The following is a 57671-nucleotide window of genomic DNA, read 5'->3' on the forward strand; positions in this document are numbered from 1 at the left end:
TCCTCCGCTTGGGGTGGAGGAGCCAACCTGTGGGATCGGCCGCCCGCGCGCTCACCTCACGCGCAGACCGCCACGAGTGCGATGCCGACTGTCAGATTTTCGCCCGCCGAAAGTGTCAGATTTACGCCCGCCGCTAACACCGCACGTCCGTTGCGGGAACGCGTCGATCGTAGGATGCAATCGCCCCCGCGCCTGGCTCAGGCGCGGGGGCGATTCTCTTGCGGCTCGCCGCGCTCGCGGAGCCCTCATGCGAGATCCGGGAGAAGGATTGGTGCATCCGACCCACTCACGTGCTGCCGCACCCACAGATCCTTCGGCCTGCAAGGTGTTGTGCTGATGCGAGTTGCGGTGTGGCCCGCCTCAAGATGACGTCGGGGGGGGGCAGTGCGTAAGCACAACCGCGCGGCCGCTACCTGCGGTTCGTGAAGGGGTGCTCGAAGCTGAGGTAGAGAAAGAGCGAGCGCTCGCCCGCGCTGGGACCGATGCCGATGGGGACGGCGACGCCGGGGACGACCTGCAGCCCGTGCGGCAGGTTCCACCCGAAGCGCACGCCGGGCGAGATCGTGGCGCTGTTGCCCGAATCGGTGCTCCCCGGCCCGGCTACCGACTCGTCGCGCGTCCACACCCCTTCGACGAAGAGGTTGAACATCGGCCGCACCAGCCAGACGGCGCTCTGCGCGAGCGAGACCGAGGTCGTGGCGGCGCGGTTCCCGGCCGCGTCCCGCGCCCGCGGCGTCCACGTGACCCCGGCGTTGGAGTGGGCGACGAGGCGGTCCTTCACCACCACCCAGCTCAGCGGGACCGCGCCCTGGATGCCGGCTCCGCCGCTGCCGAATCCCCGGTCCGCATCGCCCGTGGGAAGGATGGCGGTGAGGCGCGGGGAGATGGCGAGCGCCGCATCTCCATCTCCCACAAGCTGGTAGCGATAGTTGACCGCGATGTCGCCGATGCCCGTCTCGCCCGGCGTGTGGGCGAGCGGGAGGGTGTAGCTGAGCTGATGCCTGATCCCCCCGAGCGGCCACTCCTGCGTGAACGTGTACATCCACGCGCCGCCGCGGTCGCGCACGAAGTTGCTGATGTGCTGCACCACGCCGCGCTCCTGGTTGTACGCCTCTTCGACGAGAAAGCTGTTGTCCTGGATGGGTCCGGCGGCTTCTGCGGAATCGGTCTGCGCGTGGAGCGGCGCGGCGGCGGCCAGCGCGGCGGCCAGGACGAGGAGGTGTGTGCGCACGGGGACTTGGACGCGGGGGGAGGGGAACCTCGGGACCGCGCCAGTCTACGTCCCCGCCGCATCTCCGCGCCAGACAAACGGACGAGCCCGCCCCCGCGGGGTTGCGGAGGCAGGCTCGTTCGCTGGACTGCCCGGGCGATCAGAAGAGGGTGATGCCGAGCATGAACTGGTTGCGCTCCAGGTCCGGGCTCTGGCTCTCGGACGACGAATCGCTGACGTGGCGGTACTGTCCGTCCACGCCGATCATCGGCGTGAGCTGCAGGCGCAGGCCGGCCTGGTAGCCCAGCTGCGTGCGGCTGTCCTCGATCTTCGGAGACGTCGCGCCGCTGCGCACGTCCTCGATGGTGTAGCGCCCGAGCCCCGCGTGCACGCCCACGTACGGCCGCACGGGGATCACCGGGATGCGGAAGAAGTAGTTGGCCTCGCCGATGACCGAGAAGGCGGTGGTCTGCGCGTTCACGTCGGTGGCCTTGCCCTCGGTGTACGCGCTGACGCCCACGCCGATGCCCATCGGCAGCACGTACTCCGCGCCGACGCTGAACCCGTCGGGCGAGGGCACGTCGTTGAACCCCGACGAGCGTGCGTCCTGCACGTTGGACGAGTTGAAGACGTAGCTCCCCTTGAGCGCGAACCCGGACTGCGCGTGCAGCGCGGGCGCCGCGGCGAAGGCCGCCAGCGCGGCCAGTGCGAACGTGGTGTTCTTCATCCCTGCGTCATCTCCTGCTGTAGTGTTTGATGCGGCACCGCTCCACCGGCGGCCGCGAGCCCGGTGCCGCCCTGCCCGGCCGCCGTTGCACCTCGCGTCTACCCACATGAAGTGCAACAAGATCCACTTGGAACGTTTGGAGTTGGATGCCGATTCTCCGGTTGACTGGGTGCGGATTGCTGTTATGTATTCAGGGCGGTGACACCCAGCGCCCAGGCTATCCTATGGATGAGCGGCAGTTGAAGCATCTGGCCAACGTGGTGGATCTCCCGCCGCCTCCAGAGGACGACGAGGACGATGACGATCCGCCGCCGGACCATCCGGGTTTCCTGGAAGCCCGCGCGGCGGGCTTTCGCTCCCTGCGGCAGCAGCTTGCGCGGAGAAGGAAGAAGAAGTAGACAAAGTGATCTACCTGTGTTATCTTGCCGGGGTCGACTTATCGATCCCGGCCTTTTTCATATCTTCCGATGCGCTATCCTGGCGAGGTGTGGTATCTCCCCCGCGAAGCTCGCGACGAGGGAGATACCAAAGGACGACGGCATGTCCTGCTCACTCCGTGCCGCGAAGCAGGCGACGAGGCCACTCTTGCGTATGCGAGCACGCAAGCGACCGACGCCCGCCGTGGCGGAGCCCACGTGCGGATCGATCCCGCGCGGACGCGGTACGGCGCGGCCGGACTCACCGGCTTCAACCGGCCGACCTTCGTCTACCCCTGCCGATTGATCAGCGCCGTCTCCGAGGACATGGACCGGATGGTCGGGCGGCTGATCGACGAAATGGCGGAGGTCAGATCGGCGCTTGCCGACGCCTTGGGTCTGAGAACCGGAACCTGCGACGGAAGTGGCGCCGCGGCCGGGAGCTGGCGCGGCCGTGTGGTGCGGGTGACGGATGGGGTGGCCGAAGAAGCCGGGTTCTTGTACGGCGTCGTGGTCACGGAACCACGATATTCCCGGCGCCGGCGTTATCAGCTGCTGATCCCGCTATTAAACGAAGACGAGTTCGAGCATGATGCGCTTGACGTCCGGGTGGCGGATCCGGCGGTTGCGCTTCTCGGAGCGGAATGGACCACCGCGCTCATTGCGACTCGGCTGATCCAGACCGCGTTTCATAAACACGAGATCAATGCGTGGACCGAGCTTGTGGTCAGTGAGACGATAATGACGGAGATCGACGACGCTCTGCGCAGCCTCTTCGCCCTGTAGCTCCGAAACGGACAGGCCCCCGCCGGTCGCTTGGACCTGCGGGGGCTCTGGTCGCATCCATCTCGCGCGCGGCTACGAGCCGATGGCGGCGTCGAGAAGGTCGTCGCCGGCGCCCTGGCCGGCGAGCATCTCGCCGGGGGAGGGGAGCGACTCGTTCAGGATCTGCTCCACCTGCGCGCGGTCGGCGGCGGAGACCTCGCGGTCGCGGCGCGGGGCGGCGGGCTGGTGAAAGGTGAGCGCCAGCGCGGTGCCGGCCACGCCCGCGGCGGCCGCGAGCGGCACCAGCGCGCGGAAGCGGCGGCGCGCCGGCTGGACGCGCTGCTCGCGGCGCAGCCGCGCCAGCGGAAGCTCGGCCCGCGCCATCAGCGCGCCGCGCATGCGGCCGAAGTCAGGCTCGGGGACCTCGCCGTACGCGTCGCGAAGCGCGGCGGAGAGGACCGGGTCCCGGTCGGGGTCGTGCGTGAAGGTCTCCATCATGAACTCCTTTCGTACGGCGCCAGCGCCTTCTTCAGCGTCTTGCGCGCCTCGTGCAGGTGCCAGCGCACGGTCCCGTCGCTGATCTCCAGGATCTCCGCGATCTCGGGTCCGCCAAAGCCTTCCAGCTCGAACAGCTCCACGATCACGCGCTGCCGCTCGGGAAGCGCGTCCATCGCGCGCCGCAGCCGCTCGCGCAGCTCGGTGCGCTCGGCCTCGCGCTCGGGGGTGGGGCCATGCGCGGCGGTGCCGTCGGGGATCTGGTCGACCGCGCGGAGCGAGCGTGCCTTGCGGGCGTTCAGCCCGCGGTTCACCAGGATGCGGAAGAACCAGGGCGCGAACGGGCGGCCGGGCTCGAAGGTGCCGATCCGCTGCAGGACCGCCATGTACGTCTCCTGCACCAGGTCTTCCGCGTCTTCCTTCTGTCCCATCAGCCGGTAGGCGACGGCGAACGCGCGGCGCATGTAGCGGGTGACGAGGGTCTCGAACGCCGCCGCGTCGCCGGCGCGGACGCGCTCGACCAGCGCGGGCTCGTCGTCCGGCGCGGCCTGCGGCGGCGGGCGGCTGGGTGCTTCCACGCGCAGCGGCGCGCCCGCGGTGCTCAAGGCAGGCCCGCGCGCACCCTGCCGCGCCCGCGCATTCCGCCGCCCATCCGCCCCCCGCGCCCGCCCTGCAGGCGCCCCTGCCGCCGCTCGCGCAGCAGCTCGCGGGCGCGCGCCTTCTGCCCCGGCGTGAGCACCGTGCGCGCCTCGCGCATGGCCCCGGCCACGTTGCCGCGGATGCGCTGCACCAGCGGACGCAGCTCGTCGGGCACCGGCGGGCGGCCCTGCGCGCGGACGCGGGCGAGCTCGGCCTGCCGCTGCTCCGGCGTCATGCGCAGGAGCGCGGCGCGGCGCTGCTCGCGGTACACCTGCCAGCGCCGCATCAATTCCTCGCGGAGCGGGCGATTCGTGGCCTCCAGCCGCGTGGCGATCCCCTGCAGCCGCGCCACCTGCGCGTCGCTGAGCTGCAGATCGCCGCGTACCTGCATCAGCGCGTCGAACGGGCGCTGGTCGTTGCGGTCCAGCAGCTCGGCCCCGGGCTGCTGCTCCGCCGCCTGCGCCATCCCCGGCGCGGACGCCAGCAGCAGCGCGCACAGGCCGAGGAGAATCGGGTGGGTTCTCATCTCACGAATCACCGCTCGTCGTCTTCCATCTCCATCGCGCCGCAGTCGACCCATCCCCCTCCGCGGCGCCGCTGACCGTTATACCACCGGACCACGCAAAACGTTGGGGGAATGGGGATAAAGATCTTCATCCCCATTATATTGCATCTTCGGGATGGAGATGGGATTCGTCGTTTCGCCCGATCCCCTCACCGGCGACTGAAGTCGCAGCAACAACTACGGGAAGCCTCGCAAACCGCGCGAGGCTGTTCGAGTCGGAACTCGGTTCCGGCTCGGAGGGCGTGGGCTCGAGCGAAGGCCCCTCACTTTCGCACTTTCGCACTTTCGCACGTTCGCACTTCCTCTCGGGCAACCCTCTGCCACCGCGCGGCATCCATCTACCGGACACCGCGCGCGGAGCCGCATGGAGGACAACGAGCTCGTTCAACTCGCCCGCCAGGGGGACGGCGGCGCCATCCGGACGCTGTACCAGCGACACGCGCGCCGCGTGTTCGCCGTGGTGCGGCGCCTGGCCGGCGACGACGCCCTGGCCGAGGACTGGGCCCAGGAGGCGTGGGTGCGCGTGATCCGCGCGCTTCCCGCCTTCCGCGGCGACAGCCAGTTCTCCACCTGGCTGCACCGGGTGGCGGTGAACAGCGCGCTGCACGGCCGCCGCAGCCGCGAGCGCAAGGCGGGGCGCGAGACGCTGATCGACGACTCGCACGAGGGGCGCGGCGGCGCGGGCGACCCGCTGCTGAAGATGAAGCTGGAGCGGGCGATGGAACGCCTTCCCGAGGGAATGCGCCGCGTGCTGGTGCTGCACGACGTGGAAGGCTACACGCACGAGGAGATCGGGGAGATGCTGGGGATCAACGCGGGCACCTGCAAGAGCCAGCTCTTCAAGGCGCGCGCGAAGATGCGGGCCATGCTGAGCCCCGTGCCCGAACGGATGGAGGAGGTGCAGGCATGCAACACCTGACGCTGGAGGCGCTGGCCCGCCTGGTGGACGAGCCGCCGCTGGCCGACGAGGCGATCCACCTGGGCACGTGCCTGGCGTGCCGCCGCGAGCTGGCGGAGATGCGCGGCCAGACGGCGGCGCTGGGCTCGCTGGCCGACCCCGAGCCGCCCGCCGGCGCGTGGACGGCGCTCGAGGCGGCGCTGCGCGGCGAGGGGCTGATCGCCGACATCCCGCGGCGGGCGGAGATCCCGTTCTGGCGCCGGCCGCAGGTGCTGCGCGCGGCCGCGGCGCTGGCACTCTTCGTCCTGGGCGGCGCCGCGGGAATGGCGCTGCGCGGGCGGACGGCGCAGGTCGCCGCGGGGCCGGAGACGGTGCGCGGGCTGCCGGTCACCGTCCATCCCACCGCCGCCGGGGGAGACGGGGCGCTGGCGTCGCTTCCCTCCACCCCGGCGCCGGAGGCACCGTTCGCGGCGGAGCCGGACGCGGGAGCGGGAAACGGCGCGCGGCTGGCGTCCAACGCCGCCGCGCCGCCGGCGGCGCGGCGGCCGGTGAGCCCCGAGGTGCGGCGCGCGGCGCGCGAGCTGGCGCAGGCCGAGGCCGCGTACCTGACCGCGCTGCAGCGCTACGCGGCCATCGCCGACCCGCAGTCCGGCGCGGACGCGGACACGCGGATGGCGGCGCTGGAGCGGATGCTGTCCACCACGCGCCAGGCGCTGGAGCGCGCGCCCGACGACCCGGTCATCAACGGGTACCACATGGCCGCCCTGCGCGAGCGCGACGCGCTCCGCCGCGAGATGGCGGCCGGCGACAAGGACTGGTTCTAGAAAAAAGTGCCAAGTGCCTAGTGCCCAGTGCCAGGTAACTCAGCTCGGATGGAGATTTCGTCTCAGCACTCAGCACTCAGCACTAGGCACTTGGAACTAGGCACCAGGCACTTTTTTCCCACAGGAGCACGACTGACGTGAAGATTCGCATCTGGCTGGCGGCGCTGGTGATGGCCGCCTCGCTCCCCGCCGCCGCCCGCGCGCAGGACCGCGGCAACGGCTACATGGGGATTCTGTTCGGCAGGGACGACGACAACGTGGCGCGGGTGGAGGAGGTGCTCCCCGGCTCGCCCGCGGACCGCGCCGGGATCCGCGCGGGCGACGTGGTGGTGCGGCTGAACGGCCGCGCCGCGACGGAAGAGGCGGTGGAATCGCTGCGCGAGCACCTGGCCGCCGGCGAGACCGTACGGCTGCGCGTGCGCCGCGACGGCCGCGAGGAGGAGCGCGTGGTGGTGGCGGGCGAGCGCCCGCGGCGCATCACCGGGAACTTCCCGGGCGGGGTGGACGTGCCGGGCGGCGTGATGGTGATTCCGCCCGACGGGCGGCGCATCGTCATCCGCATGGACACCATGGCGGTGCACATGGACAGCCTGCTGTCGCGGATGGATTCGCTGCGCGTGCACCTGCGCCGCTTTCAGGGCGACAGCATCGTCATCCGCATGGACACCATGATGCGCGTGTGGCGCGACTCGCTGGTGCGGGTGATGCCGCGCGCCGGGGCGGAGCTGGACCGCCTGCGCGGGCGGATGGGGAGCCTCCCGTTCATCGTCGGCATGGGAGCGCGCTCCATCGCCGGGGCCGAGTTCGCGGAGATGAACGCAGGGCTGGGCCGCTACTTCCACACCACCCAGGGGCTGCTGGTGCTGCAGGTGGGATCCGGGACGCCGGCGGCGCGCGGCGGCCTGCAGCCGGGCGACGTGGTGCTCGACGCCAACGGGCGGCGGGTGGAAGACGTGGACGACCTGCGCCAGGCCTTCGTGCGCGGCAACGGCCAGGAGGTGCGGCTGAACGTGATGCGCGACGGCGCGCGCCGGCAATTGTCGGTGCGCTGGGAGCCGCGCGACGAGGTCCGCACCTTCCGCGTGGAGCGCAGCCGCCGCGACGAGGAGCGCCGCCGCGAGCGCCCCTGACGCGATCCGGATCGGGACGAAGACGAAGGGGAGGCCGCTCGGGCCTCCCCTTCGTCGTTCCGTCGCGAATCGATCGCTGGATCTCACGCAGAGACACGGAGTCGCGGAGAACTCATCGCCGCACCGAGCTCCCCGCGTCTCCGCGTGAGATTCAGGACTGGCCGTCGCGCGCGAGCGTGCGCTTGCGGGCGAGGAAGGCGGCGACCTGCAGAGTGATGATGCCGCTCAGGAGCATCAGGGGGATGAGGAGGAGAAGAAGCATGGTGGAGCCGTAGGAGAGCGAGCGGACGGCGTACTCGCCCACGTACGGCCCCGCCTGCCACTCGACGAGATTGGGGATGAAGGACCAGCCGATGGCCGCGGCGATGGTCCACGCCACCGTCATCCCCGCCGACGCGGGAAGCGCCCACGCGCTGCTCTTGCCGCGCCGCCCGAGCGAGCCGCCCACCCGCCACGCCGCCCACGCGCAGAGCCCCAGCACCGCCGTGGCGAACACGAACCAGAGCAGGTACCACACCCCCGACGCCGGCTCCGGCTTCTGCACGCTGAGCGCGATGGCGTCCGCCGGAACGCCGCGGAAGGTGCCGGCGAGCGCGCTGCCCTCGCTGCGGAGGGTGAGATTGCTCTCCGCCTTCCACCCGCGCGGCAGCTCCACCCGCACGTCCAGCGCGCCGAAGCCCGCCCAGTCGCGCGCGGGCGCCAGCACGTACCCCAGCTGCCAGACGGGGGTGAGGTCGTTGTCCTGGAAGGCGCTGGCCTCGGCCGGGTAGCGCACGCGGATCTCGTGGCGGCCGGCGGGAAGGGAGACGCGGAACGCCAGCGTTCCCTCGTTGCGCGGCTCGTACGGGAGCTGCGCGTTCGCCGTATCTACCTCCGCGAGCGACGGCGTGGTGGCGGGCGCGCGCCAGCTGGCCGGCAGCGAGGCGGCGGCCCCCGGCGTGGCGGCGACGGCGCGCCCGTCGACGGAAACGGTCGTGGCGCCCTTCGCCAGGCCGTTGGCGACGAAGACGAGGTCGAGCGTGCGCGCCGCGCCGTCGTTGCGCACGCGGTAGACGGCTTCGACGATGGCGGGCCTGGCTTTCGCGAGCGGGCGCAGGTCCATCCGCAGCGTCTCGTGCTCGATGAACACGTCGCGCAGCCCGCCCGCCGGCTCGCCGAGCGGCGACCCGCGGTGCACCGTCTGCGGCTCGGGCGGCGCGGCCATGTTCCCCCACGCGCTGCCGACGGGAAGCGCCGCCATCGCCGCGGCCACGGTGAGGGTGAGGATGCGGGGCTTCGGGACAGTACGGATCATCGGGTGGGCGATGCGTGGGGCGGAGATGTGGATCTTGGAGAGTTCCGGGCGCGGCCGGTCACCGGCGACTGAAGTCGCAGCAACAACCACGGGAAGCCTCGCAAAATGCGCGAGGCTGATCCGCTCGCTACGCGGCATCGGCGCTCACAGCCGAGTCTCCTTTCATCCTTCCTGAACGCGCGCAGCTCGGGGACGACTCAGGATCACGTCGCCGAGGAATCCTGCCGTTGAAGTCCGCGAAGGCGGACTGCGTGCCGTTGTAGCCGCGAGTTCACTCGCATTTTTGGCATCTTCGGCATCATCTCATCTTCCTGATCTTCCCTATCTTCATCCCCCGAAACAAACAAATCGGGCGCGGGGAAGATGCTCCTCCGCGCCCGATCCGGTCAACCGCGTGCGGTCAGCGGACCTTGGTGCCGCTCGCGTCCCACACCTCCACGGTGCCCAGGTTCAGCGCGCGGATCGGCGCCTCGATCTTGGACAGGTCGCCCGCCACCACCACCGTGACCGCGTTGGGCGTGAGCTTCTGCTGCCCCACCCGCGCGATGTCGGCGGGGGTGACGGCCGTGAGCCGCTCGCGGTAGGTGGTCCAGAAGTTCGTCGGCAGGCCGTACAGCAGCATCGTCTCGTACCGCTGCGAGAGGCCCTGCACCGTCTGCACCGTGTTGGGGAACGAGCCGACGAGGTTGCTCAGCCCTTCCGACAGCTCGCCCGCCGGCACCGGCTCGGTGGCGATGCGGCGGTACTCGCGCACGATCTCGGCAACCGCGCTGTCGGTGGCGTTGGTGCGGATGGACGACGACACGAAGAAGGTGCCCGTTCCCTGCAGCGCGTTCAGCCCGCTGAAAGCGCCGTAGGTCCAGCCGTGGCGCTCGCGCAGGTTGCTGTTCATCCGGGCACGGAACCCGCCGCCCAGCACCTGCGACAGCCCGGTGAACGGGAAGTAGGCCGGGTCGCCGTAGCCGATCGCCGCCTGCCCCGCGAACACTCCCGACTGCACCGAGCCGGGGCGGTCCACCAGGATGATGCGCGTGCCCTGCGGCGCCTGCGGCAGGTTCTGCACCGCGGGAAGGGAGACGGAGGCGCCGCTCCACGACCCCAGCGCCTGCGTGGCGAACTGCCGCGCCTCGGGCACCGTCACGTCGCCCACCAGCAGGAGGATGGCGTTGGACGGCGCGTAGGTGCGGCGGTGCCAGTCCTGCACGTCCTGCAGCGTGAGCTTCTCCAGCGTGCCGCGCGTGCCCCCCGACGGGCGCGAGTACGCCGCCGTGGGCTGGAACACCGCGCGGCTGAACGTCTCGAAGGCCAGCCCCTCGACCGTGCTCTGGTTCTGCACGTAGCCGGCGATGGCCTGCGTGCGCACGCGGTTGAACTCGCTCTCGGGGAAGGTGGGGTGCATCACCGTGCGGGCCGCCAGCGCCAGCGCCTCGCCGAACACCGGCTTCAGCGCCGTGACCGTGGCCGACGCGCTGGCGTACCCGGCGCCGGTCTGGAACTGCGCGCCCAGGCGCTCCATGCGCGTGTTCAGCTCGCTGGCCGTGATTCCCTCGGCGCCCTCGCGCAGCAGCGTGGCGGTGAGCTGGGCAAGGCCGTTCTTCTCGGCCGGCTCGTACACCGCGCCGGACTTGAGGATGATGCGGCCGCTCACGATGGGGAGCGCGGCCTGGCGGACCACCACCACGCGCAGCCCGTTGGGCAGGGTGAACTCCTGCGGCGCCGGCACCTGGAAGGGGCGCAGCGGGCCCGGGGGCGGCGGCGTGGTGCCGTGCTGCGCCGCGGCCGGGGTGGCGGCGGCCGCGAAGGCCGCCGCGAAAGCGAAGGTCTGAAGGCGGTTCATCGGCTGCCGGGGGTCTGGGGTTGCGCGCCGGCGGGGGCGCGGTTGGGCACGTAGACCAGGGTCACGCGGTTGCTGGGCACCAGCCGCTCGCGGGCGATGGCCCGCACGTCGGCCAGCGTCACGCGGTCCAGGGCGGCCACGCGGGTGTTCACGTAGTTGGGGTCGCGGAAGTAGGTCCACCCCTCGGCCAGCATGTCGGCGCGGCCGCCGAAGCCGCCGGTGCGCTGCAGGCCGTTCACCAGCTGGTAGCGCGCCTGCGCCCTGGCGCGGTCCAGGTTCTCCTGGGTCAGCCCGGCCATCACGTTGTCCAGCTCGCGCTTCACGGCGGCCTCGAGCGAGTCGGCGTTCGCGCCGGGCTTGCCGTTGGCGTTCACCACCAGGATGTCGGCGCCCTCCAGCAGGTCGAAGTTGAACACCGCGGCGTTGGTGGCCACGCCCTGGCGCCGCACCAGCGACTCGTACAGGGGCCCCGAGCGCCCCGACAGCATGGACGACAGCAGGTCGACCGCGGCGGCGTTGGCGGCGCGCTGCGGGGGCACGCGGAAGCCGATGAACACGGCGGGCACCGGCGCGTTGGCGTCCTGCACCACCTCGCGCTGCTCGCGGCCCACCACCGCGGGAAGGGTGGCGTCGCGCAGCGCGGGCGGCGGGTCGTGCCGCGGGATGGCGGCGAAGTGCTTGCGGACCAGCGCCTTGGCCTGGGTCACGTCGATGTCGCCGGCCACCACCAGCACCGCGTTGTTGGGCGCGTAGTAGGTGCGGAAGAAGTTGCGCACGTCCTCGAGCGAGGCGGCGCTCAGGTCTTCCATGCTGCCGATCACGTCGTGGTGGTACGGGTGGCCCTCGGGGAAGACGAGGCCCTCCATCTTCTCCGTCCACGTGCCGTACGGCTGGTTGTCGTAGCTCTGCCGGCGCTCGTTCTTCACCACCTCGCGCTGGTTGTCGAGCTTCTCCTGCGTCAGCACGTCGGCCAGGGTGCCCATGCGGTCGGCCTCCAGCCACAGCGCCAGCTCCAGCTGGTTGCTGGGAAGCTGCTCGAAGTAGTTGGTGCGGTCCCACGCCGTGGTGCCGTTGATGTCGGCGCCGGCGCGCGCGCCCGCGCCCTCCAGGAGCGCGAAGTGCTGCCCGTCGGCCACGTTGCGCGAGCCCTTGAACATCATGTGCTCGAACAGGTGGGCGAAGCCGGTGCGGCCGGGCGCCTCGTTCTTGGAGCCCACGTTGTACCAGATGTCCACCGCGGCAACGGGGGTGGAGTGGTCCACGTGGTAGATCACCTTCAGGCCGTTGGGAAGCGTTTCCTCCGTGTAGCTGATCGCGGTCTGTGCCGCGAGCGCCGCGGGGAGCAGCGCCGCCAGCGGGAGGGCCAGGACGAGTCTCTTCATGTGGGTTCCTGTGGAAGGCGGGGGTGCCGCGCGGCGCCCGGATCGCACGCCGCATCGGACAGGATACTACGCTGGGCGACGAATGCAACGGAAGAGAAACATCTGGGACGAAGTGGGACGGTGAAGAAAAATGCGAGAGTGCGGGAGTGCGGGAGTGCGGGAGTGCGGGAGTGCGGGGTCGGCGGAATGGGGGATTGGTGTCGGGGGATGATCGGCCTCGGTCGCGTGGCCCGCATCGCCTTGGCGGCGGGATGCGTGGCGAGGCGCGGGGATGGTGCGGCGGGGAGTCCGCGCAGGCGGGCTTCGGGCCGTTGTTGCCGCGAATTCATTCGCCCTTCGCCGGCCCCTCGCCACCACCGAACCCCATCGATCCCCGGCCCGTTTGCCTTCGCGCCGCGGCGCTGGTAAGCTGTAGCACGTCCGCTACTTGCCTCGTCCGTCCCTTCGTTCCGCATCTCCCCATGAACCGTCTGGCCCTGACGTTCTGCGGCGCCTTGCTGCTGGCCGCCGCGCCCTTGCCGTCGCGCGCGCAGCAGCCCCTGCCCTCCATCGCCGAAAAGACGCGGGGGATGGAGAAGAAGGACGGCTTCGTCCCGCTGTACTGGGACGCGGGCGCCGGCCGGCTGTGGATGGAGATCCCCCGCATGGGGCAGGAGATGATCTACCAGGTCTCGCTCCCCGCGGGGCTGGGCTCCAACGACGTCGGGCTGGACCGCGGCCAGCTGGGCGACACGCGCATCGTGCGCTTCGAGCGCAGCGGGCCGCGCGTCCTCATGGTGCAGCCCAACCAGAACTTCCGCGCCTCGTCCCCCAACCCCGACGAGCGGCGCGACGTGGAGGACTCGTTCGCGCAGTCGGTGCTCTGGGGCTTCACCGCGGTGGCCGAATCGGACGGCCGCGTCCTGGTCGACGCGACCGACTTCGCGCTGCGCGACGCGCACGGCGTGGTGCAGGCGCTGAAGCGCGCGCGGCAGGGCGACTACAAGCTGGACGCCGCCCGCAGCGCTCTGTATCTCCCCAACCTTAAGGCGTTTCCGCGCAACAGCGAGATCGAGGTCACGCTCACCTTCGCGGGCGACAACCCCGGCCAGTACGTGCGCGACGTGACGCCCACGCCCGAGGCCATCACCATCCGCGAGCGCCACTCGCTGGTGCAACTCCCCGAGGACGGCTACGTGCCGCGGCGCAGCGACCCGCGCGGCGGCTTCTTCGGCATCCAGTACGCCGACTACTCGTCTCCCCTCGGCCAGCCCCTGGAGCAGCGCTTCATCTCCCGGCACCGCCTGCGCAAGCGCGACCCGGCCGCGGCGATGAGCGAGCCCGTGGAGCCCATCGTGTACTACGTGGACCGCGGCGCGCCCGAGCCGATCCGCACGGCGCTGCTGGAGGGCGCGCGGTGGTGGAACCAGGCGTTCGAGGCGGCCGGGTACCGCAACGCGTTCCGCGTGGAGATGCTCCCCGAGGGCGCGGACCCCATGGACGTGCGCTACAACGTGATCCAGTGGGTGCACCGGGCCACGCGCGGGTGGAGCTACGGATCGAGCGTGGTGGACCCGCGCACGGGGGAGATCATCAAGGGACACGTGTCGCTCGGCTCGCTGCGCGACCGGCAGGACTGGCTCATCGCCGAGGGGCTGCTGTCGCCCTACACGAACGGGAACGAGACGCCGCCGGAGCTGCAGCGGATGGTGCTGGCGCGCCTGCGCCAGCTGGCCGCGCACGAGGTGGGGCACACGCTGGGGCTGGCCCACAACTACATCGCCAGCGCGGAGGGGCGGGTCTCGGTGATGGACTATCCCCACCCGCTGGCGCGGCTGACGGCGGACGGGCGCGTGGACCTTTCCGACGCGTATCCCGAGGGGATCGGCGCGTGGGATAAAGTCGCCATCATCTGGGGGTATTCCGACTTCGCGCCGGGGACCAACGAGCCGGCGGCGCTGGACCGCATCCTGGCCGACGCGCGGGCGCGGGGGATCGCGTTCCTGACCGACCAGGACGCGCGGCCCGCGGGGAGCGCGCATCCCCAGACGCACCTGTGGGACAACGGGACCGACGCGGCGGCGGAGCTGACGCGGGTGATGGGGGTGCGGCGCGCGGCGCTGGCCCGGTTCGGCGAGCAGTCCATCCGGGCGGGGATGCCGCTGGCGACGATGGAAGAGGTGCTGGTGCCTCTTTATCTCCACCACCGCTACCAGGCCGAGGCGGCCACCAAGATGATCGGCGGGCAGTGGTACAGCTACGCGATGCGTGGCGACGGGCAGGACCCGCCGCGCCCCGTCCCGGCCGCCGACCAGCGGCGCGCGCTGGCGGCGGTGCTGGCGACCGTGAGCCCGGCGGAGCTGGCGCTGCCGAAGACCGTGCTGGACCGGCTCCCGCCGCGCCCCTTCACCTTCGACCCGCACCGCGAGCTCTTTCCGCACTACACCGGGCTGGTGTTCGACGCCGTGTCGCCGGCGGCGTCGGCGGCGGACATGACCTTCGGGTTGCTGCTGGACCCGCAGCGCGCCGCGCGGCTGGTGGAGCAGCACGCGATCGACCCGTCGCTCCCCGGGCTGCGCGAGGTGCTGGACCGCATCGCCTCGTCCATCGCGTCGGACCGGGAGGAAGACCCGTATCGCCGCGAGGTGGCGCGCGCGGTCCAGCGCTCGTTCGCGGAGCGGCTGATGGACCTGGCCGCCGACGCGCCCATGCCGCAGGTGCGCGCCGAGGCCACGCAGCGGCTGCGCAGCCTGCGCGACTACTACCGCCGCACCAGCTTCAGCGGCGACGCCGACCAGCGCGCGCACGAGCTGCTCCTGGCCGACGACATCGCGCGCTTCCTGGACCGCCCGTGGGAGGCCCGCGAGCGCCGCCAGCCCGTAGCGACGCCCCCCGGCTCCCCGATCGGCGACGAGGACGAGCCCGAAGGCTGGTGATCGGCCTCGCCAACCGATGGGTTCACGCAGAGAACCGGAGGAGCGGGAGAGCGAGTCTCTGCTCCTCTGTTTCTATCTATGCGTAGATTATCTTTGCTGTGTCGCGCAGGATCCGATTCGGGACGCGAATGGAGGACGTATGCAGAATCCAGGCGGCGGTGAGCCCGACGACGGGATGCTTCCCGAGTACGACTTCTCCGAGGCCGAAGTGGGGAAGTACGCGGAGCGCTATGCCCGCGCCTTCCGCACCGTGCGGCTCGACCCCGACGTGGCGGAGGTGTTCTCCACCTCCGAGGCGGTAAACGACGTTCTCCGCGCGATCGCCGGCGCAATTCGCGCACGCGAGCTCGGGACCCGGCCTGCCTGAGCGCGGGCGAATCGAGGCTCGCACAAACAATGACGGCGCCCCGGCGGATGCTTCCGCCGGGGCGCCGTTTCTCTATCTGCCGGATCTATCTGCCGATTGGATCAGGAGACGGTGAAGCTCTGCACCATGCCGTGCATGAAGTGCGGCTTGCCGTCGCCCGCGTCGGGGACGAAGCAGATCATCACGTAGGTGCCGGGGGTGAAGCTGGTAGTGAACGACTGCACCTGCCCGCGCTCCATCCCCGCGATGCCGCCGATGGCGCTGGCGGGGGGCGGGCCCTGCATGCTCTGCATCCACGCCATCAGGTCGTTCACCGTCTTCCCCGGCGCCATGCGGATCAGCTCCACCTCGTGCGGCTGCGCGGCGCCGTTGCGCACCAGGATGGTGTGCGTTCCCGCGGTCAGCGGCCTGGACAGCGCGAACGAGTAGTCGTTCAGCGTCAGCGTCACGTCTCCCGTGGGCACGGCCATCGCCGCCGGGGCCAGCGCGGGGGTGACGGTGAGCAGCCGGGCCATCCCCTTCATCACGTGCGGCACGTGGTCGGGGATGTCGACGAAGCAGAGGAGCGCGTACGTGCCCGGCTGCAGCAGCACGGTGGCGTTGGCGTCGGCCCCCGGGTCCGGGGCGTTGGGGCCGCCCACCTCGTGCAGCCACGCCGGCGGCGGGCCGCCTGCCTGCAGCGAGGCGTACACGTCCTGCAGCGTCTTCCCCCCGTCCAGCCGCATCAGCTGCATGTGGTGCAGCGCCTGGCCGCGGTTCTCCAGCCGGAACGTCACCAGCCCGGCGGGCACCTGGTCCGGCGCCTCGAACGCGAAGTCGCGCGCCACCACCGTCACCACGCGGGGCGCGGCGTCCGCCGCCTTCGCCGGAGTCGCCTCGGCGCGGCCGCACGCCGCCGCCAGCACCGCCGCGGCCGCCGCCGCCGCGGCGCCCCGCATCTTCGTCGCCATGCTCATCTTCTTCATCTCCAGTTCGTCAGAAGCGGGGGATGGACCCCGCGGATCGTGTCGTGTGGCTCCGCGCCCCCGGCGGATCTCCGGAAGCGGCCGTCTTTCCCCGTGCCGGGGATACGTCCGGCAGGGGCAGCAAACGGACCGTCCGCGCCCGGAGTTTCAGCGCATTCGCAAGTCGTTGCGGCGCAAGGTAGATGGAGAGTCCGTCGCCTTCGGGGATGCGGCGCGCGGTCCGCAGATGGGGAGGATGGATGAGGCAGCCCTGTCGCAGCCGGGCGGCGATGCGCCGCGGATGGACCGTTCGGGATCGCCACGGAAACGTGGCGCGCCCCGGCGGTGGGCCGGGGCGCGCGGGGGGCGGGATGGTTCGCCGGCGGCTCGATCAGCCGCCGCCGCCGGAGAGCATGTGGACGATCGGCTGCAGCCAGGCGAACACGTTCAGCCCCGGGATCTCCGAGCCCAGCAGGGTGAGCAGCGGCACCACGCCCACCGCCACGGCGTTCATCACGAAGCTGCCGTCCAGGTTCACGCGCCCGGGGTCGCTGCCGGCCACCAGGCTGAGCAGGGTGTCGCGGTTCAGCGCCGCCATCACGTACAGCACGGTGCAGACGGTGGCCAGCAGCACGAACAGGAACACCAGCTTGGCGATGCTCTGCGGCTGGAACGGGTACGACGACAGCAGCGCGGTGGTGAGCATCAGCGAGACGAAGAGGAAGAGGGTGAGCGTGCGCAGCTGCTGCAGCACCCACTCCACGTAGTCCACCACCTGCACGGCCGCGAACTCCTCGGCGGCGCGCAGCCAGAGCCGCACCCTGCCGGGGAAGGCGCGGCGGAACATGGCGCCCGTGCTCTCGTTCGGCGACTTCTGCAGCTCCTCCTTGATGGCGTCCACCACGCCCGAATCGGGCTCCATGGCCCACAGCTCCGAGAGGAGGCCGTTCAGCGTGGAGAAGCTGCGGTCCTGCCGGGGCGCGGAAAGGCGGCGGGGGAAGCGGCTTTCCGGCACGCTGCCGGCGACGTACGCGGCCACCCGGCCGGCGAGCGCCGGGTCGATCTTCTGGAGGTCCGCCTTCGCCTCCTTCTCCAGCTGCTGCAGGTGGCGCCACTGCTGCGCGCTCACGGTGTCGACCACCTTGCGCGAGGGCGGGCGCCAGAGCGTGAGCCGCGTGAGCGACCCGATGCTCTCCGGAAGGCGCCGGAACGCGGGAAGGAGCGGCGTCTCGCCCATCTCGCGCAGCACCTGCCGCAGCGCGCTCCACACCGAGAACAGGCGGTACACGGCCCAGCAGGTGCCCACCAGGCTTCCCGTCACGCTCAGCTTCAGCAGCAGGTCGAACGAGGTCAGCCCGATCATCCCCTCCAGCGTGCCGCCGATCTGCAGCGCCAGCGCGAAGGCCAGCGCCACGATGGCCGCCAGCACCACCATGCCGGTGTCGTCGGGCACGACCTTGAACAGCCGCATCCGCACGCAGCGCACGTGCTCGGCCGCGTCGGCGGAAAGGGGGGTGGGCGCGTACGGCTTCAGCGGCGGGTCGGCCGGCCAGTCCCACGCCGCCTCGAACGGCGTGGTGTCGCGCAGCGCCGCGATCCGCCAGATGTGCCAGGTGCACCACGCGGCGTAGCCCGCCGACGCCAGCAGGAGCGGAAGGAGCGGCGATACGCCGTTGTCGATCTGCGCCGCGCGCGAGACGAAGAGCGGGAAGGTGACGGGAAGGCGGGACAGCGCCAGCACCTGCACCGTGAACGCCACCGCCAGCGCGAAGAACAGGAACCCGCCGGCGAACACCACCCCGCGCAGCACGATCTCCATCCACCACGAAAGCCGGACGCGGCCCCTCCGCGTGCCGAAGAAGGCGTAGATCAGCCCGAGCTCCCGCACCTCGCCCAGCCGGCGGAGCGCGGCGGCGACCAGGCGCACCACCGCGATCTGGCCGAGGACCAGCACCACGGCCAAAAACACCACCATCAGCACCCGCGGCGTGATTCCCGGCCCGTACAGCGGCCGGCGCAGGAGCGCGAAGGCGGTGATCGCCGAGACCGGCATCACCACGCTGAGCCATGCCAGCCCGCGCAGCGCCTGGTACGCGTACCCGTGGAAGTTCTGCGACCCCAGCCGCGTCTCGTCCAGCAGCACCTCGTGCCCGGCGCCGAGCGGCAGCGTCTCCGCCGCGCTCGCTGCCTGCGCCTGCGCCGCCGGGTCCGCGGCGGCCGTGGCCTTCGCCCGCTTCGCCTGCTTCACGCGGCGGTCCCGGAGCCAGCGCATCACCCCCCGCGCGGCTCGCACGCGGCGATCGAGCGGCTGGCGGAGGAGGGGCGTGAGCACGCGGACCGGCGGGGCGGCCGCGGGCCCGGCGGGAGTGGCCCCGTCGCCGGGCGGATCCGCCGCGGCCATGTCCGTCGAAAGCTGGACATCGCCCGCCCCGGGCGGGCCGGGCTTCCGCGGGCGGCGGGGGAGGAGCATGCGGGCGTGGCCGTAGACGATCCGCCGGCGCGAGCTGCCGTATGCGGGGAGGATGTGCTCCACCTCCTCTTCCCTGCGGAAGGGGAGGAGGATGCGGACCGCGTAGAGCAGGAGCAGCCCGAGCGTCACCACGGCCACGGCGGTGAAGAACTGGATCGACGGCCACTCGACCGGCCGAGGCGGGACGACGCCCACCGCGCGGGTGAAGCCGTCCTCGCGCTCGGTGCGCACGGTGATGGGGACGAAGGCGTCGCGCCCCACCGTGCTGATCCACACCGGCGGCGAGAGCGACAGCGAGTCCGGGTGGTCGGCGAACGGCGTTCCGTAGTCCGCCACCAGCGAGTCTCCGCCCAGCTGCATCAGCACGGCGTTGTGGATGCCGACCGCGCCCTCGTTGGGGAACGAGATCCGCAGCGGCCCCAGCCCGCTGCGTGTCCACCACTGGCTGCGCACGGTGAGCGGATAGGTGGAGACCACGATCATCCCGCGCAGCGCCCGGTTGTTCTCGGGAACCAGGAAGAGCGCGTTCCCCTCGAAGGTGAAGAGCTGCACGTCCTGCAGCCGCCGGCGCAGCTCCGACGCCAGGAACAGCTTGTCGCGGACGTCCGAGGCCACGATTCCCACCACGCGGATGCGGTGGCTGGTGACCGTGCGCTCGATCTCGTCCAGCAGCAGCTCCAGGGTGGGCGCCGTGAGCTGCGACATGGGAGGCGGCCGGTCGCCGGGGCGGTCGGGGTCGCGCAGCGTGAGGCGGGCGCGGCTCTGGGCGGCGCCATTCTCGCTCTCCGGCCGCTGCTGCGGGTGCGCCTCGAACTCCGCGCGCACGCTGCCGATGTTCATGGGGAAGGGGATCTGCACGAAGCGGGAGGGGTCCATCACCCACCCTCCGCAGTTCACGCCGGCCGGGGCGCCCGCCGTGTCGGTGCGGGTGAGCGCTTCGCGGCCGTACGCCGTGCCGCTCTCGTGCAGCACCGCCACCTGGTCGTTGCGCAGCCCCAGCGGACAGAGCACGCGGTAGACGAGGGCGCGGGTGAGCTCCATGTCGCTGTGCACGGTTGCGTGGAACTCCACCGTGTACGCCTGCGATGTGTCCGTCGCCACGGAGTCCGGCGCGGGTGGCGCGGCGGGCGGTCCGCCCGCGCGGCGCAGGCGGCCCGCGCGCGCCAGCGAGTCGCGCCGCACGGAGTCGCGGCGCACCGAGTCCCGGCGGACTGAATCCCGGCGGACGGAATCGCGTCGCACCGAATCGCGGCGGGCGGAATCGCGCGCCGTGGCAGGCCGCTTGGTGTAGGGCGCGGGCTTCTCCCCGCGCCGCCGCTGCGCCGTGTCGCCGGGGGGCGGCGCGGGCTCGCGGTAGCCCAGGAGCGTGGCGTTCTGGCGGCTGGTGGCGGAGCCGGTGATCACATGGACGCGGCGGTCGTGGCTCCGGTGCGCGGCATCGTCCGCCCGCCACGCTTCCAGCACCAGGGCCATCGAGCGCGCCGATCCGGAGAACGAGGGGCCCACGATCCGCAGTTCGGACGAATCGCGGCCCGAGCGGGAGAGCACCAGGTCGCGGTCCAGCAGCGCGCGGTTCAGCGCGTCCTTGTGCACCCCCGCGGTCGGGAGCTCGCCGATGAGGTAGAGGAGCTGCAAGTCCGGCGTGGCCCCGGCCGAGTCAGGCGGAACGCATTCCGGAGGATTGCGCGCGGGCGTCGCTTCGCGCGCGATGGGGCGCGTGGGGAGCGCACCTCCGCCGCCCTCCGCCACCTTCTTCTTCCGCCCGGCCGCCGCCCGGCCGGTGTCCACGGCAGCGGAATCGGATGCGCGGGGCCGGCCGACGCGGAAGCGCGCGTCCGTGTCGCGGCGAAAGAGGACCACGCCGGGGTAGACGTCGCGCACGCGTCGCCCCGAGTTCTCGCTTCCCGCCGCCACCACCGTGTCGAACTTCTCGCTCCATGGCAGCCAGAAGCGGTCGACCACGTAGCCCATGCGCTCGTAGGCGCGGACGATGGCCTCGTAGTCCGAGTCGAACGCCCAGTCCAGGTGCGAGTCCACCGGGTCCGGAAGGGTGGCCACCATCGTCCCCACCGTGGGGAAGCAGGCCACGGGCGCGCTCTTCACGGCCGAGTCGCCGGCGAGCGGGATGCTGCGCTCGCTGTCGGCCGGCGCTTCCGCGGGCTTGCCGGCGCGCAGGAACTCCTGCACCAGGCTCACGCCGGTGGGGTACGCTCGCGGCTTCGCGTCCTTCCCGTCGCCAGCGCCGCCGCGCACCTCGGTGACGACGGCCGGCCCGTCCTGCTGCTTCTGCGTGGTGGTGAGCTGCACCCCCCGCGCGAGGCCGACGAGGACGAGGAAGCCCAGGGGGTAGGTGACGGCGCGGTTGCTCATGGGACGGGTGCGGCCGGAGGGAGGTTCGGGGGGCGAGCCGCGGCGGGGTGCAAAATCTGGCTCCCAAGGTAAGCGCGTTCGCCGGGGGCGAGAAGAGCGCCGGTGCGGGCAGAACGCGCGGCGGGCGTGGAGCCGCACGGGGATTGGAGGGCCTGGGCCGCGGCGTTTCCCGTTTGCTACATTCACCGGCGGCCCGCGTTTTGCCGTGCGCTCCGCTCATGTTTTCTCCGCGTATCTTCCTGCTCTCGCCCGCGTTCGCAGGCGGCAAGCGCGGCGAGCTGGTGATGCGCGACGCCGCATCGTTCCCGCTCGCCAGGCAGATCCGCACGCCCGAGGGCGCAGAGCTGGGCGACGTCTTTTCCTTCCTGAGCGGCCTGTACTTCCGCGGGAAGATGGCGTACGTGCGCCGCTTTGCCGCGCCACCCGACGGCCTCCCCGGCGCGCTGGTGATCACCCCCACGCGCGGGCTGGTGCCGCCGGAGTCGCGCATCTCGCTGGACGTGCTGCGCGAGTTCGCGGCGGGCGCGGTGGAGCTGCACAACGCCGGCTACCGTGGCCCGCTGGAGGCGCACGCGAAGGCTGTGGCCGAACACGCCGGCGACGCACGGATGGTGCTGCTGGGGAGCATCGCCTCGGGGAAGTACGTGGACGTGCTGACGGGGATCTTCGGCGAGCGCCTGGTATTCCCGGCCGACTTCGTGGGGCGCGGCGACATGAGCCGCGGCGGGCTGATGCTCCGCGCCGCCGAGTCCGGCGAGGAGCTGGAATACGTCCCCGTCATCGGCGCGCGCCGCCACGGCGTCCGCCCGCCGAAGCTCGAGCCGAGGCGGTGGAAGAAGGGGTGAGGGTGCGGGAGTGCGGGAGTGCGGGAGTGCGGGAGTGCGGAAGTGCGGAAGTGCGGAAGTGCGGCGGCGCAGGTGGAAGGTTTGGGCGCGAAAATGCGAGTGAACTCGCGGCTACAACCTCACGCAGTCCGCCTGCGCGGACTTCATCCCGGCGCGTGGATAATACCCGGCGCGCATTCCTGATCATCGCTGCAATGATCTCGGCTCACGGCGGGGATGTTCGCGAGGGGAAGTCCGCGAAGGCGGACTGCGTGCCTTTGTAGCCGCGACTTCAGTCGCATTTTTCGCCGCCCAATCTCCATCTCCATCTCCATCTTCGCCGTCCCAATTTCCATCTCCATCTCCACCTCATCTTCACCGCCATCCCACCTCCCGATCTTCACCGCTTCACGGGGAAGACGAGGCATCATCATCTCCCCCATCTTTCCCGTTTTGTTGCCCGGGAAGATGAGGAAACGCATGGCGTTGCGCGCGTCCCGGGGTTGACGCGGCGGGGTTCGCGTGCCAGCTTGGCGCCCCGTACGAACCCCCGTTTCATGGAGGTGACACGCTTGGGTACGACGAACGACTTTGCCGTTCGCCCGCGCCTCGGCGCGCTGCGGCGGCCGGTGGCGCTGGCCCTGTGCACGCTGCTGGTGGCGGGGTCGGTGGCGCCGGCGGGATCGCAGCAGGGCGGACGGCCGCGGCTGGCCGGCGTACGGGCCGACAGCGCGCGGCAGCTGCGCAAGCCCGAGGGCGGCTTCTCGCGCGAGTTCTGGGCGTGGCTGCGCGACGAGGCCCGCCGCTTCCGCGAGCTGAACGGCGGCCCCTTCGCCTTCGCGGTGCGCTACCGCATCTCCGGCGACCTGGCGCGCGAGATCCACGACGCCGCGCGCGACGAGGGCATCGACCCCGACCTGGCGTTCCGGCTGGTGCGCGTGGAAAGCATGTTCAACCCGCGGGCGCGCAGCCCCGTGGGCGCGCTGGGGCTCACGCAGCTGATGCCCAGCACCGCCCGCTGGCTGGACCGCAGCCTCACCCGCGAGGGCATCCTGGAGCCGCGCACCAACCTGCACGTGGGCTTCCGCTACCTCCGCGGCCTGATCACCAAGTACGACGGCAACCTGGAGCTGGCACTGCTGGCCTACAACCGCGGAGACGGCGCCGTGGACCGCGACCTGGCCCGCGGCCGCAACCCCGAGAACGGCTACTCGCGCCGCGTTCTGGGCGTCGGCTTCGAGCGCTACGCCGGGTCCGGGCTGGTCGGGCGCTGATTTCGGTTTTCGGTAGATGGAGAAAAGCGGCGCCGTCCCGGCTTCGGGGCGGCGCCGCTGCTTCGCTGGATCTCACGCAGAGACGCGGAAAAGAGAGGGGCGGAGATGCGAATCGCGTCTCCGCCCCGTCGTTCATCGAATCGTTATCGATCGGCGTCAGCCGGCCGCGGGCGCATCTCCATCTCCCGTCGTTGCCGATGCCGATGCCGTCACGGTTGCGCCGTCGCCTTCCGCCGCGGATGCATCTCCATCTCCCGTCGTTGCCGACACCGTCACGGTTGCGCCGGAGTCATTCGCCGCCGGCGCGTTTTCATCTTCCGATGACGCGGTTGCCGGAGCCTGGGCATCATCTGGCGACCCGGGTGCGCCGACGATGGGGATGTTGCCGACGGCGATGGTGGTCGCGGGCGGCGCATCAGCGTCGGCGGGCGCGGCCTGCGGCACCAGCCCGTTCAGGATCGTCTGCAGCTCGCTGGTGATGTCCGCCGCTCCCGCGCCGGTCGAGAGCCGCTGCTGCAGCCGCACGATCTGGCCGGCGAGGGCGACCCGGCTCTGGCTGTTCTCCTCGTTGGCGCGGACCTGCGCCGCTCGCTCGCGCTGCGCGATCTCGTCTTTCGCGCTGGGACGGAACAGCGATTCCACCGTGTCCACCATGCGCATCAGGATGCGGTAGACGGCGGAGGCCGAGAACCCGCCCAGCATGGCCAGCGTGGGCTTGCCCAGCTCCGCGAACGTGCTGTCCTTCGGCACCGGGATGAGCGCGGCCAGGATCAGCCCCGCCATGATCCCGAGCAGGAAGCGGATCCAGTAGCCCGGCTCGTGCTTCGGGTCGTAGGTGCGCTTCACGATGTAGTCGCTCACCTGCATGAGCATGGCGAACGAGGCGCCCATCGCCGCGGCCGAAACCCACCACACCTCGACCGCGACCGCCTGCCACCCCGCGGCTGCCAGCAGGCTGATCGTGGGGTCGCTGAGCTCCTTGGTGATGCTGACCCCCAGGAACAGCGCGACGGACACGGCCGCCACGAGCATCATCCGCCGCACCACTCCCACGTGCCCCAGCCAGGCGAACCGCGTGGAGGCGTGGTCCTCGTCGCCCAGCACCAGGAGCGCGCGGGGCGTGGCGGGGGCCACGAGCACGACCAGCTGCGAGTGGATCCGCACCAGCGCGGCCATCTCCGCGGGTCCGGGCGAGGCGTTCCGGCGGATCTTCTCCAGGTCGCTCATCAGCGACGGCGAGAGCTTCATCCCGGATGCGAGCGCGTAACGCGCCATCGAGGCGCACTCGTGCATGACCTGCTCGTGCATGTCCGCGATCTTCGCGGAGGAATGGGCTGCCATGGCGATCCGGGGGGATGCGAGGGAGGAGCGGGAGAGATGGAGGTCGGCTGGAGCCAACAGTCTAGCGCATTTGGGGCCGCATGTGAATACTTTTGTTCCTCAACCCCATGATTTGCCTGCATTTCGCCATCGTGGGGACAATAAAGAAGATACGCCGCGCCCGCGTTCCGTGTTATCTTGTCCGGCGACGCTCCCGGCGCCCGGTTCCCACTCTCCCCGTCCCCGCCCGTGAAGACACGCCTCCTTCTCCTGCTCGCGGCCGCCGCCGCGATCGCGGCACCCTCGTACGCGCAGGACACCGTCCCGCGCCAGCCGCCGGCCGACACCTTGCGCGCGGACACGCTCATCGTCGGCGGCGACACGATGATCGTGCGGCGCGCGGCGGGGGCGGACTCGGATGCCTCCCCGCGCCGGCGCGGCCGGGTGGCGGGGGATTCGGCGCGGCGCGGCAACACGCAGCCCCGCGCCGGGCGGCCGCGGCGGCAGGCGCGCGTGGCGGCGGCGGACACCGCGCGGCGCGGCCCCCGCGTCTGCGCCGGCGGCGACGTGACGCTGGGGACGAACCTCGACACCACGTGGGTGTCCACCGCGTCGGCGCGGGCGGGGCGGCGGGTGGCGGCGTTCCCCGATCCGGATTCGATGCTCGCGCCGCTGCGGCCGCTGCTGGACGACGCCGACGCGGTGATGCTGAACGTGGAGAGCGCCATCGGCGAGGGGCCGCCCGCGCGGCGGAAGTGCGCGCCGAACTCCAATACCTGCTTCGCCTTCCGCTCTCCCGTGGCCGCGGCGGGGGCGCTGCGGCGCGTGGCGGGCGACGCGCCGTTCGTGGGCAACGTGGCCAACAACCACGCGCGCGACGCGGGCGAGAGCGGCTGGTACGCGACCATGCGCCACCTGCGCGCCGCGGGCGGTGCCGTCACCGGCGCCGACACGCTGGCGACGGCGGTGGTGACGATGCGGGGAGACACGGTCGCGTTCCTGGGCTTCAGCCCGTGGACGGGGCCGGACCCGCGCAACCTGGCGGCGGTGCGGCGGCACGTGGCGCGGGCGGCGGCGCGCTACCGGTACGTGGTGGTGAGCGTGCACATCGGCGCCGAGGGGCGGGGCGCGCAGCACACGTACAACGCCACGGAGATCTTCCTGGGCGAGGATCGCGGCAACTCGGTCGCCTTCGCGCACGCGGCGATCGACGCGGGCGCGAGCGTGGTCTTCGGCCACGGCCCGCACGTGATGCGCGCGGCGGAGTGGTACCGCGGCGGCCTCATCTTCTACTCGCTCGGCAACCTGCTGACGTACGGCCCGTTCACGCTCTCCGAGCCGATGAACCGCGGCGCCATCGCCTGCGCGGACCTGCAGCCGGAGGGCGGCGTGGCGGCGGCCGAGCTGCGCTCCACGCGCCAGGTGCCGCCCGGCCTGGTCCGCCCCGACGCGGCCGGCACCGCCGCGGCGCTGGTGGATGCGCTGAGCGCGCAGGACTTCCCGGCGAGCGCGGGGCGCGTGGCCATGGACGGCTCGCTGCTGCCCCCCGGCGCCGCCGACGCCGGAGGCGCGCCCGCGGTGACGGGGCCGCGGCGACGCAGGCAGCAGTAGCAGAGTTCGGGCACGCCGGAGGACAGCGGGGGGCGCTGCGCGCCAAGGCCCTCATCCCCCCCGGCCCCCTTCTCCCGACAGCAGGAGAAGGGGGGAGCACTCCTCGCGCGGCAGCCGTCGGAGCCACTGCGATGCTTCGCTTGGGCCCCGCATCACACGAAAGCCCGACGAGTGCTCCCCACCCTGCGCGCCGCGCTCGAAGTTACCCCCTCCCGTTATCGGGAGGGGGTACGCGGCCCCAGCCGCGGGGGGGGAGGGTTCCGGGGCGACGCGGACCCGCATCGAAACTCGGTGATGAAAGCTTTGAACGACCGATGGAAGATCTGAACGACAGAAGGGCCCGCGCCTCGATCGAGACGCGGGCCCTTCCGATTTGCCGTCGCGACGGAATCTACCGGCGATTGCTGCCGGTGTTGGCCGCCACCGCGGCGGCGCTGTCGTCGTCGGTGAGGAGGCGGCGGACGCCGTACCAGGCGCGCACCAGGTGCGACGCGGGGCGGTCCAGGTTGGTCTCCACGATGCGGCCGGCGCCGGTGCTGGCGTGGATGAAGCGGCCGTTGCCCACGTACACGCCCACGTGCGTCACCCGCCCGCCGCGCCCGAAGGTCAGGATGTCGCCCGGGCGCAGCTGCGACGGGTCGCGCGGCACCTCGCGCCCCACCTGCGCCTGCGCGGCGGCGCTGTGCGGCAGGTCGTACCCCATCGCGCGCATCAGGTACTTCAGGAAGCCGCTGCAGTCGAAGCCGTTGGGGCTGGTGCCGCCGAAGATGTAGCGGCGCCCGATCTGCTGCCGGGCGAGCTGGACCACCGAGTCGCGCCGGGCTGCGGCGCGCGGGGCGGCCGGCCGGTTGCCTTCCTGCGCGGCGATCGTGGCGGGGAGCATGAGCATCCCGGCGCAGACGAGCGCGCGCAATACGGTTCCGCGGGGCTTGGTCAAGGCGCTGTGAGATCGGGGGTGACAACGGATCGGCGCTGGTGAACCAGGGGTCCGGGTGGCATCTCCCCGCACGAGGGGAAGACGGCCGCGGCGCGCCGATACGGAACGAGCACGTTGTGCTTGAGTGGGTCGCAACCTACCCCGCGCCCCATCCTCCGTCAAACCCTTCGGTTCACCCCGCGCCGTGCGTGTTTTGCAAGTCGCTGCTACGCAACCTGATACGGAATGCGCCGGGAGTGCATCCTAATCGTCTCTTCGGGTGGGGCGGTGGGGAGATCGCCATCTCCACGACGGAAAAAGACCCCGCGCCGGTTGGGCGCGGGGCCTTGGGTCCGATCGGCAGGCGCCGGTCAGTAGATGTAGACCGGGGTGCCGACCGCGACCTCGTTGTAGAGCTCTTCCAGCGGCTCGTCGGCCACGCGGATGCAGCCGTGCGTGGCGGGGAAGCCGATGGCCAGCGGGTCGTCGGTGCCGTGGATCATGATCCCGCCGCCGGTGTCGAGCTTGAAGTGGCCCAGCACCTCGGGGATCTTGCGGTTCTCGGTGCCGAAGGGCGGGATGTACAGAATCCCCCCGAAGAACAGCGACTCGTCGCGCGGGATGGGCGTGAACTCGCCGTCCTGCAGGTAGCCGATCCACGCGCCGCGGCGCACCACACGGCGGCCGTCCTCGAGCGTGAGGCCGCCCTCGGGGAACTGCCGCACGCGCTGGCCCAGCGAGTAGTAGTGCCAGTCGGGCGGGTTCCACATCGGCTCCTCTTCCTTCAGCAGCACGCGGCGCAGGCCGCGCGGCGTGTTGAAGTCGTACACGCGCCCGCGGGCCGTGGTCACGCTCCCCATCCCCACGCCCACCTGGGTGGAGAGGAGGGTGTCCTGCCCGTCGATCAGCCACAGGTGCCGGTCGTAGATGGAGACCACGATCTTGCGGCCGGGGATGGCGTTGGCGGCGCGGCGGTGGCGGAGCCACTCCACGCTGTCGGCGTGGTCCTTGGGCTTGCGGGGCGCCGGGTCCGGGTTGGGGATGCCCAGCTTGCGCAGCCGGTCCACGATCAGCTCTTCGCGCGTGACCAGGCCGCGCGGCGCTTCCTCGGCCGAGGCCGTGGTGCCGCCGGTGTCGGCGCGCGCGGCGAGCCGTTCCTGCGCGGCCAGCGGCGCGGCCGCCAGCGCGAGGAGGGCCGCGAGGGCCCAGCGGGTGTGTCGCATGGGATGCATCGGGTTTACTGCGGTTGCCGCGTTCTCCCCCGGCGTCTCCGGGGGCCGTCGCCCGTCACCTGCCAGAATCGTGCACCACCGTAAATCTGTATCGCCACAAACGTTCACGGTAGATGCACGTACCCGCGGCACCGGACATCGTTGCATCGCGGCGATGTTTTTCAACGGCGGCGGGACGCAGGGAGTTTCAAAGGGGGATGAGTCGGGGGAGAAGAAAACCGGTGGCGAGACGAGCGGTGGTTGCGTCTCCTGGCCCCGCGGCCCTCTCCCCCGGCTCATCGCGAGAGAAGCTTTCGGAGCCGAGAGGATGCTTCATTGGGCATGGCATCACGCAGACGTCCTACGAGTGCGCCGCTGCCCGAGCGCCGCTTTCGAAGTTACTCCCTCCCGTTATCGGGGGGGGCATGCGGTCTAAGCCGCGCGGGGAGGGCTCCGCAGCGGGCACCGAGCCCGTTCTGCACCAGTCGCGCGGCTCGCCGATCCCTCGCACTCCCGCACTCCCGCACTCCCGCACTCCCGCACTCCCGCACTCCCGCACTCCCGCACTCCCGCACTATCCGTCCACCAGCCACGCCACGTGCCCGATCTCCGGCGCGATGAGCTTTTCCCAGGCGAGCTGGACGGCGGCGGGGGAGCCGGGGAGGGAGAAGACCACGCGGCCGCGGTAGACGCCTGCCGTCGCGCGGGAAAGCATCGCGGCGGCGCCGACCTGCTCCCAGCTGAGCATGCGGAAGAGCTCGCCGAAGCCGGGGAGCGGTTTCTCGATCATCCGCGACAGCACGTCGTACGTGGTGTCGCGCGGGGCGATTCCGGTGCCGCCGTTGAACACGATCACGCGCGCCCCGCCGCCCGCCATCTCCTCCAGCGCCGCGGAGACCAGTTCCGGCTCGTCGCGGATCACCCGGTAGCTGTCAACGGAATGACCCGCGGCGGCGATGGCGTCGCGGAGCCAGCGCCCGTTCGTGTCCGTCTCCTCCGTGCGCGAGTCGCTGACGGTCACCACGGCGATGGGGACCGGGCCGCGTCCCCCGGCCGCGCGGTGGTGGCGCTCGCTGCTGGCGCTCGTCATCTCCACCTTCTCCCTTGATGCGGTTCGCGAATCCGGCGGCGCGGGGGGATGCGTATCACCACGGCCTGCTTTGCGCGGCCCCGCCGCCGCGCTACATTCCGGCATCAAGCCCCACACCCGAACGATCCCCCCGCCGCGCCGCATCCTCCCGCGCGCGGCGGAACCGGAGCCCGCGAATGAAGCCGTTCTTCCGCGCCGCCGCAAGGGCGCTCGCCGGTCTCTCGCTGCTCGCGCTCGTCGTCTCCACCGTCACCGCGCTGTTCGGCAGCACGGGGAGCGGCGAGGCGCTGTCCGTGCTGTCGTTCGCCGCCGTCGCCTACGTCTACCTGCTGGTCGGCTGGTGGGCGTACCAGCGCTCCAGCGGCACCGCGGCCGGGCCGGCGTTCCTGATCCACGCCGCGTCGTGGGCGCTCCTGCTGCCGGAGGTCGCGCGCTGGAACGCGGCGGGGCCGCAGCCGGCCGGGTGGTACGCGGTTTACGCGCTGGGCGCCTTCCTGAACGGCGTCTCGCTCATCCACTTCGCCGCCGCGCTGGCGTTCCCGCGCGCGGTGGACCGCTGGCTGCGCGCGTTCGCCGGGGTGTACGCGGCGGCGCTGCTGCTGGCGCTGGTCTCCGTCGCCGCGGCGTTCGCGGGGGCCGAGCCGGTCGCGCGCTTCCTGGACGTGGGGGTGCGCAAGCACGGGCTGGACCTGGTCGCCTTCTGGGGATCGATCCCGCTCCTCGTCTACGGAATCCTGGGCACCCGCGTTCCCCGCGTCCGCAGGCAGCTGGGGTGGGCGGCGGCGTCGGTCGCGGTGGGGCTGGGGCCCGGGTGGCTGCACAACGTTCCCGGCGTGCACGCGGCGCTGGCCGCGCAGGCGCTGCCGGGACTGGCGGTGGACGCGCTCTTCTGGGTGCTGCTGCCGCTGGGCTTCGCGTACGCCATCGTGCGCTACAACCTGTTCGACGAGGGGCGGCTGCGGGCGCGGGCGCAGGAGGTGTCGCTGGAGCTGCTGCGCTCGGGAAACGTGGACGAGGTCGCGCGCAGGGCCACCGAGGCGCTGCACCACGACTTCGACCTGGCCTCGGCTTCCGTCTGGGTGCTGGACGATGCCGGGCTGCCCGTGCAGATGGGCGGCGACGCGGGGGCGGGCGATGCGCGGGCGGTGGAGCGCGTGCTGCGCGGGGAGATGGCGGAGACGGATGCGTCGGTCCTCGTCTACCCGCTCCGCTACCGGGGCGCGGTGGAGGCGGCGCTGTGGATGGAGCGCGGCTTCGGCGAGGGGTTCGAGGAGGGACACCGCAGCTACCTGGGGATGGTGGAGCCGCAGCTCGCCCTGGCCCTGCACCTGCGCCGCGTGGACGACCGCGTGCGTGTGGCCGCCGAGGAGCTGACGGCGCTGGCGCGTGAAGTCGATCAGGTCGCCGCCGAGCTGCGGGTGACGGGCGAGAGCGTGACCGCCGCGGTGCAGGAAGTCAGCATGGGATCGACGCGGCAGACGGAGGACTTCCGCCGCATCGCGGGCGCCATCGCCGGGCTGCGCGCCGCCAGCAAGGAGATCGCGACGCGGCTGTCGAGCGCCGACCGCTTCGGCGGCGAGACGCTGGAGCGCTCGGAGCAGGCCGGCGCCGACGTGGAGATGCTGGTGGAGCGGGTGAAGGACGGCGCGCGCCGCCTCTCCCTCGTGGCCGGCGAGGTCGTCTCGCTGCGCGAGCGCGGCGGCGAGATCGGCTCCATCTCCGACGCCATCCGCGAGGTGGCCGAGCAGACCAACCTGCTCGCGCTGAACGCGGCCATCGAGGCGGCGCGCGCGGGCGAGCACGGCCGCGGCTTCGCGGTCGTCGCCGACGAGGTGCGCAAGCTGGCGGAGACGAGCGCCGGGAGCGCCGAGCGCATCGGCGTGCTGGTGGAGCAGGTGCTGGCGCAGATCGGCCGCGTGGCCGACGACGTGACCGGCACGCGCGCCGACATCGTGGAGGGCGCGGAGGGCGCCGACCGCGCCGCCGTGGCGCTGCGCGAGAGCATCACCCAGGTGGCCCGTCTGCGCGCGGAGATCGCCGAGGTCGCGTCGCTCACGGCGGGCGCCACGGAGCAGAACGAGACCATCGCGGACGCCGTCACCCGCGCCACCGACATCAGCGAGCAGAACGCCGCGGCGGCCGAGGAGACCGCGGCGGCCACCGAGCAGCAGCTGGCGTCACTGGAGAGCGTGGCCGCGAGCGTGAAGGAGCTGTCGACGCTGGGCGGGAAGATGTTCGAGCTGCTGAAGGCCGACGTCCCCCAGCGCGACGCATCTTCGCCTCCGCCTCCGCCGCCGCCGGGGGAGGACGCGGCGGGCGTGCTGCGCTTCCGGGCGATCCGTCCCGGCGCGCCGGCGTGAGCGTCCCCGCGGCGGTCGAGACGGACGCGGACGGTCCCGCGGCGGCACCCCCGGGCGGCGGGCGGTGGAAGAAGCTCTTGCTCGTTGCCACGATCATCGCCATCGTCGCCGCGTTCTTCCTGCTGGGCGGGCACGAGTACCTGCGCCTGGGCGCGCTGAAGGCCAACCGCGCGCGGCTGCTGGACTTCACCCACCGCCACTACGCCGCGGTGCTGGTGGGGGCGATGGTGGCGTACGTGGTGCTGACGGCGCTCAGCATTCCCGACGCGGTGGTGTTCTCGCTCGCGCTCGGGCTGCTGTTCGGGAGATGGGTGGGGACGGCGATGGTGGTGGGGGCGGCGACGGTGGGCGCCACGCTGGCGTTCCTGGCCGCACGCTACCTGTTCGCGGACGCGGCGCGGCGGCGGATGGGGCCGCGGATGCAGCGCATCGCGCGGGGGTTCGAGGAAGATGCGTTCGGGTATCTGCTCTTCCTGCGCATGGTTCCCCTCTTCCCCTTCTGGCTGGTGAACCTGGTGCCGGCCTTCACCCCGGTGACCACGCGCACCTACGTGGCCGCCACCGCCGTGGGCATCATCCCCGGCAGCTTCGTGTTCTGCAACCTGGGCGCGCGCCTGGCCACCATCGAGAGCACCGGCGACCTGTTCGACCGGCAGACGCTGCTGGCGCTGGCGCTGCTCGGGGTGAGCGCGCTGGTCCCCATCGCCTGGAAGAAGATCCGCAACCGACACTCCGGAGCCACACCATGACCGACGACCTTGCCGCCCGCCCCGCGCCCGGCACCCTGGGGCGCACCCTGGCCATCCTGGCGCTGGTGCTGGGAGCGGCGGGCTTCCTGATGGTGGTGCTGGCCGGCCCCGGCTCGCGGCTGGGGTGGTGGGACTTCGTCACCGGCCTGCGCACCATGTTCAAGTATGGCGCGTACCTCGGCATCTTCGCCGTGGTCGTGGCCATCGCGGCCATGCTGGTGGTGCGGCGCGGGCCGGGGCGGGGCGCGCTGGTGATGGCGGCGATCGCGCTGCTCCTGGGGCTGGCGGCGTGGTACTTCCCGTGGAGCTTCCGGCGGCACGCGATGGGGGTGCCGCCCATCCACGACATCACCACCGACTTCACCAACCCGCCGGATCTCACCTACTCGCGGATGCTGCGCGACACCAGCGGCGGCAAGCTGAACAACTGGATGTACGAGGGAGATTCGGTCGCCGCGCAGCAGCGGAAGGCGTATCCCGACATCCAGCCGGTGATGCTGGCGATGAACCCCGACCAGGCCTACCGCGCGGCGATGCGTACCGCGCGCGACATGGGGTGGGAGATCGTGGTGAACGACCCCGCCGGCCGCCGCATCGAGGCGGTGGACGAGACGCGGTGGTTCGGCTTCAAGGACGACGTCTCCATCCGCGTGAAGCCCGCCTCGGGCATCTCGCGCGTGGACATCCGCTCGGTCAGCCGCGTAGGCCGCAGCGACGTGGGCAAGAACGCCGAGCGCATCCGCGCGTACATCGCCCGTCTCAAACAGAACAATCGGCGCGAGGTGGCGGATACGGCGTGAACGGAAGTGCGGGAGTGCGGAAGTGCGGAAGTGCGGAAGTGCGTTGGCTCCGGCGTGATCCACGATCCGCGCATGTGGACGCACTTCCGCACTCACGCACTAACTCCTACCATCGACATTGACGATCAACCACAGAGTGTGATGCACGAGCACTATTACAACGCGCGGGATTTGCCGCGGTTCGGGGAGATCGGGAGGGACGCGCCGGAGCTGGCGGAGAAGTTCTTCGCCTGGTACAACGCGGTCTTCGCCGAGGGCGCGCTGACGGAGCGGGAGAAGAGCCTGATCGCGCTGGCGGTGGCGCACGCGGTGCAGTGCCCGTACTGCATCGACGCGTACAGCTCCGACTGCCTGCAGAAGGGCGCCGACACCGAGCAGATGACCGAGGCGGTGCACGTAGCGGCGGCCATCCGCGGCGGCGCGTCGCTTGTCCACGGCATCCAGATGCGGAACCGGGCGGAGGGATTGGGGATGTAGGAGAGGGGAAAGTCCTAAGTCCTAAGTCCTAAGTGCTGAGTGCTGAGTGCTGAGTGGAAAAGCACGGGATTCCGGACCTGACCGTGCGAAAATGCGACTGAAGAAGTCGCGGCTACAACGGCACGCAGTCCGCCTGCGCGGACTTCATCGGTGCGGGGAGCGGCAGCGGCGCGGGGTCCGCGATGATGGCGCGGGAGCTACCTCTCCCGGTACGGGAGAGGTGGACGCCCTCGGGCGGCCGGAGAGGGCGCGATGCGGCGGCCACGCACGACGTCAGGTCAGGACTTAGGACTTAGGACTTAGCACTCAGCACTCAGCACTCAGCACTCAGCACTCAGCACTCAGCACTCAGCACTCAGCACTCAGCACTCAGCACTCAGCACTCAGCACTATGTCGCTAACCGCCCACCGCGTCCTCCCGACGCTCCACAAACGCCATCTCCCGCTCGCCTCCGCGGCCGAGCAGCGGGCGATGCTGGCGCGCGTGCCCGTGTGCGGGTTCGGCGACGCGCTGGCGGGCGCGGAGATGCTGCCGCTGCGGGCGACGGGGATCGAGATCCTGCAGCTGAACGTGGGCCGCAAGTGCAACCAGACCTGCCGCCACTGCCACGTGGACGCCGGCCCGGACCGCACGGAGATGATGCCCGACGCGGTGGTGGACCGCTGCCTGGAGATCATCGAGAGCACCGACATCCCCACCGTCGACATCACCGGCGGGGCGCCGGAGCTGCACCGCCGCTGGCGCGAGATCGTGGTCCGCGCGCGCGCCGCGGGCAAGCACGTGATGGACCGCTGCAACCTCACCATCACCCTGCTTCCCAACTACGCGTATCTCCCCGCGTTCTTCGCCGAGCACGGGGTGCACGTGGTGGCGTCGCTCCCGCACTACCGCCAGAAGAACACCGACACCCAGCGCGGCGACGGCGTGTTCGAGGAGTCGGTCACCGCGCTGCGGCGGCTGAACGCGCTGGGGTACGGGAAGCCGGGGACGGGGCTGGTGCTGGACCTGGTCACCAACCCCGTGGGCACCTTCCTGCCGGGGAACCAGAAGGCGCTCGAGGCGGAGTGGAAGCGGCAGATGCTGCGGCTGTACGGCGTGGAGTTCAACGCGCTGTACACCATCACCAACATGCCCATCTCCCGGTTCCTGCAGTTCCTGGAAGAGTCCGGCCAGCTCGGCGAGTACATGGAGCGGCTCGCCACCGCCTTCAACCCCGCCGCCGCCGCGGGGGTGATGTGCCGCAACACGCTCTCCGTGGGCTGGGACGGCACGCTCTACGACTGCGACTTCAACCAGATGCTGGAGATGCCGGTGCACCCGCGCGCTCCGCGCACGGTGTTCGACTTCGACGCCGATGCGCTGAACCGCCGCGAGATCGTGCTCGGCCCGCACTGCTTCGGCTGCACCGCCGGCGCCGGCTCCAGCTGCGGCGGCGCCACGGTGTGATCGGGGTGGATGCCGGCTTCGGTGCGGACTCCGGCTCCCTCACCGGCGGCTGAAGCCGCAGCAACAACCACGGGAAGCCTCGCAAACTGCGCGAGGCTGATCCGGTGGCGACCCGGCATCGGACGCACGATCGGCATCACGCAACGACGGCCTCGTGGGTGGTAGACACGATTGATTCCGCGCGCCATACTCTCCGCGTCTCCCCCGCTCCGCATCTCCCCCGATCCCCAACGATCATGCTCCGAACCACGCGCCTGATCGCCGCCGTGCTGCTGCCGCTGGCGATGACGATTGCGTGCGCCACCGTTCCCGCGCGCGCGGCCACCCCCCGCGCCGGCGCCGCGCCCGCGGACACGACGCAGCTTCGCCGCGCGCTGGAGGAGGTGATGCGCGGCTACCCGGGCGTGGCCGGCGTGAGCGTGCTGAACCTGGCGACGGGCGAGCACCTCTCCATCCGTGGTGACGAGACGTTCCCGACGGCGTCGCTGATCAAGGTGGCGGTGCTGGTGACGCTGATGGACGAGGTGAGGCGCGGCAACCTGCGGCTGGAGGAGCGCACGGCGATGATCGCGCGCGACCGGGTGGGCGGCTCGGGCGTGCTGCAGTACGTGCAGTCGGGGCTGCAGCCCACGCTGGGCGACCTGGCGTGGCTGATGATCACCATCTCCGACAACACCGCGACGAACCTGCTGCTCGACAAGCTCAACGTGAAGACGGTGTGGGACAAGATGGACTCGCTGTCGCTGCACCACACCCGCATCCACTCCAAGACCTTTTTGCGCTCCACCTCCATCGCGGTGGACTCGTCGGTGAAGTACGGGCTGGGTGTGACCACGCCGAACGAGACCGCGCGCCTGTTCGAGCTGCTGTACCGCGGCCGCGCGGTGTCGCCCGCGCTGGACTCGGCGGCGGTGGAGATGCTGCGCGGCAACCAGGACGCCACCAAGCTGGCCCGCTGGCTCCCCGACACCATCCCCGTGGCCCACAAGACCGGCGAGGTGGACCAGTCGCGCAACGACTGCGGCATCCTGTACGGGCCCGATGCGCCAGTCGTCGTCTGCGCCATGACGCGCGAGAACCGCGACACCTCGTACGCCCCCGACAACCCCGCCAACCTCCTCCTCGCGCGCATCGGGCTGACGGTGTTCCGACACTACAATCCGTCGGTGCGCATGCCGGATCCGCCGGGGAGATAGTGCGGAAGTGCGTGAGTGCGTGCGTGGGGACAGGTGCTGGTGCGCGGCCGCGGCATCGCGCCCTCTCCGGCCGGCCTAGGCCGTCCACCTCTCCCGTACCGGGAGAGGTAGCTTTCCCGCATCACCGGCACACGAAAGTATTAGTGTGAGCGGAGTTTGCAGGTCGTGCCGATGCTGGACAGCCCCCCTCGCCCGGAACGGGAGAGGGCGAGCGCTCTAAGGCGCGGGGAGAGGGCGGCGCGGATGCCGCGGCGACGCACCTGAGCCGTCCCGCACTTCCGCACTTCCGCACTTCCGCACTTCCGCACTTCCGTTACCCCGTCACCGGGCCCTTGAACACCCGGAACAGCCACCACAGCGCCGGCAGCAGCAGCGCCATCCCGAACGGCGTGGACCACAGCACGAAGCGCAGCGTGGCCTCGTGTGCCGCCGCGCCGTGCACCGTCACGTCCGGGTAGATGATGAACGGGTGCTGCGCGATCCCCCATCCCGCCAGGAGACAGGCCGTCTGCGCGATCGTCGCCGCGCGGGCGAGGCGCGGGCGGCGGCGCCAGAGCGCCCATCCGCTCAGCAGCGCGGCGGCCACGCCGACGGCCAGCACCGGCGCGGCGCGCGCGCTCAGCAGCCCGTGCCACAGGTGCGGCGCCTCGACGGCCAGCAGCGGCAGCATCAGCGCGCTCATCGCCACCACCGCGGTCCCGGCGGCCAGCGCGCGGCGGCGGAAGTCCTCGCGCAGCGCGCCCGCCGTCTCGTTCGCCAGGTACACGGCGGCCAGGTACGCGCACACCGCCAGCGCGAAGCCGCCCATCGCCAGCGACAGCGGCCGCAGCCACGGCGCCACGCCCTCGATCTCCACCTGCCCCCCGGCCACGCGCAGGTTGCCGGCGCTGACCGCGCCCAGGCACATCCCCAGCAGCACGGGGGTGATGACGCTGGCCGCGCCGAACACCGCTCCCCACCGCCGCGCCGCGCGCCCCGGCCGCCCGGGCCTGCGAATGCTCTGCGGCGAGTACGCGCGGAACACGAACGCCGCGCCGCGCAGGATGATTCCCAGCAGCACCAGGTGGAACGGGGCGAAGAGGGCGATGGAGAGCGCCGCGTATGCCGCGGGAAAGCAGGAGAAGAGGAGGACGACCACGAAGATCAGCCACACGTGGTTGGCCTCCCACACCGGGCCCATGGCGTGGGCGATGGCGTCGCGCTGCTCGTCGCGGCGCGGCGCGCGCGCCAGCGCGTCCCATATGCCCCCGCCGAAGTCCGCGCCCGCCAGCACCGCGTAGGCGATCAGCGCCACGAGGGCGAGCCCCGCCGCCAGGTCAGCGGGCATGCGCCACCTCCGCGTCCGCCGCCGGCTTCGTCGCGAAGGCGAGCGGCGCGCCGGTCGCCAATCTCCTCAGCAGGAGCGCCAGCGCCGTCCCCAGCACCAGGTAGAGGAGCGAGAAGCCGAAGAAGGTCGCCGCCACGCCGCCCACCGGCGTCACCCCGTCGCGCGTCAGCATCACCCCGCGGACGATCCACGGCTGGCGGCCGACCTCGGTGACGATCCATCCCGCCTCCAGCGCCACGATCCCCAGCGGCGATCCAGCGACCAGCGCGCGCAGCAGCCAGCGCCCCGGCTCGCACTTCCGCCATCGAACGAACCAGAACCAGATCCCCAGCCCGATCATCGCGAACGCGCTCCCCACCATCACGTCGAACGCGGTGTGGGTGACCAGCACGTTCGGCCACTGCTCGCGCGGGAAGTCGTTCAGCCCCTTCACCTCCCCGTCGAACCGCTCCGTCGCCAGGAAGCTGAGGAGCCTGGGGATCCTGATCGCGCCGCGGACCGTCCGCGCCTCCGCGTCCGGCACCCCGCCGACGATGATGGGCGCGCCGCGCTGCGTCTCGAAGTGCGCCTCGGCGGCGGCGAGCTTGGCGGGCTGGCTGCGGGCAATGTGCTTCGCGCTGATGTCGCCGCTCAGCGGCTGCAGGAGCGCGGCGGCGGTGCCGAGCGCCAGCGCCAGCGTGAGCCCCGCGCGGTGGTAGGCGTCGCGCCGCCCGCGCAGCATCCCCAGCGCGTACACCCCCGCGGCCGCGAAGCCGGTGGCGATGTAGCAGCTGAGCGTGGAGTGCAGCGCCATCTGCGGCCACGCGGGGCTCAGGAACGGCGCCAGCGCGTGCACGTCCACGGCCTGCCCCGCCACGAAGCGCGCGCCCGCCGGCTCCTGCATCCACGCGTTCGCCGCGACCACGAGGATGCCGGAGATCATCCCGCTCACGCCCACGCCCACGCCCGTCCACAGGTGCGCGCGGGGGGAAAGGCGGTCCCAGCCGTAGAGGTAGAGGCCCAGGAAGATGGCCTCGAGGAAGAAGGCGTAGCCCTCCAGCGCGAAGGCGGGGCCCACGATGCCGCCCGCCATCGCCATGAAGCGCGGCCACAGCAGCCCCAGCTCGAACGACAGCGCCGTCCCCGACACCGCGCCGATGGCGAAGGTGAGCGCCGTCGCCTTGGCCCACTTGCGCGCCAGGTCGCGGTACTCGGCGCGGCCGGTGCGCAGCCAGAGCGCCTCGGAGGCCGCCATCAGCGCCGGCATCCCGATCCCCAGCGCCGCGAAGACCATGTGGAACGCGAGCGAGACCTCCATCTGCGCCCGTGCCGCCGCCAGCGTCTCCATCGCCATCTCCCTCGCCCGCGTGAACCTCCGGGACCTGCGCCGTGGCCGCCAATCTCATCCAGAAGCGGAGGACGCGGTGTAGGGCAATCTACCCACGCGGCGGTCCGGCGCACGCTGAACTTCAGGGGATGGGGATCGGGTTGGAAGGAAAAACCTGGATCACACAAAAGCACGGAGACACGGAGTCACCGAGAAAGACACATGGGCCTCAGTGTCTCCGTGTGAAATTCGGTTTCCCCATCCGCCAAGGAAAACGGCACCCTCGCGCGAGAGTGCCGTTGAGACTGGAGATGGGGTCGGGAGATGGAGATCAGGCCGCTTCCGCCGTTCCGCCGAGCGCGCGGTCGATGGCCAGGTTGAACACCTCCAGCGGCTGCGCGCCGGAAACGCCGAACTTTCCCTCGAAGACGGCCAGCGGCACGCCGTTCACGCCGGAGGTGTCGGCCACCTCCTGCGTGGCGTCCACGTCGCCGGCGAAGCGGCCGGACGCCAGCATCTCGCGCACGAGCTCCGCGTCCAGCCCCGCGCGCGAGGCCACGTCCACCAGCACCTCGGGGTCGTTGATGTCGCGCCCCTCGGCGAAGTAGGCGGAGAAGAGCGCGTCGGCCACCTCCCACACGCGGCCGTGCTCCTGTGCCAGCAGCACTACGCGGTGCGCGTCACGGGTGTTGGGGGCGCGCTGGATGGATTCGAAGTCGTAGCGCAGCCCCTCGGGCGCGCCCGCGTTCGCGACGTGCGCGAACATCGGCCGGGCGCGCTCCCATCCGCCGAACTTCTTCTCCACCAGCTCGCTCCAGGCGATCCCCTCGGGCGGCAGGTTGCGCTGCAGCATGTACGGCCGCCACCGCACCGTGGCCTCGACCCCGCGCGCCTCCAGCGCCCGCTTCAGCCGCCGCTCCCCGATCCAGCACCACGGACACGCGATGTCCGCGAACAGGTCGATGATCATCTCCGCTCCCCTGGCTGTCCGGTCGCGCAATCCAGCACGAACCCGGCCACGCTGCCCCGAAACCCGGACGGACGCTCGTTTTTGATTTAGATTGGAGATGACGAAAGGAGGGTCGATGAACACGCGAATCACGATCGAGATCACCCTTGATCTGCATGAACAGATCGAGGCGGCTGCGGCTGCGGATGGAGTCTCGTCCGAAGACTGGATCCGCCACCTGATCGAGCATGACGTCTTCCTTCGCCGCTTCCGCGCCGCCCGCGCGGAAATGCTCCGTATCCTCGACGAACGCGGCATCACGGTGACCGAGGAAGAAGCGCTCGCTCTCCCACGGAAGACTTGACTGCATCGTCATTCTGAAGCTGAGGGCGCGCATGCGTTAGGCCGATGCTGGCGCGCACCCGGCGACGAGCGAGGCCCGGCATCCACGCACGATGCCGGGCCTCGCTCTGCTTGCCGGACCCAGGCTACGGCGCGGTTGGAGCCGCCGTCTTCCGCAGCTCGATGAGGCGGTAGATGGCGTCCAGAGCGGGGTCCTGGCCGGCGAAGTAGGCGCGCGCGGTGAGCTGCACCGGCACCTCGGGGCTGATCTCGCGGCGGCGGTCGCCGGGGGCGCTGAGCTGCCACCGCACCGCCGTCAGCTCGGCCTGCACGCCGCTGTAGGGAAGCGTGACGTTGATCGGATCGCCGTACAGGTTGCAGCACTCGCTGCTCGCCTCGCCCACGAAGAACGGCGATGTCAACCGCTCCAGGTCGGTGACGAAGTTCCCCGCGGCCGAGTACGTGCGCCGCCCCATCAGCACCCACACCTGCCGCCCCGGCACGCGGCTGTACGCCACCAGCGTCCGCAGCAGCTCGGGGTACAGCTGCGTCGTCCCCCCGTTGTTGTGGCGGATGTCGACGATCAGGTTCTTCGCGTGCGTCGTGTCCACCACGCCCCACAAGCGGCGGCCATACTGCGCGATCGTCTCGTCCGGCGCGTCCTTCAGGTTGTTGATCTGCACGAACAGCGCGTCGTGCCCGGGGACGGGCTGGTGCCAGAACACCTTGTCCATGTGGCTCAGGAAGAGCGGCGCGGCGACCCCCGGCGGCGCCACCAGCCGGTCCTGCCGCCCGGCGCGCGCGCTGTCGCGGGTCGGCAGCGTCACCGTCCGCGTCGGCCCTCCCGGCATCTGCACGGTCAGCCGCACCGAGTCGGTCCGCTGCGTGGCGCCGATCCCCTTCAGCCACATGGTCTCCGCGAGGTTCGACACGCCCCACAGGTACTGCATGTCGCCGTCGACGCTCACGCCCTCGCTCATCCGCCGCAGCGCCGTGTCCGCCGGCATGGACCCGAACGCGACGACGCGCGCGCCCTCCAGCGAGCGGTACGCCGAGTCGGCCTCGATGATGAACAGCCCCTCGGGAAAGGCGTAGAGGCGGATGGGGAGATAGTGGTTGTTCCGCTCCGACCAGAGGTCCACGTGGCCCTGGTGCAGCACGGCCAGCATGCGGTTCATCCCCATGAAGATCTCCTCGTCGGAGAGCCGGGGGACGTCGCGCTTCAGCTGCTCGTAGCGGCGCGTGAGCTCGGCGGGGAAGGGGACGTCGCGGTAGTCCGGGTTCACGCGCTTGGTCTCGCCGTACAGCATCTCGATGTCGCGCACCCATCCCTCGTCGCGCGACCAGCCGGTGACGTCGGGGCGGCCGATGAGGCGCAGGAACTCCGGGTCGCCCTTCAGCGCCGCGAAGCGCGAATCGTCGTACAGCGACCCGCGCAGGAACCCGTGCCGCTCCTCGATCATCCATCGCAGCGCGTCCAGCGCCCCGCGGCGGTCGCCTGCGGCCAGCCTGGCGGCGGCCATCCGGTAGCCGTTCCAGTGCTGCAGGTCCCACCCGATCAGCGGCCCCGCCCGCTCGAACGACACCGCGGCCTCGGCGTCGTGGTGAAGGTTCCGCTGCGCGAACCCCAGCAGGTACCAGTTCTCGGGATCGCGCGGATAGTCGCGGGCGAGCCGAAGGAGCAGCGGCTCGGCCTCGGCCCACTTCTGCGCGTTGAACAGCTCCCGCGCCCGCGTCTTGGCCTGGAAGTACGCCACCCCGTCCGCCGGCACCGACAGCAGCGTGAGCGGAGACTCGCCCTTCGCGGGGTCATACGTCTGCGCGCCCGCCGTCCCCGCCAGGAGCAGGGAAATGAGGGAGATGGAGAAGGTCGGCTTCAGCTTCATGTCACCGGGTCGGATGCGAGGAGATTCGACGGGAGGCGATCGGGAGGTGTGTTGGATTTCCAGCACGATGCTGGATTTCTAGCACTCACCCCCTTGCGAGTCAACCGTTCGGTGTGACGGATGCGAGGGTGTGGGACATACTGCATCTTCAGCCGCGAGGTCCACCGACCGTCACGCCTGCGCAGCATCCCGCGCGATGCCACGCAAGCGATTTTATTCCGAGGATGCGCTTGCGTCGAAGGAGTTTGCGCGAGCGAAGAATCAAGCCGACGATGAGCGAACCCCGCCGTGCGCGATCCCAGGCTTCACTTATTTCGCGAACTACCGCCGCTCGAGTGTTTTTTCGGATTGGGCTTTGTCTTCTTTGGCGGATTCCCGCTTCGGGACGGGTTTTCGGTTGATTTCTTCTGGCTAGGTGAATTCCCGCCGCTTCCCCGACCCGATCGATTGTTCAGGCTTGTAGTGCCGACGGCACGATGTTTCAGGCAGTAGAGTCTGCCCGGAAGTGCATTATCGGCACAGCCTGAGGTCGCACATTTCGGCATTGTACCCCCCCTTGCGCGATCGCCGTGGATCACCGCAACACGATTGCGAGCACGACCGACATTCCGCACATCAGCAACGATGCTGCCATCAGAAAACTTTGGGCGCACCTCAGCCAACGGGCCTTTCTCTCCACAGAGGCACGCACTCTCAAGTTGACCTCTCGCCATACACCAAATTGTTCGCCGAATAGACCAGGCATCCGCTCCGGTATCTCTTCGACTGAAAGGCTACAAATATCCAAGACCATGCGCTCTGCCTCTTGCCCAGGCACCGGGTCTTCAATCTCTCGCACACGTAGCGCGAGCACTGCAAGAGCCACCGTGAGCGCGAGCAACAAGGCCACGAGCACGAGAACCCAGCGCTCCAATGCAGGAGATGTCGCCTTCAGATCACGGATGAACGTGAAAATCCCGGCAAGGAAAATTCCGGCGATTGCTACCGTTCCTTGAGCTTTGGTCTCGAGTCCCTTCCACCGTTCAACCAGAAGGTCATACTCAGAGCGATACGATTCCAGCGCTTCCCGGAGGAGCGCGATTCGGAGATCTGCGGCAGGTTCGGGCATTTTGGTCTATCTGCCCCTAACTCTGGTCACAGGGGATGCGGCGGTGCTCCTCGCTGAAGCGCAGCGGGTGCACGGTGTCGGCGGGGATCTTCACCAGCGACTGCGGGAAGGAGGGCTGCAGCGGGCCCGGACAGCCGTCCATCAGCAGCGTGCGGCGGATCACCACGATCAGGCTGTCGTTGCGCACCCCGCTTCCGTCGATGGAGATGCGGTCCAGCGGCGTCATCCGCTTCCCGATCGCCGCGTAGACCAGCATCTCCTTCGCGAAGTCGACGCCGGCGGGCGGGGGCGGCGGGGTGCAGCCGCGCCGCTCGTTGGTCCAGAACGCATCCCATTCCATCCGGCTGTGGAAGACGATGCGGACCGGCGACGAGTAGCACTTCTCCGACCGCACCGGCGGCTGGAAGCGCGCGGAGGCCGCGATCGGCTGCGTTCCCGGCGGCAGCGGCCCGGTATCGGCCTCCCTGTCCCCCTTGCCGCACGCGGCGAGCGTCGCGACGATCGCGGTCAGGAGCGTCGAACGGGTCCCGCGGAAGGTGGGGTGGGTCACGTCGGGCTCCTGTGCGGTGTGTAGGGATGTAGATGTGACGGAGATGCCGGATTGCATCCCCGGGTGCGTAAGTCGAGGCGGCGCGCGGGGTGTCCGCGAGGGGCGTCCGGGCCGTGGCGGCATCGGCTCGTTCTCTTCCCAAAAGTGTGACGTGGGAGCATATTCCACGGGTCCCGACGCGACAAGTGCAGGGCGGAGCACCCATCCGCCAACCCGTTGTTCTTCATCGCGTTACGCAGTCAGCTTCCCGCAGCGTGAATCCCCGGCGCCGATGTCGTTCGTCCATCTCCACTGCCACTCCGAATACTCGCTCCTCGACGGCGCCAACCGCATCGGCGACCTGATCACGAGGGCCAAGGAATTCGAGCAGCCGGCCATCGCCCTGACCGACCACGGCTGCATGTTCGGCGCGTGGATCTTCCAGGAGCAGGCCAAGAAGGCCGGCATCAAGCCCATCGTGGGGATGGAGGCCTACGTGGCCCCCAACAGCCGCCACGACCGCGGCAAGGTGAAGGGCGAGAAGGGCTACTACCACCTCGTGCTGCTGGCGCGCGACTACGAGGGGTACCGGAACCTGTCGAAGCTGACGTCCATCGGCTACACCGAGGGCTTCTACGGCAAGCCGCGCATCGACCGCGAGGTGCTGGCCCGGCACTCCGAGGGGATCATCGTCACCTCCGCCTGCCTGGCCGGCGAGATCGCGCAGCACCTGATGGAGGACCGCTGGGACGCGGCGCGCGAGGCGGTGGCGTGGCACCAGGAGGTGTTCCGCGACCGGTACTACCTGGAGGTGCAGGGGCACGACAGCGAGGGGCAGGAGGAGCTGAACCGCCGCATCTTCAAGCTGGCGGAAGAGATGGGTGTGCCCATGGTGGCCACCAACGACGCGCACTTCCTGCGCGCGCACGACCACCAGGCGCACGACGTCCTCCTCTGCATCGGGCTGGGGAAGGACTTCGCCGACCCCAACCGGATGAAGTACGACGGGCAGCTGTACTTCAAGAACACCGAGGAGATGCGCGGCCGCTTCCCCGGCCGCCCCGACGTGCTGGAGAACACGCTGCGCATCGCCGACGAGTGCAACTGGAGCTACCCCAAGGGCTACCACGTTCCCGCCTTCCCCACGCAGGAGGAAGGGTACGCGACGGAGGACGAGATGCTCCGCGCCTGGGTGTGGACCGGCGCAGTCGCCCACTACGCGCCGAAGGACACGCCGGCGGACGCGGACCCCAGGACGGTGCTGCCGCAGGACGTGGTGGACCGGGTCGAGTACGAGCTGGACGTCATCACCAAGCTCGGCTATTCGGGCTACTTCCTGATCACCGCCGACTTCATCCGCTGGGCGCGCCAGCACGACATCCCCGTGGGCCCCGGCCGCGGCTCGGCGGCGGGCTCGATCGTGGCGTTCTGCATGGGGATCACGGACTGCTGCCCCATCAAGTTCGATCTGCTGTTCGAGCGCTTCCTGAACCCCGAGCGCGTGTCGATGCCCGACATCGACGTGGACTTCTGCTTCGAGCGCCGCGGCGAGGTGATCGAGTACGTGCGCGAGAAGTACGGGCGCGACGCGGTGGGCCAGATCATCACCTTCGGGACGATGAAGAGCCGCGCGGTGGTGAAGGACGTGGGCCGCACCCTGGGCTTCCTCCCGGCGGAGACCGACCGGCTCGCGAAGCTGATCCCCAACGCCCCCAACTTCTCGCTCACCGTGGCCGAGGCGCGCGAGAAGATCCCCGAGGTGAAGGAGCTGTACGAGAAGGACGAGCGCTACCGCCAGCTCCTCGACCACTCCGTCACCCTCGAGGGCCTCGCCCGCCACTCCTCGGTGCACGCGGCGGGCGTGGTGATCGCGCCGGGGCCGCTGGACGAGTACGTGCCCATCTGCACCCAGAGCACCAAGGGCTCGGGCGGCAACGGCGAGTCCATCATCGTCACCCAGTACGACATGACCTGCCTGGAAAAGGCGGGGATGTTGAAGATGGACTTCCTGGGGCTGAAGACGCTGACGGTGATCTACGACGCCGTGGTGGCCATCCGCGCCCGCCACGGCGCGCTCCGCCACCCGGCGACGGGGGAGACGTACGACCGGCCGGAAGACATTCCGCTGGACGACCCCGAGGTGTACGCCATGCTGGCGCGCGGCGGCACCGCCGGCGTGTTCCAGTTCGAAAGCCAGCTGGCGACCGAGAAGCTGCGGCAGATGAAGGCCGACCGCTTCGACGACCTGGTGGCCGCCAACGCGCTTCTCCGCCCCGGCCCGCTGGACATGGGGATGGACATGGTGTACATCCGCCGCAAGCTGGGGCAGGAGGCGGTGAAGTACCCGTTCCCCGAGCTGGAGCAGGTGCTGGAGCCCACCTACGGCGTGATCGTGTACCAGGAGCAGGTGATGCGCATCGCGCAGATCCTCTCCGGCTTCTCGCTGGCCGAGGCCGACGTGCTCCGCAAGGCGGTGGGAAAGAAGGACGCCGAGCTGATCGCCAAGGAGCTCGGCAAGTTCGTGGAGAAGGCCGTCGCGAAAGGGCATGATCGCCACGCAATACAAGATCTCTCGGACCAGATCGAAGCCTTTGGTAGGTATGGCTTTAACAAGTCACATAGCGCCGCTTATTCGCTGGTCGCCTACCAGACGGCGTGGCTGAAGTGCCACTACCCGGCCGAGTTCATGGCGGCCCTGATGTCGTCCGTGGTGGACAAGACCGACGACGTGGTGGCGTACATCGCGCACTGCCGCGAGATGCACCGCTACCTCCCGCGCATCCCGCGCGAGGGGATCGAGGTGCTGGCGCCGCATGTGAACGAATCCAACTGGAAGTTCACCGTGGTGGGCCCCGGCGTGGGGCAGATCCGCTTCGGGCTGGGCGCCATCCGCGGCGTGGGCGAGGGCGCGGTGCGCTCCATCCTGGCCGCGCGCGAGGCCGAGGGGCACTTCAAGAGCCTGTTCGACTTCCTCGTCCGCATCGACCTGCGGCTGTGCAACAAGCGCGTGCTCGAGGCGCTGATCTGCGCCGGCGCGGCCGACGGCTTCGACGACGGGAGCGGGCGCAGCCAGCTGCTGGCCGGGCTGGACGCGGCGTTCAACAACGCGCAGGCGGTGCAGAAGGAGCGCGACAGCGCGCAGGACTCGCTCTTCGGCGACTTCGGCGGCGCGGGCGGCACCGCGCTGGTGCAGGCGCCGCCACTGCCGAAGGTGGAGAAGTGGACCGAGAGCGAGCGGCTGACGCGCGAGAAGGAGATCCTGGGCTTCTTCATCTCCGGCCACCCGCTGAACCGCTTCCGCGAGGACGTGGCGCTGTTCGAGGGACACACCAACACCGTCACGCTCAAGTCCAAGCGCGACCAGAAGGTGGAGCTGGCCTGCGTGGTCACCGAGGCGGCGCGGCAGATCAGCAAGAAGGACGGGAGCGAGTGGGGGCGCGTGACCGTGGAGGACTTCCACGGCACGGCCACGATCCTGGCCTTCGGCGACAGCTGGGCGAAGTACAAGGAGGTGCTGAAGCAGGACGCGGCCGTGGTCGTCCGCGGCGCGGTCAGCAGCCGCGAGCGCGACGAGGAGGACCCGCCGATGTTCCTGGACAGCGCCATTCCGCTGGAGCGCGTGCGCGAGAGCGGCGAGGTAGGGGTGGTGATCGAGCTCGGCTCCGCCGGCCCCGACGCGAAGGCGATCGACGGCGCGAAGAGCCTCCTGGCGGCGTACGCGGGCGAGGGCCCCGTCTTCGTGCTGTGGAAGAACGGCGGGGGCGAGGGCGAGGCGCCGCGGCTGAAGTCGAAGTCGCTGAAGGTGGCCCCGCGCGACGAGCTTCTGACTGCGCTGCGCGACGCGCTGGGCGACGACCGCGTGCGCCTGCACCGCGATCCGCCCGCGCTGGGCTCCGTCCCCCAGCGCGACGAGCCGTGGCGCAACCGCCGCCAGAAGGCCGGCGCCGGCGCGGAGGAATAGTCCCCGAATCCGCGGATCGGTAGCCCGAACCGCTGTCTCTGGTGTATCTTACCTGATCCCCCCATATCTTCTGGGGGGATTCGGCTGCGCGGAGGGCTCGTTTGCTCCACCGCGATTTCGACGGGTCGTGTGCTTCGCGCGCTGGCGCGGGGCCTTTGGGGATACGGATTTGGCTACGGTCGCACACCTGGATTTCGAGCGCGCCATCGCGGAGGTCGAGGAGCAGATCGACTCGCTCCGCGGGCTGGCGCGCGAGCGCGGGCTGGACGTGAGCACCGAGCTGCGCTCGCTGGAGCGCAAGCTGCACGGGCTGAAGCAGGACACCTTCCGCAACCTCTCGCCCATCGAGCGGGTGCAGGTCGCCCGCCATCCGCGCCGGCCGTACACGCTGGACTACGTGGAGATGATCTTCACGGACTGGGTGGAGCTGCACGGCGACCGCCAGTTCCGCGACGACGCCAGCATCGTGGCCGGCTGGGCGCGCCTGGGCGGCGAGACGGTGATGCTGATCGGGCAGCAGAAGGGCCGCGACATGAAGGAGAACCTGCGGCGCAACTTCGGGATGCCGCACCCCGAGGGCTACCGCAAGGCGCTGCGGTTCATGAAATTGGCTGAGAAGTTCGGCCGTCCCGTGGTCACCCTCATCGACACTCCGGGGGCGTATCCCGGCATCGGCGCCGAGGAGCGCGGGCAGGCCGAGGCCATCGCCCGCAACCTGCGCGAGATGTCGGCGCTGAAGGTGCCCACCGTGGCCGTCGTCATCGGCGAGGGCGGGTCGGGGGGCGCGCTGGCCATCGGCGTGGCGGACCGCGTGCTGATGCTGGAGAACAGCGTGTACTCGGTCATCAGCCCCGAGGGGTGCGCCGCCATCCTGTGGAAGGACGGCGCCCAGCGCGACAAGGCCGCCAGGGCCATGAAGATGACGGCCGAGGACCTGAGCGAGCTGGCCGTCATCGACGACATCATCCCCGAGCCCGCGGGCGGGGCGCATTCGGACTGGGAGGCCACCGGCGCGCGGCTGAAGGAGGTGCTGCAGAAGCACCTGGCCGAGCTGGGGGCGATGGAGACGGACGCGCTGCTGCAGGCGCGGCTGGACAAGTTCATGGGGATGGGGCAGTGGCGAACCGGCCGCTGACCCTCCCGTTCCCGATAGATCGTTCCAACTGACCGTTCCCGCGGCCCGGCCGCGAGGACATAGATGAGGAGGGAGCGGTGAGCCTCGAGCTTCCCGTGATCCAGCCTCTTTCATCCCCCGACGCGGAGACCGGCTTCCTGGTGGAAGTGGGCTTCAAGGGGATGCGAAAGGCTTTCTTCACGTCGCCCGACGTGACTTTGCGCGCGAACGAGTGGGTGCTGGTGGAGGTGGAGCGCGGCCGCGACGTGGGCCGCGTGAAGAGCGTGGGCGGGGTGGCGCGCAAGAAGTGCGGCAGCGCCCCCGGCGACGTCACCCCCATCCTGCGCCGCGCCGACGACGCGGAGGTGCACCAGCTGTACGCCCTGCGCGCCGACGAGGAGCGCGTGCGCCGCCGCACGCGCGAGCTGGTGGAGCAGCACGGGCTGAAGATGAAGGTCAGCGACGCCGAGTGGCAGTGGGACCGCAACAAGCTGGTCATCTACTTCACCGCCGAGCGCCGCGTGGACTTTCGCCAGCTGGTGCGCGACCTGGCGCGCACCTTCCGCACCCGCATCGAGCTGAAGCAGATCGGCGTCCGCGACGAAGCCGCGCAGCTGGGCGGGGTGGGCCGCTGCGGCCGCCAGCTCTGCTGCGCCACCTGGCTGCGCGAGATCAAGCCCATCTCTCTGCAACTCGCAAAAGATCAGAATCTTTCCCTCAATCCGCAGCAGATCTCCGGCACCTGCGGCCGGCTGATGTGCTGCCTGACGTACGAGCACGACGCCTATCTCGCGGCGCGCAAGCGCTTCCCGCGCGAGGGGAAGACGCTGCGCACCGTGGTGGGCGCGGAAAAGGTCGTGGCGATCGACATCTTCCGGAACCTGGTGACGCTGCAGGACGAGAACCGCCAGCGCCGCGTGATCCCGCTCGACCAGCTGAAGGCCGAGACCGTCGCCGTGCCTGCCGGCGAGCGCCCGGCCGCCGCGCCGCCCGCGCCCGAGGCGCGTCCCGATCTCCCCACGCCGCAGTCGCCGCAGCGGCCGCCGCGCCGCCCGCGCCGCGCCCCGGAGCGGAGGCCGGAATGAGCCGCCGGTTCTACCTCACCACGGCCATCGACTACGCGAACGGCGACCCGCATCAGGGGCACGCGTACGAGAAGATCGGCGCCGACGCCATCGCCCGGTACCACCGGCTGCGCGGCGACGAGGTGCGGTTCTGCATGGGGATGGACGAGCACGGGCAGAAGGTGGCCCAGGCGGCGGCCGCGAACGGGATCCCGCCGCAGGAGCAGGTGGACCGCATCGCCGCGCGCTTCGAGGCGATGTGGAGCAAGCTGGAGATCAGCAACGACCGCTGGATCCGCACCACGCAGCCGCACCACAGGGCCGGCGTGAAGGCGCTGATCGAGCGCATCCACCAGCGCAGCCCCGACGACTTCTACGAGCAGACGTACGAGGGGTGGTACTGCGTGGGGTGCGAGCTGTTCAAGCGCGAGGGCGAGATCGTGGACGGGCGCTGCGTCCTCCATCCCACCCGCGAGCTGCAGTGGACGGAGGAGCGCAACTGGTTCTTCCGTTTGACGAAGTACCAGGATTTCCTGCGGAAGCACTTCGAGACGCATCCGGACTTCCTGCGCCCCGAATCGCGCCGCAACGAGATGCTGGCGCTGCTGGATTCGGGGCTGGAAGACATCTCCATCACCCGCGCGCGGCTCTCGTGGGCCATCCCCTTCCCCGTCGCCTCGGCCAGCGGCGAGACGCAGGGGACGTGGGTGTGGTTCGACGCGCTGCCGAACTACCTGACCGACACCGGCTTTCCCGACGGCGACTGGGAGGCGTGGTGGCCGGCGCAGCTGCACGTCGTCGGCAAGGACATCGTGCGGCTGCACGCCGTCATCTGGCCGGCGATGCTCCAGGCGGCGGGGCTGCCGCTCCCGGAGCACGTGTGGGGGCACGGCTTCGTGCTGCTGGGCGGCGAGCGCTTCAGCAAGTCCAGCGGCGTGGGGCTGGACCTGAACGAGGCGATCGACCGCTACGGCCCCGATGCGTTCCGCTACTTCCTGCTGCGCGAGGTGCCGTGGGACAGCGACGGCAACTTCAGCTGGGAGCGCTTCGCCGAGCGCTACACCGCCGAGCTGGCGAACGGCGTGGGGAACCTGGCCAGCCGCACGCTGTCGATGGTGGCCAGGTACCGCGACGGGGAGACCCCCGTGGTCGACGTCCGCGCCGACGCCGCGGTGGACGAGGCGCTGGCGGCGTACCGCGCGGAGATGGACGCGCTCCTGCTGCACCGCGCCACCGAGGCGGCGATGGGGCTGGTGCGCCACGCCAACGCCTTCGTGGCCGAGACGCAGCCGTGGGCCATGGCGAAGGAGCCCGGCCGCGCGGGCGAGCTGGACGCCACGCTGAACGCCATGGTGCGCTATGTGGCGCTCGTCTCCGTGCTCCTCTTCCCCTTCATGCCGGAGAAGATGGGCCAGCTCTGGCGCCGCGTGGCCGGCGAGCGCCCCATGCCGCTGATCGACGAGCTGCCGCTGGTGGACGTCTCCGGCTGGCGCGTGACCGCCGGCGACCCGCTCTTCCCCCGCCCGGAGCCGGCCAGGGCAATGGCGTGAGCGGCTTGCGCTGAAAGTGAGTGGAAGGTACAATGTGCCTCCCTCACTTTCGAGCCGAGCCATGTACTCCTTCGTCGCGGCAACGCGCCCACGGTCCGTGCAGGCGAAAAAGACCCTGCACTACAAGAACGAGATCGTCCGTGCCTTCCAGCGGTACGTCCCCACCCCCAGGCAGCTGGACGGGCCGCTGTACGGCGTGGTGTACTATTTCCACAACGTTCCCACCGACACGGACGCCGACAACATCAGCAAGCCGGTATGGGACTCGCTGGAGGGGATGGCGTTCGCGAACGACCGCCACGTGAAGCTGCGGGTCGCGGGGATCCACGACCTGTCGCAGGCGGGACTCGAGCGGCTCGACCTGAGCGGGGTGCCGGAAGACCTCGCGCGTGACCTGGACGAGCTCGTCGGCTCGGAGGATCATATCCTCTACGTCGAGGTAGGAAGGCTTCACGAGTCGATGTACCGCTTCAGCTGCGAGGTTTAGCCAGCCCATGCAGATCCGTAGCGACATCATGAGGCGGCACCTGGAACAGGCCGCGATCGAGCAACTCACCGCCGAGTACCTGGACAAGGGGTACGCGGTCGTTCCCGCGCCCGAGAACGGCGGCGGCGACGCCGACCTGGTGATGCGGCGCGGCGATGAGAGCATCTACTTCGAGCTCAGCTCGCAGCCGCCGTCGCCGGAACGGCGCGCGCGGCTTTCGCGGGTGCACCGGCACGTGCGGTCGCGGAAGAATGCCCGGCTGCAACTGGTGATCGTGCGCAGTCCGGAGCCACCCGAGATCGGTGTCGAGGAGTTCGAGAGCCGGCTCCTGCGCCTGTGCGCCGAGCGTGCCGACGTTCTGGGTTTCGCGGCCACCGGCTACTCCGCGCACCCGAAGCGCCTGACGGACGTTCGCTTCGACGCAATCAAGGTCAAACGCGACGGAATCGGCGTCGAGGGCATGGCGGCTGGACAGTTCGAGCTGGTGTGCGAAGGTTCGTGCGCGTTCACGGACTGGTTCACCCTGCATTTCCACCTCACGCTCGATCACGATCTGGAGATCGCGTCCGTCGAATCGCTGTCGGCCGACGTGTCGGGGTATGTGGACGCCGGATAGGCATCGTTGCCGATCGGGCAGGAGAGACGAAGGGGATCGGCGGGGGTGCCGGTCCCCTTCGCGCTTCCTCCAGCATCGTTGGATCTCACGCGGAGACGCGGAGGTGCACGTCGAGCCACCTCCGCGTCTCCGCGTCTCCGCGTGAGCTACTTGCCGGGCCGGAGGTCGCGACGCACTTTGGCGGCCCGGCGGACGCAGAGGAATGGAGCGTAAACAGTTGCAGGCACTGATCATCATCGGGCACGGGTCGCACCTGAACGGGGACTCGAGCGCGCCCGTCTACCGGCACGCGGAGGCAATCCGGCGCGCGGGCGTGTTCGGCGAGGTGCGCGAGTGCTTCTGGAAGGAAGAGCCGTCCATGCGCGAGGTGTTCGACCTCGTGGAGGCGGACGACGTCTACGTGGTGCCGCTCTTCATCTCCGAAGGCTACTTCACCGAGGAGGTGATCCCGCGCGAGCTGGGGCTGGCCGGCCCCGCGCCGTCGGTCACCGCCAAGCTGGGGAAGACGATCCGCTACTGCGGTCCCGTCGGCACGCATCCGTCGATGTCGGCGATGATCCTGCGCCGCGCGGAGGAGACGGCCGGACTGTCGCACGACGAGGCGCGGCGCGCGGGGCTCGTCATCATCGGCCACGGCACGGAGCGGAACAGCAACTCCAGCGAGGTCATCTACCGCGTCACCCGCGAGGCCGCGGCGGCGGGCGTGTTCGGCCACGTGCGCGCCGGCTTCCTGGACCAGGAGCCCGCGGTCGGCCAGGTGCTGGGGGAGATGGAGGAGCGCCGCATCGTCCTCGTCCCCTTCTTCGTGGCCGAGGGGTGGCACACGCAGGAGACCATCCCCGACGACCTGGGGATCAACCGCCCGGCCGTGAGCGCCGTGACGGAGCGCGACGGGCGGACGATCTGGTACGCGCCGCCGGTGGGCACCTTCCCCGAGATCGCGCGCATCATCCTGCAGCGGGCGCGCGAGGCCGGTGCCGACGTGCCGGACGAGGTGGAGATCGCGGAGCGGGCCGGTGTCTGACCGCCCCGAGGTCCGCGGCGAGCACGCCCCCGGTGGGGTGGCGGAGGCGCGCCGCGCGCTGGCCGCGTGGGTGGACGAGGCCCGCGAGGCGGGCCGCGTCTTCCTGCAGGCGCGGCTCCGGGCGACGGCGGAGGGACGCTACGAGATCCGCCATCGCCGCGACGCGCACCGCTCGCTGCAGTCGCTGGAGTGGGTGTCGGGCGACCCGTTCTTCGCGCGCGAGATCGCGCAGACCACCAACCGCGGCGAGCACCGGCCGCTGAAGACGGCGCCCAACCTGAAGCAGGGATGGGCGCTGGTCGATCTCGACGCGCGCGGGCTGTGGACGGCGCTCGACTACCTGTATCCCGCCTGCGCCGTGCACTGGCACGCGGGGCGGATGGGAACGCTGCGGGTGACGCACTGGCGCGAGACGGCGGCGCGCCAGAGCGGCATCTACTCGTCCGTGAAGCTGCTGCCGGACGACGCGGTGCGGCGGACGGCGCGCGCCTGCTGCGCCGATGCCGTGTGCCTGCGCCGCGTGGCGTGGGACGTCGACGAGATGACGTTTCTCGACCCGATCGACGAGGGGCCGGTGGATGGCGACGCGGCGGTGCCGTGCCCGGAGGCGTGCTCGATGTTCGTCTCCCTCGCGCGCCAGGTGCTGAAGATCGAGCGCGCGCCCCGCGCCGAGGTCCCCGGCATCGGCGCGGTGAACGGCGAGGAGCTGGCGCAGATGCGCGCGCTGGTCACCGCCGCCGCTGCGGAGTCGCTGGGCGAGGCGCGCGAGGGGGATTTCGACGACCCGGCGAACTCGCGGCGCATCCGCTACCTGGCCGCGCGGCTGGAGGAGATGCGGCCGGAGGGTGGCGATTCCCGCGATGGAGGACGATCGGGCGAGTGACCGGAACTCGTTTCCGCGCAAGAAGAAGAGGGCCTCGCAGCAGCGGGGCCCTCTTTCGTTTGCGCGGTCGATGTCAGCGCCGGATCACGCGGTCCGGGCCGCCTCCATGGGCGCGGGCGGTTCCGCGTGGACGGGCACCGCGGGCGCGGGCGTCTCGATCACATTGCTGGCGACGGCGTACGGATCGGGGCCGGTGCCGGCCAGCGTGGCGTGCGCGGGCGGCGCGGAGATGGTGTTCGCGGGCGCGGCCAGCTCCTCGCCGATGCCGCTCACCGCGCGCTTGAACTCGCGGATCCCCTTGCCCAGCGACGCAGCGGCGTCGGGCAGGCGCTTGGGGCCGAAGAAGAGCAGGATGACGGCGAGAATCAGCAGCGTCTCGCCGAAGCCGAGTCCGAACGGCACGATGACCTCCATCTCAGAGTGCGGGGCCGTTTCGCGGCGCGCACGCTCCGCGCCACGATCGCCCCGAATGTCGCATCTGCAAGCTGTCTACACGATTACATGCACCACTACGAATCCGCCCGGACAGTGCTGCTCACATCCACCCCTCTTACGTCATCCTGAGCCGAACACCGCGCTTCGCGCGACCACAGAGGATGAAAGGAGATTGGTCGTGAGCGCTGATGCCACAGAATGAGCGGATCAGCCTCGCGCAGTTTGCGAGGCTTCCCGTAGTTGTTGCTGCGACTTCAGTCGCCGGTGGGGGGGCCAGGCCGCGAACTTTCTATTCAGGCCGGCCTCACCGCACCCCGCCTCCACGCGAGACGTCGCAGGCCGAAGGATCTATCGCCGGATCGCACGTGAGCACGGCATACGCACCGAAGTTTCGGCGCGGCCTTCCGGTTGACGTGCGTGACCGGCTATGGATCCTTCGGCCTGCGGGCACAAGTGCATGCCCCAGCAACGGTTTGGCCGGCCTCAGGATGACGTCTGCGGGGGAGAGGCATCAGTGCCGAGTGGGAGATGTCTTGCCCGCCTGGCTGGCCCCCTCCCCCGGCCCCGGCCCCCGCCCGCTCCGCGGGGGAGGGGAGACGGCGGTTTTGTCTTGTCCTCTCCATTTTTCGGGTGAGGGCCCCAGCAGGTGCCTGCGGGACGCTACTCCTTCTCGATGATCCCGTACTCCATCGCCTTGCGGGAGACGGTGTTGCGGTGCATCTGCAGGACCTCGGAGGCGCGGCCGAAGTGGCCGCCCACGCGCTCCAGCACCCGCGCGATGTGCAGCGCCTCGACCTGCGCCATCGTCAGCTCGGGGTGCCAGCCGGGGAGCGTCTCCCCCGCGAACTCCGCCGTCTCCGCGCCGGCGCGCGCGTCCAGCTCCAGGTGCTCGGGGAGAAGGACGTCGCCGGGAGCCAGGAGGACGGCGCGCTCGATCACGTTGCGCAGCTCGCGCACGTTTCCCGGCCACGCGTGCGTCTCCAGCCGCGCCAGCGCGTCCTCGCTCGCGGCGCGCAGGGGGCGGGCGTACGCGCGGGCGAAGCGGGCGGTGTAGTGCAGCGCCAGCGCGCGGACGTCGCCGCGGCGCTCGCGCAGCGGGGGGAGGTGGAGGCGGACCACGGCCAGGCGGTAGAACAGGTCCTCGCGGAAGTCGCCCTCGGCGATCAGCGCCGCCAGGTCGCGGTGCGTGGCGGCCACGACGCGCACGTCCAGCGGGATGCGCTCCTCGCCGCCCACGCGCTCGATCTCGCGCTCCTGCAGCGCGCGGAGGATCTTGGCCTGCAGCACCAGGCTCATGTCGCCGATCTCGTCCAGGAACAGCGTGCCGCCGTGCGCGCGCTCGAAGCGGCCCACCTTGCGCGCCACCGCGCCGGTGAACGCGCCGCGCTCGTGGCCGAACAGCTCGCTCTCCAGCAGGTCTTCCGGGATCGCCGCGCAGTTCACCGCCACGAAAGGGCCACCCGCGCGCGGGCTGACGGCGTGCACGGCGCGCGCGACCAGCTCCTTCCCCGTCCCCGACTCGCCCGTCACCAGCACGGTGGCCGGGCTGGGGCCGATCCGGCCGACGGTCTTGAACACCTCCAGCAGCTCCGGGCTGCTGCCGACCAGCTCGTCGTCCCCGTCGTCCCGCATCTCCGGGAGCGGCACGGCGGCGCCCGCGGTCCGCGCGCCGGCCAGGACGCGGGCGACGTCCTCGGCGCGGACGGGGGCGGCCAGCAGCTCGGCGGCACCCAGCCCCGGCGCCTCCATCGCCAGGCGCAGCGAGGGCGCGGTGGCGACGAGGACGAGCGCGCCCGAGTTGGCCTCGGCGGCGATGCGGCGGATGAGCTCCACGTCCTCGCCCGCCGTCTCCACCGACAGGAGCGTGGCCCGCCAGCGGCGCTCGCCCAGCGCGCGCAGGCCGTCGGTCAGCGACGCGGCGGCGCGGGCCTCCACCCCCGCCTCGCGCGCGGCCGACCGGACCACCGCCGCCGTCTCCGCGTCTCCGCCGATCAGCAGCACGCCCTCGCCCCGCTCCGCCATGCCACTCGTTTGCAAAATGTAAAATCCGCCTCGTGGCGGCTGCTGGAAAATGTGGCAAGACTTCGGCCACCGGGAATGCAAATCTCTTACAAAACCAGCAATACCAACGATTCTGGAGATGGCACCGCGCTCGCTTTGGAGACCGGCAGACGCGAAGGGCGTGGTGCCCGACGCCGCTGCACCCCTGCGAAGGCTCTGGAGGAGACGATGAAAAAGACGCATGCGACGCTGTTCGCCGTGGCCGCGGCGGCCGTGCTGGGCGCCTGCTCGGACGCGACCGGCGTGTCCGGCTCCGGCAACGCCACCATGCAGGCCTCGGCCATCGGCGACAACAACGGGACGACGAACTCGGTGGCCGCCGCGCCCGGCGAGGCGCCGCGCTTCGCCACCACCACGGCGAACGGGACGGTGGACTTCCGCGCCCGCGTGTACGTGCAGACGCAGGCCGGCGGGTGGGTGGAGCTGACCAACAACGCCGCGCAGCACGCGGTCGTCGACGCCTCGGGCCAGGCAGGCGCCGTGGTCCTCGCGAGCTCGCACGTCGA

49 protein-coding genes (1 of these 49 running past the window's edge) are annotated in these 57671 nt (G+C 70.9%); 26 read left to right on the forward strand and 23 right to left on the reverse strand.

Annotated features, from left to right (window positions below; translation table 11 throughout):
• Window positions 1-409: 409 nt before the first annotated feature.
• Together VLK66_RS03295 and VLK66_RS03300 are read right to left on the reverse strand one after the other, a co-directional pair.
• Window positions 410-1231 (reverse strand): transporter, encoded by an 822-nt coding sequence (locus VLK66_RS03295; protein ID WP_325307891.1) that lies wholly within the window; start codon window positions 1229-1231, stop codon window positions 410-412.
• Between the two features lie 139 nt (window positions 1232-1370).
• Window positions 1371-1937: an outer membrane beta-barrel protein gene (locus VLK66_RS03300; RefSeq protein ID WP_325307893.1), complete on the reverse strand. Its 567-nt coding sequence runs from the start codon at window positions 1935-1937 to the stop codon at window positions 1371-1373.
• A 239-nt stretch (window positions 1938-2176) separates the two neighbouring features.
• On the opposite strand from VLK66_RS03300, the gene VLK66_RS03305 reads away from it, so the two are divergent.
• Both VLK66_RS03305 and VLK66_RS03310 read left to right on the forward strand, forming a co-directional pair.
• Window positions 2177-2335: a hypothetical protein gene (locus tag VLK66_RS03305; RefSeq protein ID WP_325307896.1), complete on the forward strand. Its 159-nt coding sequence runs from the start codon at window positions 2177-2179 to the stop codon at window positions 2333-2335.
• A 237-nt stretch (window positions 2336-2572) separates the two neighbouring features.
• A complete protein-coding gene (locus VLK66_RS03310; protein WP_325307898.1) occupies window positions 2573-3139 on the forward strand; it encodes a hypothetical protein in 567 nt (188 codons plus the stop codon).
• A 72-nt stretch (window positions 3140-3211) separates the two neighbouring features.
• Here VLK66_RS03310 and VLK66_RS03315 read toward each other — a convergent pair whose 3' ends face one another.
• From VLK66_RS03315 to VLK66_RS03325, 3 genes are read right to left on the reverse strand one after another with little or no spacing between them, the layout of a single operon-like run.
• Window positions 3212-3616 (reverse strand): hypothetical protein, encoded by a 405-nt coding sequence (locus VLK66_RS03315; protein WP_325307900.1) that lies wholly within the window; start codon window positions 3614-3616, stop codon window positions 3212-3214.
• A complete protein-coding gene (locus tag VLK66_RS03320; protein WP_325307902.1) occupies window positions 3613-4218 on the reverse strand; it encodes an RNA polymerase sigma factor in 606 nt (201 codons plus the stop codon). Before VLK66_RS03320 ends, VLK66_RS03315 begins: the two co-directional genes overlap by 4 nt.
• A complete protein-coding gene (locus VLK66_RS03325; protein ID WP_325307904.1) occupies window positions 4215-4778 on the reverse strand; it encodes a hypothetical protein in 564 nt (187 codons plus the stop codon). The genes VLK66_RS03320 and VLK66_RS03325 overlap by 4 nt, the downstream gene beginning before the upstream one ends.
• 403 nt (window positions 4779-5181) lie before the next feature.
• On the opposite strand from VLK66_RS03325, the gene VLK66_RS03330 reads away from it, so the two are divergent.
• The 3 genes from VLK66_RS03330 to VLK66_RS03340 all read left to right on the forward strand — a co-directional run bounded on the left by VLK66_RS03330 (window position 5182) and on the right by VLK66_RS03340 (window position 7669).
• Window positions 5182-5736, forward strand: a complete 555-nt coding sequence (locus tag VLK66_RS03330; protein WP_325307906.1) for an RNA polymerase sigma factor — start codon at window positions 5182-5184, stop codon at window positions 5734-5736.
• Window positions 5724-6539 carry a hypothetical protein gene (locus tag VLK66_RS03335; protein ID WP_325307908.1) on the forward strand — a complete coding sequence of 272 codons (816 nt, stop codon included), beginning with the start codon at window positions 5724-5726 and terminating at the stop codon, window positions 6537-6539. The genes VLK66_RS03330 and VLK66_RS03335 overlap by 13 nt, the downstream gene beginning before the upstream one ends.
• A gap of 137 nt (window positions 6540-6676) precedes the next feature.
• A complete protein-coding gene (locus VLK66_RS03340; protein WP_325307910.1) occupies window positions 6677-7669 on the forward strand; it encodes a PDZ domain-containing protein in 993 nt (330 codons plus the stop codon).
• A 151-nt stretch (window positions 7670-7820) separates the two neighbouring features.
• Here the strand turns inward: VLK66_RS03340 and VLK66_RS03345 are convergent, their stop codons facing one another.
• The 3 genes from VLK66_RS03345 to VLK66_RS03355 form a co-directional block, all read right to left on the reverse strand.
• Window positions 7821-8963, reverse strand: coding sequence for a hypothetical protein (locus VLK66_RS03345; protein ID WP_325307912.1), 1143 nt, complete (start codon window positions 8961-8963; stop codon window positions 7821-7823).
• 400 nt (window positions 8964-9363) lie between these two features.
• Window positions 9364-10800, reverse strand: a complete 1437-nt coding sequence (locus VLK66_RS03350; RefSeq protein ID WP_325307914.1) for a pitrilysin family protein — start codon at window positions 10798-10800, stop codon at window positions 9364-9366.
• Window positions 10797-12182: a pitrilysin family protein gene (locus VLK66_RS03355; protein ID WP_325307916.1), complete on the reverse strand. Its 1386-nt coding sequence runs from the start codon at window positions 12180-12182 to the stop codon at window positions 10797-10799. The genes VLK66_RS03350 and VLK66_RS03355 overlap by 4 nt, the downstream gene beginning before the upstream one ends.
• Window positions 12183-12643: 461 nt before the next feature.
• Here VLK66_RS03355 and VLK66_RS03360 point away from each other — a divergent pair, with 461 nt between their 5' ends.
• Window positions 12644-15097: a zinc-dependent metalloprotease gene (locus VLK66_RS03360; RefSeq protein WP_325307918.1), complete on the forward strand. Its 2454-nt coding sequence runs from the start codon at window positions 12644-12646 to the stop codon at window positions 15095-15097.
• Between the two features lie 139 nt (window positions 15098-15236).
• On the forward strand, window positions 15237-15464 hold the full coding sequence (locus VLK66_RS03365) for a hypothetical protein (protein ID WP_325307920.1): 228 nt from the start codon (window positions 15237-15239) through the stop codon (window positions 15462-15464).
• A gap of 101 nt (window positions 15465-15565) precedes the next feature.
• Here the strand turns inward: VLK66_RS03365 and VLK66_RS03370 are convergent, their stop codons facing one another.
• Window positions 15566-16429, reverse strand: coding sequence for a hypothetical protein (locus VLK66_RS03370; protein WP_325307922.1), 864 nt, complete (start codon window positions 16427-16429; stop codon window positions 15566-15568).
• A 370-nt stretch (window positions 16430-16799) separates the two neighbouring features.
• Window positions 16800-21248, reverse strand: a complete 4449-nt coding sequence (locus VLK66_RS03375) for a hypothetical protein (RefSeq protein WP_325307924.1) — start codon at window positions 21246-21248, stop codon at window positions 16800-16802.
• Between the two features lie 218 nt (window positions 21249-21466).
• On the opposite strand from VLK66_RS03375, the gene VLK66_RS03380 reads away from it, so the two are divergent.
• Complete coding sequence (locus VLK66_RS03380) at window positions 21467-22093, forward strand: hypothetical protein (protein WP_325307926.1); 627 nt, start codon at window positions 21467-21469, stop codon at window positions 22091-22093.
• Between the two features lie 143 nt (window positions 22094-22236).
• On the opposite strand, the gene VLK66_RS03385 is transcribed toward VLK66_RS03380, so the two are convergent.
• The gene (locus tag VLK66_RS03385; RefSeq protein ID WP_325307928.1) at window positions 22237-22554 is read right to left on the reverse strand and encodes a hypothetical protein; all 318 of its coding nucleotides are present in this window, start codon (window positions 22552-22554) and stop codon (window positions 22237-22239) included.
• 90 nt (window positions 22555-22644) lie between these two features.
• On the opposite strand from VLK66_RS03385, the gene VLK66_RS03390 reads away from it, so the two are divergent.
• Entirely contained in the window at window positions 22645-23346 is a 702-nt protein-coding gene (locus tag VLK66_RS03390) for a lytic transglycosylase domain-containing protein (RefSeq protein WP_325307930.1), read from the forward strand.
• A gap of 156 nt (window positions 23347-23502) precedes the next feature.
• Here the strand turns inward: VLK66_RS03390 and VLK66_RS03395 are convergent, their stop codons facing one another.
• A complete protein-coding gene (locus VLK66_RS03395) occupies window positions 23503-24687 on the reverse strand; it encodes a hypothetical protein (protein ID WP_325307932.1) in 1185 nt (394 codons plus the stop codon).
• 228 nt (window positions 24688-24915) lie between these two features.
• Here VLK66_RS03395 and VLK66_RS03400 point away from each other — a divergent pair, with 228 nt between their 5' ends.
• The gene (locus VLK66_RS03400) at window positions 24916-26277 is read left to right on the forward strand and encodes a CapA family protein (RefSeq protein WP_325307934.1); all 1362 of its coding nucleotides are present in this window, start codon (window positions 24916-24918) and stop codon (window positions 26275-26277) included.
• A 391-nt stretch (window positions 26278-26668) separates the two neighbouring features.
• Here VLK66_RS03400 and VLK66_RS03405 read toward each other — a convergent pair whose 3' ends face one another.
• The 3 genes from VLK66_RS03405 to VLK66_RS03415 all read right to left on the reverse strand — a co-directional run bounded on the left by VLK66_RS03405 (window position 26669) and on the right by VLK66_RS03415 (window position 29494).
• Complete coding sequence (locus VLK66_RS03405; protein WP_325307935.1) at window positions 26669-27214, reverse strand: C40 family peptidase; 546 nt, start codon at window positions 27212-27214, stop codon at window positions 26669-26671.
• Window positions 27215-27564: 350 nt separating this feature from the next.
• Window positions 27565-28416: a L,D-transpeptidase gene (locus VLK66_RS03410; protein ID WP_325307936.1), complete on the reverse strand. Its 852-nt coding sequence runs from the start codon at window positions 28414-28416 to the stop codon at window positions 27565-27567.
• A 562-nt stretch (window positions 28417-28978) separates the two neighbouring features.
• Window positions 28979-29494 carry a molybdenum cofactor biosynthesis protein B gene (locus VLK66_RS03415; RefSeq protein ID WP_325307937.1) on the reverse strand — a complete coding sequence of 172 codons (516 nt, stop codon included), beginning with the start codon at window positions 29492-29494 and terminating at the stop codon, window positions 28979-28981.
• A 176-nt stretch (window positions 29495-29670) separates the two neighbouring features.
• Between VLK66_RS03415 and VLK66_RS03420 the strand changes: the two genes are divergently transcribed.
• The 6 genes from VLK66_RS03420 (at window position 29671) to VLK66_RS03445 (ending at window position 36523) form a co-directional block, all read left to right on the forward strand.
• Window positions 29671-31854, forward strand: a complete 2184-nt coding sequence (locus tag VLK66_RS03420) for a methyl-accepting chemotaxis protein (protein WP_325307938.1) — start codon at window positions 29671-29673, stop codon at window positions 31852-31854.
• Window positions 31851-32603, forward strand: coding sequence for a TVP38/TMEM64 family protein (locus tag VLK66_RS03425; protein ID WP_325307940.1), 753 nt, complete (start codon window positions 31851-31853; stop codon window positions 32601-32603). The genes VLK66_RS03420 and VLK66_RS03425 overlap by 4 nt, the downstream gene beginning before the upstream one ends.
• Window positions 32600-33403: a DUF1499 domain-containing protein gene (locus tag VLK66_RS03430; protein WP_325307943.1), complete on the forward strand. Its 804-nt coding sequence runs from the start codon at window positions 32600-32602 to the stop codon at window positions 33401-33403. The genes VLK66_RS03425 and VLK66_RS03430 overlap by 4 nt, the downstream gene beginning before the upstream one ends.
• 141 nt (window positions 33404-33544) lie before the next feature.
• Window positions 33545-33880 carry an arsenosugar biosynthesis-associated peroxidase-like protein gene (locus tag VLK66_RS03435; RefSeq protein ID WP_325307945.1) on the forward strand — a complete coding sequence of 112 codons (336 nt, stop codon included), beginning with the start codon at window positions 33545-33547 and terminating at the stop codon, window positions 33878-33880.
• Window positions 33881-34271: 391 nt separating this feature from the next.
• Window positions 34272-35327 (forward strand): arsenosugar biosynthesis radical SAM (seleno)protein ArsS, encoded by a 1056-nt coding sequence (gene arsS, locus VLK66_RS03440; protein ID WP_325307948.1) that lies wholly within the window; start codon window positions 34272-34274, stop codon window positions 35325-35327.
• Between the two features lie 236 nt (window positions 35328-35563).
• Window positions 35564-36523, forward strand: coding sequence for a serine hydrolase (locus tag VLK66_RS03445; RefSeq protein WP_325307950.1), 960 nt, complete (start codon window positions 35564-35566; stop codon window positions 36521-36523).
• A 313-nt stretch (window positions 36524-36836) separates the two neighbouring features.
• Here VLK66_RS03445 and VLK66_RS03450 read toward each other — a convergent pair whose 3' ends face one another.
• The 3 genes from VLK66_RS03450 to VLK66_RS03460 form a co-directional block, all read right to left on the reverse strand.
• Complete coding sequence (locus VLK66_RS03450; RefSeq protein ID WP_325307951.1) at window positions 36837-37850, reverse strand: cytochrome d ubiquinol oxidase subunit II; 1014 nt, start codon at window positions 37848-37850, stop codon at window positions 36837-36839.
• On the reverse strand, window positions 37840-39183 hold the full coding sequence (locus VLK66_RS03455; protein WP_325307952.1) for a cytochrome ubiquinol oxidase subunit I: 1344 nt from the start codon (window positions 39181-39183) through the stop codon (window positions 37840-37842). Before VLK66_RS03455 ends, VLK66_RS03450 begins: the two co-directional genes overlap by 11 nt.
• A gap of 304 nt (window positions 39184-39487) precedes the next feature.
• Window positions 39488-40126 (reverse strand): DsbA family oxidoreductase, encoded by a 639-nt coding sequence (locus VLK66_RS03460; RefSeq protein ID WP_325307953.1) that lies wholly within the window; start codon window positions 40124-40126, stop codon window positions 39488-39490.
• Between the two features lie 115 nt (window positions 40127-40241).
• Between VLK66_RS03460 and VLK66_RS03465 the strand changes: the two genes are divergently transcribed.
• A complete protein-coding gene (locus VLK66_RS03465; RefSeq protein ID WP_325307954.1) occupies window positions 40242-40469 on the forward strand; it encodes a hypothetical protein in 228 nt (75 codons plus the stop codon).
• A 124-nt stretch (window positions 40470-40593) separates the two neighbouring features.
• Here VLK66_RS03465 and VLK66_RS03470 read toward each other — a convergent pair whose 3' ends face one another.
• The 3 genes from VLK66_RS03470 to VLK66_RS03480 all read right to left on the reverse strand — a co-directional run bounded on the left by VLK66_RS03470 (window position 40594) and on the right by VLK66_RS03480 (window position 43991).
• The gene (locus VLK66_RS03470) at window positions 40594-42333 is read right to left on the reverse strand and encodes a hypothetical protein (protein ID WP_325307956.1); all 1740 of its coding nucleotides are present in this window, start codon (window positions 42331-42333) and stop codon (window positions 40594-40596) included.
• A gap of 574 nt (window positions 42334-42907) precedes the next feature.
• The gene (locus VLK66_RS03475) at window positions 42908-43441 is read right to left on the reverse strand and encodes a hypothetical protein (RefSeq protein WP_325307958.1); all 534 of its coding nucleotides are present in this window, start codon (window positions 43439-43441) and stop codon (window positions 42908-42910) included.
• A 16-nt stretch (window positions 43442-43457) separates the two neighbouring features.
• Window positions 43458-43991, reverse strand: coding sequence for a hypothetical protein (locus tag VLK66_RS03480; protein ID WP_325307959.1), 534 nt, complete (start codon window positions 43989-43991; stop codon window positions 43458-43460).
• A gap of 271 nt (window positions 43992-44262) precedes the next feature.
• Between VLK66_RS03480 and dnaE the strand changes: the two genes are divergently transcribed.
• From dnaE to VLK66_RS03520, 8 genes are all read left to right on the forward strand, one after another.
• Window positions 44263-47931 (forward strand): DNA polymerase III subunit alpha, encoded by a 3669-nt coding sequence (dnaE, locus tag VLK66_RS03485; RefSeq protein ID WP_325307960.1) that lies wholly within the window; start codon window positions 44263-44265, stop codon window positions 47929-47931.
• A 169-nt stretch (window positions 47932-48100) separates the two neighbouring features.
• The gene (locus VLK66_RS03490; RefSeq protein ID WP_325307961.1) at window positions 48101-49066 is read left to right on the forward strand and encodes an acetyl-CoA carboxylase carboxyltransferase subunit alpha; all 966 of its coding nucleotides are present in this window, start codon (window positions 48101-48103) and stop codon (window positions 49064-49066) included.
• Between the two features lie 77 nt (window positions 49067-49143).
• Window positions 49144-50130, forward strand: a complete 987-nt coding sequence (locus VLK66_RS03495) for a regulatory iron-sulfur-containing complex subunit RicT (RefSeq protein ID WP_325307963.1) — start codon at window positions 49144-49146, stop codon at window positions 50128-50130.
• Window positions 50127-51659, forward strand: a complete 1533-nt coding sequence (metG, locus tag VLK66_RS03500) for a methionine--tRNA ligase (RefSeq protein WP_325307964.1) — start codon at window positions 50127-50129, stop codon at window positions 51657-51659. The genes VLK66_RS03495 and metG overlap by 4 nt, the downstream gene beginning before the upstream one ends.
• 34 nt (window positions 51660-51693) lie before the next feature.
• Window positions 51694-52146: a RusA family crossover junction endodeoxyribonuclease gene (locus VLK66_RS03505; protein WP_325307966.1), complete on the forward strand. Its 453-nt coding sequence runs from the start codon at window positions 51694-51696 to the stop codon at window positions 52144-52146.
• Between the two features lie 7 nt (window positions 52147-52153).
• Complete coding sequence (locus VLK66_RS03510) at window positions 52154-52762, forward strand: hypothetical protein (protein WP_325307968.1); 609 nt, start codon at window positions 52154-52156, stop codon at window positions 52760-52762.
• Window positions 52763-52979: 217 nt separating this feature from the next.
• Complete coding sequence (locus VLK66_RS03515) at window positions 52980-53786, forward strand: CbiX/SirB N-terminal domain-containing protein (protein WP_325307970.1); 807 nt, start codon at window positions 52980-52982, stop codon at window positions 53784-53786.
• A complete protein-coding gene (locus tag VLK66_RS03520) occupies window positions 53779-54669 on the forward strand; it encodes a DR2241 family protein (protein ID WP_325307971.1) in 891 nt (296 codons plus the stop codon). Before VLK66_RS03515 ends, VLK66_RS03520 begins: the two co-directional genes overlap by 8 nt.
• 84 nt (window positions 54670-54753) lie before the next feature.
• Here the strand turns inward: VLK66_RS03520 and VLK66_RS03525 are convergent, their stop codons facing one another.
• Complete coding sequence (locus VLK66_RS03525) at window positions 54754-55071, reverse strand: twin-arginine translocase TatA/TatE family subunit (protein WP_325307973.1); 318 nt, start codon at window positions 55069-55071, stop codon at window positions 54754-54756.
• Window positions 55072-55764: 693 nt separating this feature from the next.
• A complete protein-coding gene (locus VLK66_RS03530; RefSeq protein WP_325307975.1) occupies window positions 55765-57126 on the reverse strand; it encodes a sigma-54 dependent transcriptional regulator in 1362 nt (453 codons plus the stop codon).
• A 207-nt stretch (window positions 57127-57333) separates the two neighbouring features.
• On the opposite strand from VLK66_RS03530, the gene VLK66_RS03535 reads away from it, so the two are divergent.
• Window positions 57334-57671 carry the 5' portion of a hypothetical protein gene (locus tag VLK66_RS03535; protein WP_325307977.1) on the forward strand. It continues 289 nt past the right edge of the window, so the window shows 338 of its 627 coding nt (coding positions 1-338); its start codon is at window positions 57334-57336; its stop codon lies off the right edge, out of view.

Origin of the sequence: Longimicrobium sp., from assembly GCF_035474595.1 — a bacterium.
Classification (GTDB): domain Bacteria; phylum Gemmatimonadota; class Gemmatimonadetes; order Longimicrobiales; family Longimicrobiaceae; genus Longimicrobium.

Coding starts and splice junctions, on each gene's coding strand:
- VLK66_RS03300 (WP_325307893.1), bottom strand. CDS start 1,937: ATGAAGAACACCACGTTCGCACTGGCCGCGCTGGCGGCCTTCGCCGCG.
- VLK66_RS03315 (WP_325307900.1), bottom strand. CDS start 3,616: ATGATGGAGACCTTCACGCACGACCCCGACCGGGACCCGGTCCTCTCC.
- VLK66_RS03325 (WP_325307904.1), bottom strand. CDS start 4,778: ATGAGAACCCACCCGATTCTCCTCGGCCTGTGCGCGCTGCTGCTGGCG.
- VLK66_RS03330 (WP_325307906.1), top strand. CDS start 5,182: ATGGAGGACAACGAGCTCGTTCAACTCGCCCGCCAGGGGGACGGCGGC.
- VLK66_RS03335 (WP_325307908.1), top strand. CDS start 5,724: ATGCAACACCTGACGCTGGAGGCGCTGGCCCGCCTGGTGGACGAGCCG.
- VLK66_RS03345 (WP_325307912.1), bottom strand. CDS start 8,963: ATGATCCGTACTGTCCCGAAGCCCCGCATCCTCACCCTCACCGTGGCC.
- VLK66_RS03350 (WP_325307914.1), bottom strand. CDS start 10,800: ATGAACCGCCTTCAGACCTTCGCTTTCGCGGCGGCCTTCGCGGCCGCC.
- VLK66_RS03355 (WP_325307916.1), bottom strand. CDS start 12,182: ATGAAGAGACTCGTCCTGGCCCTCCCGCTGGCGGCGCTGCTCCCCGCG.
- VLK66_RS03360 (WP_325307918.1), top strand. CDS start 12,644: ATGAACCGTCTGGCCCTGACGTTCTGCGGCGCCTTGCTGCTGGCCGCC.
- VLK66_RS03365 (WP_325307920.1), top strand. CDS start 15,237: ATGCAGAATCCAGGCGGCGGTGAGCCCGACGACGGGATGCTTCCCGAG.
- VLK66_RS03370 (WP_325307922.1), bottom strand. CDS start 16,429: ATGAAGAAGATGAGCATGGCGACGAAGATGCGGGGCGCCGCGGCGGCG.
- VLK66_RS03375 (WP_325307924.1), bottom strand. CDS start 21,248: ATGAGCAACCGCGCCGTCACCTACCCCCTGGGCTTCCTCGTCCTCGTC.
- VLK66_RS03380 (WP_325307926.1), top strand. CDS start 21,467: ATGTTTTCTCCGCGTATCTTCCTGCTCTCGCCCGCGTTCGCAGGCGGC.
- VLK66_RS03385 (WP_325307928.1), bottom strand. CDS start 22,554: ATGCGTTTCCTCATCTTCCCGGGCAACAAAACGGGAAAGATGGGGGAG.
- VLK66_RS03395 (WP_325307932.1), bottom strand. CDS start 24,687: ATGGCAGCCCATTCCTCCGCGAAGATCGCGGACATGCACGAGCAGGTC.
- VLK66_RS03410 (WP_325307936.1), bottom strand. CDS start 28,416: ATGCGACACACCCGCTGGGCCCTCGCGGCCCTCCTCGCGCTGGCGGCC.
- VLK66_RS03415 (WP_325307937.1), bottom strand. CDS start 29,494: ATGACGAGCGCCAGCAGCGAGCGCCACCACCGCGCGGCCGGGGGACGC.
- VLK66_RS03420 (WP_325307938.1), top strand. CDS start 29,671: ATGAAGCCGTTCTTCCGCGCCGCCGCAAGGGCGCTCGCCGGTCTCTCG.
- VLK66_RS03430 (WP_325307943.1), top strand. CDS start 32,600: ATGACCGACGACCTTGCCGCCCGCCCCGCGCCCGGCACCCTGGGGCGC.
- VLK66_RS03435 (WP_325307945.1), top strand. CDS start 33,545: ATGCACGAGCACTATTACAACGCGCGGGATTTGCCGCGGTTCGGGGAG.
- arsS (WP_325307948.1), top strand. CDS start 34,272: ATGTCGCTAACCGCCCACCGCGTCCTCCCGACGCTCCACAAACGCCAT.
- VLK66_RS03445 (WP_325307950.1), top strand. CDS start 35,564: ATGCTCCGAACCACGCGCCTGATCGCCGCCGTGCTGCTGCCGCTGGCG.
- VLK66_RS03450 (WP_325307951.1), bottom strand. CDS start 37,850: ATGCCCGCTGACCTGGCGGCGGGGCTCGCCCTCGTGGCGCTGATCGCC.
- VLK66_RS03455 (WP_325307952.1), bottom strand. CDS start 39,183: ATGGCGATGGAGACGCTGGCGGCGGCACGGGCGCAGATGGAGGTCTCG.
- VLK66_RS03460 (WP_325307953.1), bottom strand. CDS start 40,126: ATGATCATCGACCTGTTCGCGGACATCGCGTGTCCGTGGTGCTGGATC.
- VLK66_RS03465 (WP_325307954.1), top strand. CDS start 40,242: ATGAACACGCGAATCACGATCGAGATCACCCTTGATCTGCATGAACAG.
- VLK66_RS03470 (WP_325307956.1), bottom strand. CDS start 42,333: ATGAAGCTGAAGCCGACCTTCTCCATCTCCCTCATTTCCCTGCTCCTG.
- VLK66_RS03475 (WP_325307958.1), bottom strand. CDS start 43,441: ATGCCCGAACCTGCCGCAGATCTCCGAATCGCGCTCCTCCGGGAAGCG.
- dnaE (WP_325307960.1), top strand. CDS start 44,263: ATGTCGTTCGTCCATCTCCACTGCCACTCCGAATACTCGCTCCTCGAC.
- metG (WP_325307964.1), top strand. CDS start 50,127: ATGAGCCGCCGGTTCTACCTCACCACGGCCATCGACTACGCGAACGGC.
- VLK66_RS03510 (WP_325307968.1), top strand. CDS start 52,154: ATGCAGATCCGTAGCGACATCATGAGGCGGCACCTGGAACAGGCCGCG.
- VLK66_RS03530 (WP_325307975.1), bottom strand. CDS start 57,126: ATGGCGGAGCGGGGCGAGGGCGTGCTGCTGATCGGCGGAGACGCGGAG.